The 57671-nt window shown below is 72.5% G+C and carries 47 protein-coding genes (1 of these 47 only partly in view); 18 read left to right on the top strand and 29 right to left on the bottom strand.

Going from position 1 to position 57671, the window contains the following annotated elements; all coding sequences use genetic code 11:
• Positions 1-64: 64 nt before the first annotated feature.
• From ACWC94_RS02950 to ACWC94_RS02940, 3 genes are all read right to left on the bottom strand, one after another.
• Positions 65-1591 (bottom strand): DUF5719 family protein, encoded by a 1527-nt coding sequence (locus ACWC94_RS02950; protein ID WP_450794575.1) that lies wholly within the window; start codon positions 1589-1591, stop codon positions 65-67.
• Positions 1588-5271 (bottom strand): glycosyltransferase, encoded by a 3684-nt coding sequence (locus ACWC94_RS02945; RefSeq protein WP_450794574.1) that lies wholly within the window; start codon positions 5269-5271, stop codon positions 1588-1590. Before ACWC94_RS02945 ends, ACWC94_RS02950 begins: the two co-directional genes overlap by 4 nt.
• Before the next feature lie 181 nt (positions 5272-5452).
• Positions 5453-5716, bottom strand: a complete 264-nt coding sequence (locus ACWC94_RS02940) for a WhiB family transcriptional regulator (RefSeq protein ID WP_003975777.1) — start codon at positions 5714-5716, stop codon at positions 5453-5455.
• 604 nt (positions 5717-6320) lie between these two features.
• Between ACWC94_RS02940 and ACWC94_RS02935 the strand changes: the two genes are divergently transcribed.
• From ACWC94_RS02935 to ACWC94_RS02920, 4 genes are all read left to right on the top strand, one after another.
• Positions 6321-6815, top strand: a complete 495-nt coding sequence (locus ACWC94_RS02935) for a cysteine dioxygenase (RefSeq protein WP_450794573.1) — start codon at positions 6321-6323, stop codon at positions 6813-6815.
• A 33-nt stretch (positions 6816-6848) separates the two neighbouring features.
• Positions 6849-7808 (top strand): 2-phospho-L-lactate transferase, encoded by a 960-nt coding sequence (cofD, locus tag ACWC94_RS02930; protein ID WP_450794572.1) that lies wholly within the window; start codon positions 6849-6851, stop codon positions 7806-7808.
• The gene (locus ACWC94_RS02925) at positions 7805-9112 is read left to right on the top strand and encodes a coenzyme F420-0:L-glutamate ligase (protein ID WP_450794571.1); all 1308 of its coding nucleotides are present in this window, start codon (positions 7805-7807) and stop codon (positions 9110-9112) included. Before cofD ends, ACWC94_RS02925 begins: the two co-directional genes overlap by 4 nt.
• 84 nt (positions 9113-9196) lie before the next feature.
• Complete coding sequence (locus tag ACWC94_RS02920; RefSeq protein WP_450794569.1) at positions 9197-10219, top strand: DNA-3-methyladenine glycosylase family protein; 1023 nt, start codon at positions 9197-9199, stop codon at positions 10217-10219.
• A 143-nt stretch (positions 10220-10362) separates the two neighbouring features.
• Here ACWC94_RS02920 and ACWC94_RS02915 read toward each other — a convergent pair whose 3' ends face one another.
• Positions 10363-11325, bottom strand: a complete 963-nt coding sequence (locus ACWC94_RS02915; protein WP_450794568.1) for a LysR family transcriptional regulator — start codon at positions 11323-11325, stop codon at positions 10363-10365.
• 138 nt (positions 11326-11463) lie between these two features.
• Between ACWC94_RS02915 and ACWC94_RS02910 the strand changes: the two genes are divergently transcribed.
• Positions 11464-12708, top strand: a complete 1245-nt coding sequence (locus ACWC94_RS02910; protein WP_450794566.1) for an MFS transporter — start codon at positions 11464-11466, stop codon at positions 12706-12708.
• A gap of 62 nt (positions 12709-12770) precedes the next feature.
• Here the strand turns inward: ACWC94_RS02910 and ACWC94_RS02905 are convergent, their stop codons facing one another.
• The 4 genes from ACWC94_RS02905 to ACWC94_RS02890 form a co-directional block, all read right to left on the bottom strand.
• Positions 12771-13496: a dienelactone hydrolase family protein gene (locus ACWC94_RS02905; RefSeq protein ID WP_450794565.1), complete on the bottom strand. Its 726-nt coding sequence runs from the start codon at positions 13494-13496 to the stop codon at positions 12771-12773.
• 118 nt (positions 13497-13614) lie between these two features.
• Positions 13615-14886, bottom strand: a complete 1272-nt coding sequence (locus tag ACWC94_RS02900) for a serine hydrolase domain-containing protein (RefSeq protein ID WP_450794564.1) — start codon at positions 14884-14886, stop codon at positions 13615-13617.
• A gap of 484 nt (positions 14887-15370) precedes the next feature.
• The gene (locus tag ACWC94_RS02895) at positions 15371-16453 is read right to left on the bottom strand and encodes a sugar phosphate nucleotidyltransferase (protein ID WP_450794563.1); all 1083 of its coding nucleotides are present in this window, start codon (positions 16451-16453) and stop codon (positions 15371-15373) included.
• 185 nt (positions 16454-16638) lie between these two features.
• On the bottom strand, positions 16639-18039 hold the full coding sequence (locus ACWC94_RS02890; RefSeq protein WP_450794562.1) for a peptidoglycan recognition protein family protein: 1401 nt from the start codon (positions 18037-18039) through the stop codon (positions 16639-16641).
• A 128-nt stretch (positions 18040-18167) separates the two neighbouring features.
• Here ACWC94_RS02890 and ACWC94_RS02885 point away from each other — a divergent pair, with 128 nt between their 5' ends.
• From ACWC94_RS02885 to ACWC94_RS02870, 4 genes are all read left to right on the top strand, one after another.
• Positions 18168-18923, top strand: a complete 756-nt coding sequence (locus ACWC94_RS02885; protein ID WP_450794560.1) for a TIGR03089 family protein — start codon at positions 18168-18170, stop codon at positions 18921-18923.
• Between the two features lie 201 nt (positions 18924-19124).
• Complete coding sequence (locus tag ACWC94_RS02880) at positions 19125-20288, top strand: LCP family protein (RefSeq protein ID WP_450794559.1); 1164 nt, start codon at positions 19125-19127, stop codon at positions 20286-20288.
• Positions 20289-20518: 230 nt separating this feature from the next.
• Positions 20519-22279, top strand: a complete 1761-nt coding sequence (locus ACWC94_RS02875) for an LCP family glycopolymer transferase (RefSeq protein WP_450794558.1) — start codon at positions 20519-20521, stop codon at positions 22277-22279.
• A gap of 130 nt (positions 22280-22409) precedes the next feature.
• Complete coding sequence (locus ACWC94_RS02870; protein WP_450794613.1) at positions 22410-24008, top strand: LCP family protein; 1599 nt, start codon at positions 22410-22412, stop codon at positions 24006-24008.
• 95 nt (positions 24009-24103) lie between these two features.
• Here ACWC94_RS02870 and ACWC94_RS02865 read toward each other — a convergent pair whose 3' ends face one another.
• Positions 24104-25147 carry a glycosyltransferase family 2 protein gene (locus ACWC94_RS02865; RefSeq protein WP_450794557.1) on the bottom strand — a complete coding sequence of 348 codons (1044 nt, stop codon included), beginning with the start codon at positions 25145-25147 and terminating at the stop codon, positions 24104-24106.
• Positions 25148-25275: 128 nt separating this feature from the next.
• On the opposite strand from ACWC94_RS02865, the gene ACWC94_RS02860 reads away from it, so the two are divergent.
• Positions 25276-26775: an LCP family protein gene (locus tag ACWC94_RS02860; protein WP_450794556.1), complete on the top strand. Its 1500-nt coding sequence runs from the start codon at positions 25276-25278 to the stop codon at positions 26773-26775.
• Positions 26776-26845: 70 nt separating this feature from the next.
• Here ACWC94_RS02860 and ACWC94_RS02855 read toward each other — a convergent pair whose 3' ends face one another.
• Positions 26846-28546, bottom strand: a complete 1701-nt coding sequence (locus ACWC94_RS02855) for an LCP family glycopolymer transferase (protein WP_450794555.1) — start codon at positions 28544-28546, stop codon at positions 26846-26848.
• A 179-nt stretch (positions 28547-28725) separates the two neighbouring features.
• Positions 28726-29286, bottom strand: a complete 561-nt coding sequence (locus ACWC94_RS02850) for an acyl-CoA thioesterase (protein WP_450794554.1) — start codon at positions 29284-29286, stop codon at positions 28726-28728.
• Between the two features lie 119 nt (positions 29287-29405).
• Here ACWC94_RS02850 and ACWC94_RS02845 point away from each other — a divergent pair, with 119 nt between their 5' ends.
• The gene (locus ACWC94_RS02845) at positions 29406-30737 is read left to right on the top strand and encodes an LCP family protein (RefSeq protein WP_450794553.1); all 1332 of its coding nucleotides are present in this window, start codon (positions 29406-29408) and stop codon (positions 30735-30737) included.
• A 64-nt stretch (positions 30738-30801) separates the two neighbouring features.
• Here ACWC94_RS02845 and ACWC94_RS02840 read toward each other — a convergent pair whose 3' ends face one another.
• On the bottom strand, positions 30802-31164 hold the full coding sequence (locus ACWC94_RS02840; protein WP_450794552.1) for a four-helix bundle copper-binding protein: 363 nt from the start codon (positions 31162-31164) through the stop codon (positions 30802-30804).
• Between the two features lie 170 nt (positions 31165-31334).
• A complete protein-coding gene (locus ACWC94_RS02835; RefSeq protein ID WP_450794551.1) occupies positions 31335-32492 on the bottom strand; it encodes an acyl-CoA dehydrogenase in 1158 nt (385 codons plus the stop codon).
• A 180-nt stretch (positions 32493-32672) separates the two neighbouring features.
• On the opposite strand from ACWC94_RS02835, the gene ACWC94_RS02830 reads away from it, so the two are divergent.
• Complete coding sequence (locus ACWC94_RS02830) at positions 32673-34016, top strand: UDP-glucose dehydrogenase family protein (protein ID WP_450794549.1); 1344 nt, start codon at positions 32673-32675, stop codon at positions 34014-34016.
• A gap of 272 nt (positions 34017-34288) precedes the next feature.
• Entirely contained in the window at positions 34289-34675 is a 387-nt protein-coding gene (locus ACWC94_RS02825) for a VOC family protein (protein WP_450794548.1), read from the top strand.
• A gap of 19 nt (positions 34676-34694) precedes the next feature.
• Here ACWC94_RS02825 and ACWC94_RS02820 read toward each other — a convergent pair whose 3' ends face one another.
• A complete protein-coding gene (locus ACWC94_RS02820) occupies positions 34695-35054 on the bottom strand; it encodes a MerR family transcriptional regulator (protein ID WP_450794547.1) in 360 nt (119 codons plus the stop codon).
• Between the two features lie 61 nt (positions 35055-35115).
• Here ACWC94_RS02820 and ACWC94_RS02815 point away from each other — a divergent pair, with 61 nt between their 5' ends.
• Entirely contained in the window at positions 35116-36252 is a 1137-nt protein-coding gene (locus ACWC94_RS02815) for an alkene reductase (RefSeq protein WP_450794546.1), read from the top strand.
• On the opposite strand, the gene ACWC94_RS02810 is transcribed toward ACWC94_RS02815, so the two are convergent.
• From ACWC94_RS02810 to ACWC94_RS02800, 3 genes are read right to left on the bottom strand one after another with little or no spacing between them, the layout of a single operon-like run.
• Positions 36195-37379, bottom strand: a complete 1185-nt coding sequence (locus ACWC94_RS02810) for a dipeptidase (RefSeq protein WP_450794545.1) — start codon at positions 37377-37379, stop codon at positions 36195-36197. The genes ACWC94_RS02815 and ACWC94_RS02810 overlap by 58 nt on opposite strands.
• Before the next feature lie 5 nt (positions 37380-37384).
• Entirely contained in the window at positions 37385-37906 is a 522-nt protein-coding gene (purE, locus tag ACWC94_RS02805; RefSeq protein WP_450794544.1) for a 5-(carboxyamino)imidazole ribonucleotide mutase, read from the bottom strand.
• A complete protein-coding gene (locus ACWC94_RS02800; protein ID WP_450794543.1) occupies positions 37903-39042 on the bottom strand; it encodes a 5-(carboxyamino)imidazole ribonucleotide synthase in 1140 nt (379 codons plus the stop codon). The genes purE and ACWC94_RS02800 overlap by 4 nt, the downstream gene beginning before the upstream one ends.
• Positions 39043-39224: 182 nt before the next feature.
• Between ACWC94_RS02800 and ACWC94_RS02795 the strand changes: the two genes are divergently transcribed.
• A complete protein-coding gene (locus tag ACWC94_RS02795) occupies positions 39225-39731 on the top strand; it encodes a GtrA family protein (RefSeq protein WP_450794541.1) in 507 nt (168 codons plus the stop codon).
• Positions 39732-39749: 18 nt separating this feature from the next.
• On the opposite strand, the gene ACWC94_RS02790 is transcribed toward ACWC94_RS02795, so the two are convergent.
• On the bottom strand, positions 39750-41021 hold the full coding sequence (locus tag ACWC94_RS02790) for an ATP-binding protein (RefSeq protein ID WP_450794540.1): 1272 nt from the start codon (positions 41019-41021) through the stop codon (positions 39750-39752).
• A 40-nt stretch (positions 41022-41061) separates the two neighbouring features.
• Positions 41062-41739, bottom strand: a complete 678-nt coding sequence (locus tag ACWC94_RS02785) for a response regulator transcription factor (RefSeq protein WP_020940464.1) — start codon at positions 41737-41739, stop codon at positions 41062-41064.
• Positions 41740-42234: 495 nt separating this feature from the next.
• Between ACWC94_RS02785 and ACWC94_RS02780 the strand changes: the two genes are divergently transcribed.
• On the top strand, positions 42235-43740 hold the full coding sequence (locus tag ACWC94_RS02780; RefSeq protein ID WP_450794539.1) for a peptide MFS transporter: 1506 nt from the start codon (positions 42235-42237) through the stop codon (positions 43738-43740).
• Between the two features lie 64 nt (positions 43741-43804).
• Here ACWC94_RS02780 and ACWC94_RS02775 read toward each other — a convergent pair whose 3' ends face one another.
• The 7 genes from ACWC94_RS02775 to ACWC94_RS02745 form a co-directional block, all read right to left on the bottom strand.
• On the bottom strand, positions 43805-45079 hold the full coding sequence (locus tag ACWC94_RS02775) for a hypothetical protein (RefSeq protein WP_450794538.1): 1275 nt from the start codon (positions 45077-45079) through the stop codon (positions 43805-43807).
• Complete coding sequence (locus tag ACWC94_RS02770) at positions 45076-46167, bottom strand: hypothetical protein (RefSeq protein ID WP_450794537.1); 1092 nt, start codon at positions 46165-46167, stop codon at positions 45076-45078. Before ACWC94_RS02770 ends, ACWC94_RS02775 begins: the two co-directional genes overlap by 4 nt.
• Positions 46164-47126, bottom strand: coding sequence for a COG1470 family protein (locus tag ACWC94_RS02765; RefSeq protein WP_450794536.1), 963 nt, complete (start codon positions 47124-47126; stop codon positions 46164-46166). The genes ACWC94_RS02770 and ACWC94_RS02765 overlap by 4 nt, the downstream gene beginning before the upstream one ends.
• Before the next feature lie 543 nt (positions 47127-47669).
• Positions 47670-48368 (bottom strand): LPXTG cell wall anchor domain-containing protein, encoded by a 699-nt coding sequence (locus ACWC94_RS02760; RefSeq protein WP_450794535.1) that lies wholly within the window; start codon positions 48366-48368, stop codon positions 47670-47672.
• Between the two features lie 210 nt (positions 48369-48578).
• The gene (serS, locus tag ACWC94_RS02755) at positions 48579-49862 is read right to left on the bottom strand and encodes a serine--tRNA ligase (RefSeq protein WP_450794534.1); all 1284 of its coding nucleotides are present in this window, start codon (positions 49860-49862) and stop codon (positions 48579-48581) included.
• 339 nt (positions 49863-50201) lie between these two features.
• Positions 50202-50762, bottom strand: coding sequence for an ATP-binding protein (locus tag ACWC94_RS02750; protein ID WP_450794533.1), 561 nt, complete (start codon positions 50760-50762; stop codon positions 50202-50204).
• Between the two features lie 315 nt (positions 50763-51077).
• Positions 51078-51455 (bottom strand): STAS domain-containing protein, encoded by a 378-nt coding sequence (locus ACWC94_RS02745; protein ID WP_450794532.1) that lies wholly within the window; start codon positions 51453-51455, stop codon positions 51078-51080.
• A gap of 244 nt (positions 51456-51699) precedes the next feature.
• Between ACWC94_RS02745 and ACWC94_RS02740 the strand changes: the two genes are divergently transcribed.
• Entirely contained in the window at positions 51700-52596 is an 897-nt protein-coding gene (locus ACWC94_RS02740; protein ID WP_450794531.1) for an RNA polymerase sigma factor SigF, read from the top strand.
• A gap of 302 nt (positions 52597-52898) precedes the next feature.
• Positions 52899-54479, top strand: coding sequence for a ricin-type beta-trefoil lectin domain protein (locus ACWC94_RS02735; RefSeq protein WP_450794530.1), 1581 nt, complete (start codon positions 52899-52901; stop codon positions 54477-54479).
• 15 nt (positions 54480-54494) lie between these two features.
• Here the strand turns inward: ACWC94_RS02735 and hutI are convergent, their stop codons facing one another.
• The 3 genes in view from hutI to ACWC94_RS02720 are tightly spaced (at most 29 nt apart) and all read right to left on the bottom strand, a layout consistent with a single transcriptional unit that may run on beyond the window.
• A complete protein-coding gene (gene hutI / locus ACWC94_RS02730) occupies positions 54495-55670 on the bottom strand; it encodes an imidazolonepropionase (RefSeq protein ID WP_450794529.1) in 1176 nt (391 codons plus the stop codon).
• Between the two features lie 29 nt (positions 55671-55699).
• A complete protein-coding gene (locus ACWC94_RS02725) occupies positions 55700-57037 on the bottom strand; it encodes a formimidoylglutamate deiminase (RefSeq protein WP_450794528.1) in 1338 nt (445 codons plus the stop codon).
• Positions 57034-57671 carry the 3' portion of an allantoate amidohydrolase gene (locus ACWC94_RS02720; RefSeq protein WP_450794612.1) on the bottom strand. The gene runs 565 nt beyond the window's last position, so the window shows 638 of its 1203 coding nt (coding positions 566-1203); its start codon lies beyond the right edge, outside the window — the gene reads right to left on this strand; the stop codon is at positions 57034-57036. The genes ACWC94_RS02725 and ACWC94_RS02720 overlap by 4 nt, the downstream gene beginning before the upstream one ends.

Here is a 57671-nt window from a genome sequence, read left to right as displayed (position 1 = left end):
CCGGGTGGGGGGCGGTCCGGTGGCCTGGTTGTTCGGGGCTCCGTGGGGGCCGACAGGCCGGTCCTCACTTCTGCAGGATGGACAAGTCCTCCGTCGTCTTCGGTACCGCCACCATTCCCCGGTCGTACGGCAGGTTCTGGATGGTGAAGCCGGGGATCTGCGCCTCGGTGGCCGTGAGGGTGCGGGAGGCGTAGACCGGGCCGCCGGAGACGGTTTCGACGGTGAGGGCGTAGGTGCCCTGGAGGCCGGCCGGGGCGGGGACCGGGACGTTCTGCGTCGTGCCGGATCTGATCGTGTACGTCTTCGTCGTCGCCGTGCCGCCCTCGCTGCCCGCCGAGGCGGTGACCTTCACCGTGGCTGTGGCGGTGGGCGCCGTCAGGGCGAGGGTCGTGCCCTTGGCGCTGTTGTCGGCCGACGTCGCGCGGGTGCCGACGGGGGCGGTGGCCGGGATGAAGGCCGTCTCCTGTTTTTCGCCCTTGCCCCGCACCACCCGGAGGGCCGCCACCACCGGGATCGACTGGTCCGTGGGGGTCAGGACGAGCGAGCCCGCCTCACCTCTGGTCACGGCGCCGAGGTCGGCCGTGGTCGTCATGCCCGACTTCAGGTGCAGGGTCTCGTTGCCCGCCGGGGTGATCAGGCCGTCCGGTGAGGCCAGGCGGACCTTCAGGTCGGCGTCGTCGCCGCCCGGCGTGAAGGCGATCAGGCGGACGTCGGTGGCGTCCTTCGGGATGCCGGGCAGGACCAGGCTGCCGGCCGGGTCGGCGGCCGCGGCCAGCCAGTCCCCGCCCGCCTTGTCGTCCAGGGCCTGCACGGACGCGCCGACCCGGCCGCTGCGCACGCTGACGTGCACGGTCAGGTCGGCCTGCTGTTCGTCGGTGAGCGTGGAGAGCAGGATCGGCTTGCTCGCGTGCGGCGCAATGGTCTGGTTCTCGCCGAGCGGGGACTTGATCGCGCCGTCCTTGCCGTACAGCTCGATGTCGACGACCGCTGCGGAGTCGTCGGGGTTGGTCAGGTGGACGTAGTCGGTGCGGCTGCCGGCCGTGCTCGCGCCCGGGAACCAGAAGTCGGTGTCGGCGGCCGTGCAGTTGACGCCCTGGAGGCCGCGGCCGGTGCCGGCGGCGACCTCGGTGGTCTCCTGGACGGTCCAGCCGGGCGCGAACTTCCCGTCGGCGGTGCCGATGAGCGCGGGCGCGTCGGCGCCGGAGGTGTCCCCGGTGACCGGTGTGCCCGGTGCCTTGGGGGTGAGCACCGGCTTGTCCGCCGTCTTCTTCCCGCTCTTGGACGCCTTGGAGCCCTTGCCGCCCCGGGAGTTGTCCGTGCCGTCCGTGGTCTGCTCGTCCGCCGCCTGGAGTTGGGCCTTGCCGGTGCTCGGCGTGGACCGGGTGACGGGCGTGAACGACGTGTACGCCGTGTCGGCGATGTCCGAGATGCTCGGCGCCGGGCACAGCAGGCTCGTGCGCTGCACCGGCAGGTTCGCGGCCGGCCTGGGGGCGGCGGCCCCGGACGCGGACGGGCCGTCGAGCGCGGCGAACGCGGTGACGGCGGCCAGCGCGGTGGTGCCGGCGATCAGGGACAGGGTGGTGCGGTTCACTGCTGGCTCCCGTCGGGGCGCTCGCTGCCGGTGCCGTGGGGGTGCTGGGCCGGGTCGTAGCCCTGCTGGGCGGGGTCGTACGCCGGGTCGTAGCCCTGCTGGTAGGCCGTCGGGTCGTACGGCGTCTGGGCGGCCGTGCCGCCGTAGGCGTACGGGTCGTACTGGCCCGTCTGGTACGGGTCGGCGGCCGGGTACGCCTGCTGGTCGTAGCCGGAGGGCTGGTAGGGGGTGCCGGTCTGGTACTGGTCGGTTCCGTAGCCCGCGTATCCGGTGTTCGCGTAGGAGTCCTGGTCCCAGTCGTCGTAGGACTGCTGGTGCGGTACGGCGGCCGGGGGCTCCTGCGGCAGCGGGGGTGCGGCCGGCTGCTCGTCGGCGGCCTGTTCCTCGGCCTGGGCGCGCAGGCGGCGGGCGCGGCGGCCCTCGCCGGCGGTGGCCTGGGCGGGCAGCGGCTCCTCCTCGGGCAGGTCGTCGTCGACGTCGCGGCGGCGGCCGGGCAGGGCGAGGACGACCAGGACGACGGCGAGCGCGCCCTGGGCCCACAGCCAGGCGGTGTGGGTGAGCGGGGCGGTGTAGGTGACGTCCAGCCTGCCGCTGTCGGCGGGCAGTTGGAAGCCCTGGGCCCAGCCGTCGACCGTGGTGCGGGTGAGCGGCTTGCCGTTCAGGGTGGCGGTCCAGCCGTCGGAGGCGGTGTCGGCCAGGCGCAGGACGCGGCTGCCCGAACCGGCGGGGACGGTCGTGTGGATCTCCACCGGTCCCGCGGTGACCGGCTGGGCGGTGCCCGAGCCGCCGGCGGGGACGATGGTGGCGCGGGAGACCTCCCGGTCGACGCGGTACAGGGCGCTGCCGTGCTGCTGGCTGAGCCGGGTCAGGCCGGGGGTGGTGTCCAGCACGCGGGTGATGTCGCGGGGCGCGCCCTTGTGGACGAGGACGTAGCGCACGGCGAAGCCGCCGAGTTCGTCGGCCTGGTCGGCGCCGGAGCCGGCCACGAGGTTGGCGACGACCTTGTCCAGCCGGGTGTCCCCGCCGTCGGCGGCGCTGATCTCGGCGTCGCCCATACGGGCACCGGAACCGCGGACCAGGGAGTAGCGCACGCGCGCGGTGGAGTCGCTGTCCAGGATCAGGGTGCGGGCCCGGTCGCCGGTGGCGGAGTCCTCGGCGACGAACGCGGGCACCTGGGTGGGGTCGCGGCGCTCCACGGGGCCGTCGGCGCCCCGGATCATCCAGCCGGCGGCGACGAGCAGCGGGCCCGCGGCGCAGGCGAAGGCGATCAGGGCGGCGACGGGCTGGCGCCAGCCGAAGCTCTGCTCGGCCACACGCGCGCGTGCGCCGTCGGCGCCGAGGGCGGCGGCGGCCAGCAGGGCCATGCCGTAGACGAGGGTGGCCGGTCCGGCCCAGGCGGACCTGTTGGACAGGACGGCGAAGACGAGGGCCACCAGGGCGACCGCCCAGGCGGCTCGGACGGCCAGCTGCCGCTCGGAGCGCAGCAGCGCGGCGAGGGCGGCGAGGACGACACCGAGGAGCATCAGGCCCTGCACGGTGCCGGGGCCGCCGGGGCTGGCGCCGAGCAGGTCGGACGCGGAGGCCGCGGAAGGGCCGTACGCCAGGCCCGCTTCCTTGAAGAAGCCGGTCGGGAGCAGGGTCAGCGACCAGGGGGCGAGGACCAGCAGCGGGGTTCCGAGCTGGGTGAGGAAGCGCAGGGCGTGGGCGACGATGTCGCCGCGGCGCAGGACGAGCACGCCGATGCCGAGGAGCAGCGCGATGGGCCACACGATCGGCGTGAAGGCGGTGGTGATGGTCAGCAGCAGCGCGTACGCCCAGGTGGCGCGCCAACTGCCGCGCGCGCCGAAGCGGTTGGTGAGGCCGCTCGCGGCGAGGCCGGCGCGCGCGATGAGCGGCAGCAGCACGGCGAGGACGGCGGTGCCGATGCGGCCGCCGGCCAGGGCGCCGGTGGTGGCGGGCAGGAAGGCGTAGGCGATGGCCGCCCAGGCGCGCAGCAGCCGGGAGGTGACGAGCGGCCGGGAGGCGAAGTAGGCGGTGCATCCGGCGAGCGGTACCGAGGCGACCAGCAGGACGGTGACGGCGAGTCCCGTGGAGCCGAACAGGATGCCGGCGAAGGTCGCGAGGACGGCGAGGTAGGGCGGGGCGGACGCGGTGCCGCCCGAGCCGACCGGGTGCCAGGCGTCCGCGAAACGCGCCCACAGGTCGCCGGCGCCGGCGGGGGCGGGCAGCAGGGCGCCGCCCACGAGCGCACCGCCGCTGAGGAGGGCGCGGCAGGCGGTCAGGGAGACGAGCAGGAGTGCGAGGAAGAGCACGGGGCCGGGCTTGCGGGCGATCCGCTTGAGCCGGGCGAACTGCTCGACCTCCAGGAAGTCGGCGTCGTCGCCGCCGGGGCCGGACTCGACGGCGCCGCCGTGCCGGCCCGCCCGGGCGGTGTCGTCGGAGCCGCTGGTGAAGTTGGCGGCGAGCTGTTCCACGGTGGCGCGGACGGTGGCGCCGGGTGGTGGCAGGAGTTGGCGCAGTTCGGCCTTGTCGATCTGCGGGCGTCCGCGGCGGCGCCGGGCGGCGATGATCCGCTCGGGGCGCAGCAGGGTGCTGAGCAGGCCGCGGATCTCGTCGACGGCCTGGCCGGGCACCTTGCCGACGAGATAGGCGATGGTCCGCACGACGGTGCCGAACACGAGCCGCAGCAGCACCCAGGGCAGCGCGGCGCCACGGGTGTTCACGAGCAGGGTGTAGACGGCGCCGGCCTTGTCGACCTTGTGCGGGGAGGCGGCGGTGCGGCCGACGCAGTCGACGGTACGGCGCTCGCGGGAGGCGGCCTCGGCGTGCCGTACGACGGCGTCGGGGGCGATCAGGACGCGGTGGCCGGCGGCGTGCGCGCGCCAGCACAGGTCGACGTCGTCGCGCATCAGGGGCAGTCGGCGGTCGAAGCCGCCGAGCTGTTCGAAGACGTCACGGCGGATGAGCATGCCGGCGGTGGAGACGGACAGCACGGTGCGGACGTGGTCGTGCTGGCCCTGGTCCTGTTCGCGGCGGTCCAGGCCGGTCCAGCGGCGGCCGGAGTTGGCGATGGAGACGCCGACCTCCAGCAGTTGCCGGCGGTCGTACCAGCCGCGCAGTTTGGGGCCGACGACCGCCACGTCGTCGCGGCCCAGCTCCAGTTCGGTGTCGACGACCCGCAGCAGCTGGGCGAGGGCGTCGGGTTCGGGGGCGCAGTCGTCGTGCAGCAGCCAGAGCCACTGGACGGGCTCGCCGTGCGGCAGTTCGGGCAGGTCGTAGGCGTCGTCCCGCCAGGAGCGGGTGACCGGGTCCCAGCCGCTGGGGCGCTTGAGGTACGGCAGCTCTTCCGGGGTGAGGACCGGGGCGGTGCGGCTCGCCTCCTCGACGGCCTGGCCGAAGCCGGTGCGCCGGGCCAGGTGCAGGACGCCCGCGTCGCCGAGGGCGTCGGTGAGCAGCCGGGCGGAGTCGTCCGCGCTGCCGGTGTCGGCGGCCACCGCGTACTGCACGGGGCGCTCCTGGCCGAGCAGCCCGGCGAGGGCGTCGGGCAGCCAGCGGGCACCGTCGTGGGCGACGAGGACCGCGGTCACCACGTGACGCGGGAACTCGGGCGGGCGGGCCGGGTCAAAGGCTGCGGTGGCAGCGGTGTCTTGCTGGGCTGCCGTATGGCTGTGCACGGACATCGAGGTACGGGCCCCGGTTCGATGGACTGCGGTGGACGCCCGCGCCCTCTCGGGGGCCGAGGGGACAGCGGGGCGTCTCGGACGAGCGACCACACTATCGGCTGGCCATGACGACGGCCCGCCGCCTGTGGATAACCCACGGGCGACGGGCCGTTCGTGACGTTTTGGGTTGGTTGTCCGGTCAGACGGCGGCCTTCTTCAACCGGCGGCGCTCCCGCTCGGACAGGCCGCCCCAGATGCCGAATCGCTCGTCGTTGGCGAGGGCGTACTCGAGGCATTCGGAGCGGACCTCGCAGGCGAGGCAGACCTTCTTCGCCTCTCTGGTGGAGCCGCCCTTCTCGGGGAAGAAGGACTCGGGGTCGGTCTGGGCGCACAGCGCGCGCTCCTGCCAGCCGAGTTCCTCGTCCGCGTCGTCGACCAGCAGTTGCTGCACCAGCTCGGTCATGTGCGCCCCTCGTCTGTCTTTCGCGTCCCCGTGTTGCCGTTACCGGTTTCGGCTGAACGACACGAGTGAAATTACAAGTGTGCTGCTCCGGGCGAGTCAAGCCGAGATCTGCTATTGAGCCCGTTATTCACTCTGCGGAACCAAGGCCATGCGGAAAGTGTTCAAATCGGCATAAACCTTGCCACGCAGGCGAGGGACCGAGGAGGCGGTCGAACTCCGTACAGCCCTCTGTACGGAGAAGGACGTCCCCGTGTTCGATCGCGTTGCACGAGGCTTGAGCGCACGGATGTGCCCCATGTGTCCCGGGATCCAGGTGAACAAACCTTTCACCTGACAGATGAACCGGATGAGGTGAAACGTGTCCCACATACCGGGCGTCGAGTTGACAGCCCAGGTGTGAGCCGCTGTCCTAGTGGGCATGCTCGCGAACTTGGCACTCACCTCGACCCGCACCGCCGGGTCCCACGGTGCTGCCCGGGGTCGCTGTAGCTGTTGTTGCTGTTCCAGCTGTTGAGCCACGCCCTGCTCCAGCTGTGGTCCGAGTCACCCGCGACTCGGTGTTCATCCCCCTCTGCCCTTCCTTCACCGAGGAACCACCGCACCCATGAACAGCGACAACGACCTCCAGATCGCCGGCGACATCCTCGAAGTCCCGCACCTGCTCCAGCCACCGCGCGAGCACCCGGCCACCGTCGCCGAGTTCGTGGGCCTGGCCCGCTCGATCGCCGCCGACCGCTCCCAGTGGGCCCACCTCGTCCGCTACGACGCGACCACCCGCTGGTACCACCGGCTGCGCACCGGCCCCGGCTACGAGGTGTGGCTGCTGTCCTGGGTGCCCGGGCAGGGCAGCGGACTGCACGACCACGGCCGCTCCTCCGGCGTCCTGACCGTCCTGGAGGGAACGCTGACCGAGCGCACCGAGCGGGGCACGCGCGCGTTGGCGGCGGGGGCGCAGCGGGTGTTCGCTCCGGGCTACGTCCACGAGGTCGTCAACGACGCGCTGGAGCCGGCGGTCAGCCTGCACGTCTACTACCCGGGCCTGACGGAGATGCCGATGCACACGGCCCCGCACTGCGAGGCTCGTCCGGTGACTGCCTGACGCGTTGTCGTACCCGCCTGCAAGACTTGGCGCATGCGCATTGTGGTTCTGGCAGGCGGCATCGGTGGTGCCCGTTTCCTTCGCGGTCTGAAGCGGGCCGTGCCGGACGCGGACGTCACGGTGATCGGCAACACCGGCGACGACATCCACCTCTTCGGGCTGAAGGTCTGCCCCGACCTGGACACGGTGATGTACACGCTGGGCGGCGGCATCAACGAGGAACAGGGCTGGGGGCGGGCCGACGAGACCTTCCACCTCAAGGAGGAACTGGCGGCCTACGGGGTCGGACCCGAGTGGTTCGGCCTCGGCGACCGGGACTTCGCGACGCACATCGTGCGCACGCAGATGCTCGGCGCGGGCTATCCGCTCAGCGCCGTCACCGAGGCGCTGTGCGACCGCTGGAAGCCGGGTGTGAAGCTGATCCCGATGACCGACGACCGCGTCGAGACACACGTGGCCGTGCGGGTCGACGGTGAGCACAAGGCCGTCCACTTCCAGGAGTACTGGGTGCGGCTGCGCGCGTCGGTCCCCGCGGAGGCCGTCGTGCCCGTGGGCGCGGAGCGGGCCAAGCCGGCACCCGGTGTGCTGGAGGCGATCGCCGAGGCGGACGTGATCCTGTTCCCACCGTCCAACCCGATCGTGTCCATCGGCACGATCCTCGCCGTGCCCGGCGTCCGGGAGGCGATCGCGGACGCGGGGGTGCCCGTGATCGGCCTGTCCCCCATCGTCGGGGACGCGCCGGTGCGCGGCATGGCCGACAAGGTGCTCGCCGCGGTCGGCGTCCAGTCCACGGCCGCCGCCGTCGCCGAGCACTACGGCTCCGGCCTGCTGGACGGCTGGCTGGTCGACACCGTGGACGCGGCCACGGTCGAGCGGGTCGAGGCGGACGGCATCCGCTGCCGCGCCGTACCGCTGATGATGACCGACGTCGACGCCGCCGCCCAGATGGCGCGCGAGGCGCTGGCGCTGGCCGAGGAGGTGCGGGGAGCGTGAGCGAGGAGCACCCGCAGTACACGGTCCGGGCCCTGTCGGGCATCCCCGAGGTGCAGCCGGGCGACGACCTCGCCAAGCTGATCGCCGCCGCCGAGCCGGGCCTGGCCGACGGGGACGTGCTGCTCGTCACCTCCAAGATCGTCTCCAAGGCGGAGGGCCGGGTCGTACAGGCCACCGACCGGGAGGCGGCGATCGACGCCGAGACCGTCCGGGTCGTGGCCCGGCGCGGCGCGCTGCGCATCGTGGAGAACCGGCAGGGCCTGGTCATGGCCGCCGCCGGGGTCGACGCCTCCAACACCCCCGCCGGTACGGTGCTGTTGCTGCCCGAGGACCCGGACGCGTCCGCGCGGGCGATCCGCACGGGCCTGCGCGAGGCCCTAGGCGTCGACGTGGGTGTCGTCGTCACCGACACCTTCGGGCGCCCCTGGCGCGCGGGGCTCACGGACGTGGCGATCGGCGCCGCCGGGGTGCGCGTACTGGACGATCTGCGCGGGGGCACGGACGGGCACGGCAATCCGCTCAGCGCGACCGTCGTCGCCACCGCGGACGAGCTGGCCGCCGCGGGCGACCTGGTCAAGGGCAAGGCGACGGGCCGGCCGGTGGCCGTGGTGCGCGGGCTGCCGCATGTCGTGGGCGGCGGGGACGACGAGGGCGCGCGGGCGCTGGTGCGGACCGCGCGGGACGACATGTTCCGGCTCGGCACGTCCGAGGCGGTCCGGGAGGCGGTGACCCAGCGGCGTACGGTCCGGGCCTTCACGGACGAGCCGGTGGACCCCGGCGCGGTACGGCGCGCGGTGGCGGCGGCGGTCACGGCACCGGCCCCGCACCACACCACACCGTGGCGGTTCGTGCTGCTGGAGTCGGCGGAGTCCCGGACCCGGCTGCTGGACGCGATGCGAAACGCGTGGATCGCCGACCTGCGCCGGGACGGCAGGAGCGAGGAGTCCATCGCGAAACGGGTGCGCCGCGGGGACCTGCTCCGCAACGCGCCGTATCTGGTCGTGCCGTGCCTCGTCATGGACGGCTCGCACCACTACGGGGACGCGCGGCGGGACGGCGCCGAGCGGGAGATGTTCGTCGTCGCGATGGGCGCGGGCGTGCAGAACCTGCTGGTCGCGCTGGCCGGGGAGCGGCTGGGCTCGGCGTGGGTGTCCTCCACGATGTTCTGCCGGGACGTGGTGCGCGAGGTGCTCGCACTGCCCGCGGACTGGGAACCGATGGGCGCGGTGGCGGTCGGGCATCCGGCCGAGGAGCCGAGACCACGGCCCGAGCGGGACGCGAGCGGGTTCCTCGAAGTGCGGTGAAGTGCGGTGGCACGGCCTGGGCAGCGCCTAGGCTCATAGGACGGCACCGGCTCCTCCAGGACCTCTTCGTCTAGGACCCCCTTCGTGGCAGGACGTTTCCCCCAGCGACCCACGCGTACGACCGTGCGCGGCGGCCATGTCGGCGTGCCCGCGGGTGCCGGTGCCGGGATACCGCGGCAGGTGACGGGGCCGGCGCGGGTACGGCGGTGGGTGCCGGAGGGGCCGCTCGATCTCGGGCTGGTGCTCGGACCGCTGCGGCGCGGACCCGCCGACCCCACGTTCCGGGCCACCGCGGACGGATCCGTGTGGCGGGCCTGCCGTACACCCGCCGGGCCGGGCACGCTGCGGGTGCGCGCGTACGGCGGTGAGGTGCTCGGCGAGGCGTGGGGGCCGGGGTCGGAGTGGCTGCTGGACCGGTTGCCCGAGTGGCTCGGCGCGGCCGATGAGCCGGAGGCGTTCGTGCCCCGGCACCGGGTGGTGGCGCTGGCGCGGCATCGGCGGCCGGGGCTGCGGCTGACGCGGACGGGGCTGGTACTGGAGTCCCTCATCCCGTCGGTGCTGGAGCAGAAGGTCACGACGGATGAGGCGTACCGGGCGTGGCGGCTGCTCGTGCGGCGGTTCGGGGAGCGGGCGCCGGGGCCGGCGGGTGCCGGGGAGCGGCCGATGTCCGTGATGCCGGAGCCGCGGACCTGGGCACTGATTCCCTCCTGGGAGTGGCACCGGGCCGGGGTCGACGACAAGCGGGCGTCCACGATCCTGCGGGCCGTACGGGTCGCCGCGCGGCTGGAGCAGGCGGTGGGGATGCCGGCGGCTGAGGCGCAGGCGCGGCTGGAGGTCGTGCCGGGGGTGGGACCGTGGACGTCGGCGGAGGTGGTGCAGCGCAGTCATGGGGCCGCGGACGCGGTGACGGTGGGGGACCTGCATCTGCCGGGGATCGTGGGGTGGGCGTTGGCGGGGGACCGGGATGCCGACGATGCGGAGATGCTGCGCTTGCTGGAGCCGTATGCCGGGCAGCGGCACCGGGCGGTTCGGTTGATCTTGTTGAGCGGGCGGGTGCCCGGGCGCAGGGCGCCGAAGATGCCCCGGGTGGACATCGGGCTGCTTTGAGGTGAGCGGTGCCGTCCGGTCCGGCAGGTTTGCGGGCTGCGGCGCGTCGGCGCATCCGGCGAGCGGGAAGGTGCCGGCGGTCACCTCTGCCTCCGGGGTGCCGGCCGTCGATCCCGCCACGGTGATCGAGGACGCGGAGGCGTTCAGCGCGGGGTCACCCAGTCCGGCACCCAGGTCCCGGTGGTGTCGTGGCCGTCGGAGGTGGCGGCGAGGTGGGCGCGGAGGGTGGTCAGCGCCGGGTGGGGGTTGTCGCGGTGCCACAGGAGTGAGTGCGGGTAGACGGGTGTCGGGTCGGTCACCGGGATGCGGCGCAGGCCGTGGCCGGCGGGCCAGACGATGGGGGCACCTCCCAGCGGTAGCTGGGGGAGGGTGTGCTCGCCCATGAAGGTGGCCAGGGCCGGGGTGTCGGCGACGGTGTCCAGGAGCGCGTCGGAGCCGAAGTTGGGGCCGGTCGCCTCGATGGTGAGGCCGAACTCGGCGACGAGGTCGTCGTAGTAGGCGGCCCACTCGGTGCCGGGGACGATGCCGGGCATCCAGATCCGGTGCCCGGCGAGCTGGGCGACGGTCACCGACCGGGCGCCCGCCAGCGCGTGGGCGGGACCGGTGAGGAGCTGGAGCGGCTCGTCGAGCACCCGGACGGACTCGATGTCCTCGGGCAGGGACCGGCCGGGCGCGGCGACGGCGCGGAAGGACGCGTCGATCGCACCGGAGCGGATGGCGGCGACGGCCGTCTCGACGTCGAACAGCATCACCACGTCGAGGTCGATCTCGGGGTGCGCGCGGTGGAAGCCGCGCATCAGGCCCGACGGTGCGACGCGCGAGGCGATCACGTCGACGCGCAGCGGACGGCGGCCGGTGCGCACGGACGCGACCGCGCGCTCGGCGACGCGCAGCACCTCCCGTGCGTGGGGCAGGAACGCCTGCCCGTCGATGGTGAGCTCGGCGCCGCGCGGAGTGCGGGTGAACAGCCGCACCCCGAGGTCGCGCTCCAGCGCGGCGATGCGCTTGGAGACCGCCTGCTGGGTGATCGACAGGTCGGCGGCGGCCTTCTGGAACTGGCCCGCCTCCGCGACGGTGACGAAGGTGCGCACTGCTTCGAACTCCACGCCGCGTCACCCTAGTGAACAACGGATGGTTGTGGACAGTCGGCAAGGAAGTTGTTTGACCCGTTGCTGTGCCGCTCGCTTAGCTCTCACCGGTCAACGTCGGTTTGTTCGGGTGGGACATCAAGGGGCGTGCTGAGCGTGGTGGGCAGGAGCCGGTTGGGCCGGCAGTTCGGCTGGCTGTGGGCGGCATACGCCGTGAGCGCCTACGGGTCCGGGCTCGGGTTCGGGGCGTTCCCGCTGATCGCCGTGCTGGCGTTGCACGCCGGCCCCGCAGAGGTGTCCGCGCTGTCCGCGGTGGGGCCCGCGGTGGGCGCGCTGATCGCGGTGCCGCTCGCGCCGTGGGTGGAGTTCCGGCGCAAGCGCCCGGTGATGATCGCGATGGACCTGACCCGGTGTGCGGCCATGGCGACGATCCCGGTCGCCTACGCCTTCGGGTGGCTCGGTTTCGTCCAGCTGCTCGGGGTCTCGGCCGTGGTCGCTGCGGCCAAGATCGCCTTCAACGCGGCCGGCGGCGCCTACCTCAAGGCCCTCGTCCGGCCGGACGACCTACTCGTGGCCAACGCCCGGTTCGAGTCCACGAACTGGAGCTCCATCGCGGTCGGCCCGCCGCTGGGCGGGGCGGCGATCGGTCTGTGCGGGCCGGTCACCACCGTGGTGGCCGACGCGCTCAGCTACCTGTTCTCCGCGCTGGGCATCACCGCGATCCGCGGCCGAGAGGAAGCACCCCGAAGAACCGGCGAAAGCCCGGTCCGGATGGGCGCACTGCTCGACGGCTGGCGACACATCATGGGCCATCCCGGCTTGCGGGCGCTCTACCTGAACAACATGCTCGTCGCCGGTCTGATCATGGCCACCGAGCCGCTGCTGGCCGTGCTCCTGCTCCGCCGGCTCGGGTTCCCGCCCTGGCAGTACGGCCTCGCCTTCGCCGCCCCCTGTGTCGGCGGACTCATCGGCTCCCGGCTGGCCCGCCGTGTCGTGGCCCGCTACGGCCGGCACAGGGTCTTCCGGACCGTCGGCACCCTGCGCGCCGTCTGGCTGATCGGCCTGGCCTTCGTCCGTCCCGGTGTCGTCGGCCTCGTGACCGTGATGGCCGTCGAGCTGGCGATCATCATCAACATGAGCCTGTACACCCCGGTGCTCGCCACCTACCGGCTCGAACACACCCCCAGGCATCTCGTGGCCCGCACCCTGTCGGCCTGGTCGATCGGCCAGCAGGCGTCCATCGCCCTCCTCACCGCGCTCGGCGGGCTGCTCGCCGACGTCACCGGCCCACGCACCGCTCTCACGGTGACGGGACTGCTCATCCTGGCCACCCCGCTCCTGCTTCCCCGAGACGACCACGCGCCGCAGCGCGAGCCGGAGCCGGCCCGTAGCGACTCATGACGCACAGCCGGTGGCCGTCGGCCGGCCCGGTTCGCGGCCCGGGAACGCGGTTGCCGACCGGTTCACTCCGTTACAGGCAGGCACTCGGCGAGCAGGTCGACGATGTCGCGCCAGGCTCGCCGCGCGTGCCGTGGGTGGTAGCCGACGCCGGGGACTGTGGGATGGTCGACCGGCGGGTGGTGGAAGGCGTGCAGGGCGCCGCCGTAGACCGCGAGGCGCCAGTCGACGCCCGCGGCCTGCATCTCGGCCGTGAACGCTTCCCGTTGCGCGGGCGGCATGATCGGGTCCTCCGAACCGACCCCGGCCCACACCGGGCACCGGATGCGCGCCGCCTCGCCCGGCCGGCCCGTGGTCAGTGCGTTGACCGTCCCGATCGCGCGCAGATCGACGCCGTCGCGACCGAGTTCCAGCGCGATGGCGCCGCCGGTGCCGTAGCCGACGGCGGCGATCCGGTCGGGGTCGGTCCGCGGTTCGGCGCGCAGCACGTCGAGCGCCGCGTGTCCGATGCCCCGCATCCGGTCGGGGTCGGCGAGCAGCGGCATGCAACGGGCCAGCATCTCCTCGGGGTCGCCCACATAGCGCCCGCCGTGGAGGTCGAAGGCCAACGCCACGTAGCCCAACTCGGCGAGCGCATCCGACCGTCGGCGCTCGACGTCGCTGAGCCCCATCCCCTCGGGCCCGACCAGGACCGCGGGCCGGCGGTCGACACCGGCCGGGAGAGCGAGGTGCCCGATCATCGTCAAGCCGTCGGCCGCGTATGCGACCGTGCGCGTGGTAACCGTCGTCATGAGACCGGAAGGTAGTGATCACCGAGCCCGGCCGGGCCGGTTTTCACCGCGGGCAGAACAACTCCCGCGCTCCGGCCCGGGCATCGGCTTCGCGGCGGTGCGGGCCTACGGCCGGGGCTCAGCCGTTGCGCGTCACCGCGTCGGCTATGCGCAGCGTCATCCGCGTCTGGGTCTGGTCGCGGTGCGTGGGGTTGAAGGAGTACACCACCCGGCGCCGCTGGTCGCGGGTGGAGAACATGCCGGAGTTGTAGCCGTAGCGCTCACCGGTCTTGCCCCACAGGGTCATGCCGTTCACCGTGGCCGTCTGCAGGCCCATGCTGTAGCGGGCCGGGCTGCCGTCCACCATGCGGACGTCGCCGGAGGGCAGCGTGAACATCTTGTCCAGGGTGGCTCGCGGCAGCAGGTCCCCTGAGAAGAGCGCGGTCATGAACCGCTCCAGATCCCGGCTGTTGGAGATCATCTCGCCCTCGCCCCACGCTTCCGACTGGTTGTAGACGGTGGCGTCGCTCAGCGTGCCGTCGGCCAGCGCCAGATAGCCGTGGACGTGCGGGCCGTGTATGCGGGGGTCGTTGCCCGGGAGCGACGTGGCGTGGAGGCCCAGGGGGCGCAGGATGCGCTTGCTGATCTCCGTGCCGTAGGAGTGGCCCGTCACCTTCTCGACGAGCAGGGCGGCCAGCACGTAGTTGATGCCGCGGTACTCCTGCCGGGTGCCCGGTGCGAACTTCATGGGGCCGTGGCTGACCGCGGCCACCAACCGCTGCGGGGTCCACTGGTCGTAGCGGTGCTGGAGCACCTTCTCGGGCGTGCTCATGTCCGGCAGGTCCGGGCCGCTCTCGTCGGGCAGTCCGCTGGTGTGGTCGAGGAGCTGTCCCACGGTGATCGGCGGGTACTCGGCGGGCAGGACACCGGGCAGGTAGCGCTGCACCGGCGCGTTCAGGTCCACTCTGCCCTGGGCCGACAGCTGCAGCACGACCGTGGCGACGAAGACCTTGGTGATGCTGCCGATGCGGAAGGTGTCGTCGGCGCTCACCTTGCGGCCCGTGCGCAGGTCGGCCACGCCGGAGGTGCCGTACCAGCGGCCCGCGGCACCGCTGACGCGGATCTGCGCCGCGGTGGCCTGCGGGTCGTCGAGGTCGGCGACGGCGGCCCGCAGGGCCTGGATGTCCAGCTTGGGGGCCGTCTCCCGGCCGGCGTGGGCAGGCGCGGGTGCCGCCACGGCGGCACCGGTCGGCAGGGCACCCGTCACGAGGAGTGCCCCGGCCAGGGCTCCGCCGAGCAGGGCCCGGCGGGACGGGGCGAGCACACGGCGCGGCGCGGCGGGGGCCGAGGACGCGAAGGAATCCGGCGCGCAGGAGGCTGAGTTGGCTGACTTGGCGGAGAGGAACGTCATGCGGACCATGCTTCCGGCCCGGCCGCCCCCGGCCATCAGGGAGGAGCCCCACCCAGCCCTGACCCGACCCTGATTCCCTGTCAGGGGCGGCCGAGGGCCGTCGTCGGCTCCGCCCCTCGGCCTTGAAGGTGCCCCCGGGTGACCCGCGTTGCGGCCACTGGCCGGGCCCCGGGCGACCCACACCGCGACCACTGCCGGCCCCCTCGGCGACCACGCCGCAGCCACTGTCGGCCCCCGGCGACCCACGCCGCAGCCACTGGTCGGGCCCCGGGCAACCCGCGCCACGGCCACTGGTCGGGCCCGGGCGATCCACGCCGCGACCACTGCCGGCCCCCTCGGCGACCACGCCGCAGCCACTGTCGGCCCCCGGCGACCGGCGCCACGGCCATTGTTCGGGCCCCCGGCGACCCACGCCGAGACCACTGCCGGCCCCCGGCCACCCACGCCACGGCCACTGCCGGCCCCCGGGTGATCCGCCCCGCCGCTACTGGTCCGAAGAGAAGCGGACCGCTCCCGCTGGGATGCGGGCGTCGCACCACACGCGTACGCCCTCGCGGAGCTCGTTGTCGGGGCCGACGATCGCGCCATCGCCGACGACCGTGCCGGTCAGGACGGTGCGTTCGCCCACCCGGGCCCGGGTACCGATGAGGGAGTCGGTGATGACCGCGCCGGGTTCGATGACGGCGCCGGGGAGGATGGTGGAGCCGAAGACACGGGCGCCCTCGGCGACGAACGCGCCCTCGCCGACCACCGTGCCGCCGGTCAGCTTCGCGCCCGGCGCCACCGTGGCCGTCGGCAGGACCAGGCGGTCGCCGCAGCGGCCGGGGACCGCCGGGGAGGGTGCGCGGCCCAGGACCAGGTCGGCCGAGCCGCGGACGAAGGCCGCCGGGGTGCCGAGGTCCAGCCAGTACGTGGAGTCGACCATGCCCTGGAGATGGGCGCCCGCCGAGAGGAGACCGGGGAACGTCTCGCGTTCCACCGAGACGGGGCGGCCCAGCGGAATCGTGTCGATGACCGAGCGGCGGAAGACGTACGCCCCCGCGTTGATCTGGTCGGTGACGATCTCCTCCGGCGTCTGCGGCTTCTCCAGGAAGGCCAGCACCCGGCCGGAGGGGTCCGTGGGGACCAGGCCGTAGGCCCTCGGGTCCGTCACCTTCGTCAGGTGCAGGGAGACGTCGGCGGACGTGGACTCGTGCGTGTCCACCAGGGCCTTGATGTCCAGGCCCGTCAGGATGTCGCCGTTGAAGATCAGCACCGGGTCGTCGGGGCCGGAGTGCAGGCGGGAGGCGACGTTGCGGATGGCGCCGCCCGTGCCGAGGGGTTCCTCCTCGGTCACGTACTCGATGTGCAGACCGAGCGCGGAGCCGTCGCCGAAGTACGGCTCGAAGACCTCGGCCAGATAGCTGGTGGCGAGGACGATGTGGTCCACGCCCGCCGCCTTGGCGCGCGCCAGCTGGTGCGTGAGGAACGGCACCCCGGCGGCCGGGACCATGGGCTTGGGCGTGTGCACCGTGAGCGGACGCAGCCGGGTGCCTTTGCCGCCGACCAGGAGGATCGCTTCTGTCACCTGTCGTCTCTGCTTCCTGCCGGGACCGGCCGAACTGCTCGTTCTACTCGTTTCGGCCGGTCAGTGTATGCAGACCGTAGCGGCGGCGCCCTTGACGACCACGCGTTTCCCCCCGAGATCGGTATGAGAACGGTGTGAGACCGGCGGGCCCCCCGAGACGGCACCGAACATGCTCCCCGGCCGCGTCAGCGCCCCTGGTAGTGCGCCGCGCCGGACCGGGCCTTGCCGAGCTTGGCATACAGTCGCTTGCCGGGGCACTCGGTGGCGTATCCGTCCCGATGACCGGAGATCACGTTCAGTCGTACCTTCTTACCTTTGGGGTAGAGGTTGCCACCGGCCGACGTGAGATATGTCGTGCCACGCGGATTGGCCCCGTAGAGCCCGAGTTTCCACGCGGTGAGCCGGGCGACGGCCGTCACCGCGGCCTTCGACGGCTTCGTGGAGCCGTACGTGCCGATCACGCCGATGCCCATGGTGTCGGTGTTGAAGCCGGCGGTGTGCGCGCCGAGGACCGCCTTCGCCGCGCCGCCGGCCCGGCCCTCGTAGAGGGTTCCGCACTTGTCGACGAGGAAGTTGTAGCCCATGTCGCGCCAGCCCATGCTCGTGACGTGGTAGCGGTAGATACTGCGGACGACGGAGGGGGCCTGGGAGCAGGTGTACTTGTTGCCCGAGGCCGTGTGGTGCACGAAGGCCGCCTTGACCTTCTTGGCGTAGACGAACCCGCGTTGGCGCAGTGACTCGTCCGCGCCCCAGCCGCGGCGTGTGACGATCCGCGGGCGTGGCCCGATGTGCGGCTTGCCCCCCACCGGCCCCGTCAGGCGGGTGAGTTCCCGCTCGGTGGCCTGCCTGCTCAGTGCCGGGATCTGCAGGGCGCCGAAGCCGGTGAGGTCGGTGTTGGCGGCCGAGGCCTCCCGCGCCGCGGCCGTGTGCAGGCTGGTGTGCGGCGCGTCGGCCGGCGTCCCGGCGGACGGTGCCTCGTCGCCGGGGTCGACGAGTTCCAGACGCAGCCCCGCCGGCAGCGGCGGCCGCGGCAGACGCGGCTCACCCGTACGGCCGCCCCGCGTGCCCGTGCCGTCGGCGCGGACCCGTACGTCCACGCCGTCCGCTTCCCCGACCCACAGCGGTGCGGTCGCCCCGCGCACCCGCCGGGCGTCCCGTTCCGCTGTGCCCGGGTCGGCGCCGTGCTCGGTGGTGTGCGTCTCGAGGTCCTGCCAGCCGGACCACTCCCCCGCCGCGGCCGACCGGGTCCGCACCTGGACCCGGCCGCGCAGTTCGCTGCCCGGGTCGCGCCAGACGACCCCGACGAGCGAGAAGTGCTCTCCTTCGGGCCGGTACAGCCCCTGCTCCGGGGCGGCGCCGAGGACACGCTCGGCGGAGAGCGGGACGAGCGGCAGTGAGCGGGTGCTTCCGGGGACCGCGGGATCGGCGGCGCTCGGGGGGACGACAGCGGGTGCGGGCGCGGCGGACGCGGGCGGGGGCAGCGCGAGCGCGAGGGCCGCGGCGCAGGGCACACCGATCGAGCAGACGGCGATCGCCGGTGCGCCGGCGGACGGCGCGCCGATGGACGAGGTCAGGAATCCACGCATGTGCATGATCCTGGACATAGTCATACAAATATGTCCAACGGTGAACTGACGGTCCGTCGGCGACCGTTCCGCCGAACCGGTGCCCCACCGCACGCCGCGCGGGTCCGCCCGCGCGTACCCTTTCCCGGGTGAACGCCACCGATCGCACCCCTGCCGACCTGCTGGCTTCCGCGCTCGCCGCGGACCCCGGCCGCCCGCTGGTGACCTTCTACGACGACGCCACGGGCGAACGCGTCGAACTGTCCGTGGCCACCTTCGCCAATTGGGTGGCCAAGACCGCGAATCTCCTGCAGGGCGATCTCTCCGCCGGCCCCGGTGACCGCGTCGCGCTGCTGCTGCCCGCGCACTGGCAGACGGCGGTGTGGCTGCTGGCCTGTTCGTCGGTGGGTGCGGTCGCGGACCTCGGCGGGGATCCGGCCGCCGCGGATGTCGTCGTCAGCGGGCCGGACACGCTGGACGCGGCGCGGGCGTGCCGCGGGGAGCGGGTGGCGCTCGCGCTGCGGCCGCTGGGCGGGCGGTTCCCGCAGCCTCCCGCGGGGTTCGTCGACTACGCCGTGGAAGTGCCGGGGCAGGGCGACCGGTTCGTGCCGTTCGCCCCGGTGGACGCGGAGGAGGCCGCGCTGATCGTCGCCGGGCGGGAGTTCAGCGGGGCGGAGGTCGTCGAGCAGGCCCTGGCCCAGGCGCCCGCGCTGGATCTGACGGGTCCGGGGTCGAGGTTGCTGTCGGGGCTGTCGTACGACACCTGGGAGGGTGTCGGTGCGGGGCTGTACTCACCGCTGGCCGTCGGGGGGTCCGTGGTGTTGTGCCGGCATCTGGAGCGGCTGGACGAGGACGCGCTCGCCCAGCGGATCGAGAGCGAGCGGGTGACCGCGGTACGCCGCTGAGCGGCGGCGCCGCGGCCGTACGGCGGGTGCGGGCGGGGGACTCGCCCACGCGGCGAAGCCGCGCACCGGCACAGCCCCGCGCAGCTCAGCGGTCCCGCCGTCCCCCGACCGGAGTAGCACAGGGCGCTTCCCTCCCCCTTCCCCGCCATCGTCGTAGGAGCAGGACATGACGCTCGTACGCCATGAGGGGGTGCCCCGGCCGTGACCGACTCCGCTCGCAGGGCTCCCGGGCGCGGTCCGGGCGCCCCGGCCGCCGGGGACGGGGTGCGGCGGCGTCGGCGGTGGGCGAAGGGGGCGGCGCTCGGGCTGGGGCTGCTCGTCGTGGCCGCCGCGGGGACCGGCTGGGCCCTCTACGCCAAGCTCAGTGCGAACATCACCCCGGACGAGGCGGCCGCCCGCGAACTGGCCCGCTACGAGCGGGAGCGGCCCACGGAGCTGGTGCGGGGCGCCCAGAACATCCTGCTGATCGGGTCCGACACGCGGGCCGGGGACGGGAACTCCGCGTACGGGCGGGACCTGGGCAGCGAGCGGTCGGACACGACGATCCTGCTGCACCTGGCCGCCGACCGGCGCAGCGCCACCGCCGTGTCGCTGCCGAGGGACCTGATGGTGGACATCCCCGGCTGCCGGCAGGCGGACGGCAGCCGCAGCCTGCCGGTGTTCGCGATGTTCAACCACGCCTTCCAGGTGGGGGGTTCGGCGTGCACGATCCGGACCGTCGAGAAGCTGACGGACATCCGGATCGACCATCACATGGTCGTGGACTTCCGCGGGTTCAAGGAGATGGTGGACGCCGTCGACGGGGTGCAGGTCTGCCTGAGGGAGCCCATCGACGACAAGGCGGCCAAGCTGAGGCTGCCGGCGGGGAAGGTGGTCCTCGACGGGGAGCAGGCGCTCGGGTACGTGCGGGCCCGCAAATCGCTCGGTGACGGCAGCGACACCGAGCGGATGGAACGCCAGCAACGGTTCCTCGGCGCGCTCGTCGACAAGGTGCAGAGCAACGACGTCCTGCTGAACCCGGTGAAGCTGTATCCGGTGCTGGACGCGGCGACCTCCTCGCTGACCACCGACCCTGAACTGGCCAGTCTGCGCGGCTTGTACCAGTTGGTACGCGGACTGCGCGACATCCCCACCGAACGGGTGCAGTTCCTGACCGTACCGAGGGAGTCGTACGTCTACGACGCCAACCGTGACCAACTCGTGGAGCCGGAAGCCGAGAAGCTGTTCGCGCGGCTGCGGTCCGACCAGCCCGTGGCGGTGGCCCGGAACACGCCCCGGGACGCCTCGGGGCCGGACGGCGGAAGCGGCCCCTCGCCCGCGCCCACGTTTCAGGGGAACACCGCCGCCGAACACACCTGCGAGTAATGCGCACATCAAGACACCGAACCTCCATCCAGGAAATGAGCCGGATTGCCCAGTTGTAGGAAGGTGGAATTTGTCACCGGCGTCGCTCCACGCTGAACTGGGCGGATAGGGTGAGCGACCCGGTGCACCCGGCCGCGAGGTCCGTCCTGGGGTCGTGCACTGTTTCACCGAGACCCGAGCGCCTTTGGGGGGAAGGCGCCGCGTGGCCCCGACGGAGGATTCGGACAACCGTGGACGCGCAAGGCCGTGGGCGGGCGGACAACATCGACCCCGCAGACCAGTGGGTGCTCAATCCGAACACCGGCGAATACGAACTGCGACTGAGCCCTTCCGCACCGCAGTCGTCGGTTCCCGGTCCCCGCAGACCCGCTCCCGGTGACAACGCGCGTGCGCCGCGCCGCCGTCATGACGCGGCGCCCGGCGCGCCCCGTGAGACGCGCCAGGCGCGCGGCGGCGACGTACCGCCGCCCCGCTCGGCCCGGCGCCGGGGCGGCGAGCCGGAGACGCCGCAGGGACGGCGGGCGGCCCGGCGGCCGGTGAAGAAGAAGTCCAAGGCGAAGAAGGTGCTGGCGTGGACCGCCGGCAGCACGGCGTTCGTACTGGTCGCCGTCTGCACCGCCGGCTACCTGTATCTCAAGCACCTCGAGGGCAACGTCACCACGACGGACGTCGGCAGCGCGGCCAAGAACGGCTTCAGCAAGGACGACGCCTTCAACATCCTGATCATCGGCACCGACAAACGCACCGGCAAGGGCAACGAGGGCTACGGCGACAAGGGCAGCGTCGGGCACGCCGACACCAACATCCTGCTGCACGTCTCCAAGGACCGGACGAACGCGACCGCGCTCAGCATTCCGCGCGACCTGATCGTGAACGTGCCGGACTGCCCCACCAAGCAGCCCGACGACTCGGTCAAGGTCATCCCCGGCACGGACGGCGCGCGCTTCAACACCAGCCTGGGCCAGGACGGCCGCGACCCCGGCTGCACCATGCGCACCGTGCAGGCGGTCACCGGGATCGTGCCGGACCACTTCATGATGGTGGACTTCAACGCGGTGAAGACGCTGACGACGGCGGTCGGCGGCGTGGACGTGTGCCTCGCCCACGCGGTGAACGACAAGGACTCGCACCTGAACCTGCCCGCCGGCGAGCACAAGATCGAGGGCGAGCAGGCCCTGGCCTTCGTCCGGACCCGGCACAGCTGGGGCAACCAGGGCGACCTGGACCGCATCAAGGTGCAGCAGCAGTTCATGGCCTCGCTGATGCGCAAGATGTCCTCCAGCGACACGCTGACCAACCCGGCCAAGCTCCTCGACCTCGCCGAGGCCGCCACGAAGGCGCTGACCGTCGACAAGGGCATCGGCACCGTGAGCACGCTCAAGGACATCGCGCTGGAGCTGAAGAAGGTGCCGACGAAGAACATCTCGTTCGTGACGGTGCCGGTGGTCGACAACCCGGCCGACGGTGTCGTCCACAAGACCGTCATCGTCAACCAGACCACCGCTCCCCAGGTGTTCGACGCGATCAAGAACGACGTCTCCTTCACCGAGGTGAAGAAGAAGCAGAAGGCGGAGAAGGACGCGGAGGCCGCACGCCTCAAGGGCAGCCGGTCCGCGCCCTCCGACGTCCGGGTGCGGATCCTCAACGGCGGCGCCGTCGGCGGCAGCGCGCAGGAGACCCTGTCCTGGCTGCAGACCACGGAGGGTGTGCTCAAGTCCGAGAACGCGGGCAACGCACCGGCACCGCTGGGCAGGACCACCCTTGAGTACGCGCCCGGCCAGGCCGCACAGGCAAGGGAGTTGGCCCACCTCATGGGCCTGCCCGGTGCCGCGCTCAAGCCCGGCAGGAGCGTGACCAACTCCCAGGGGCTGCCGGCGATGACGCTGACCCTGGGCAAGGACTTCAAGGGTGCGGGGGTCTCCCTCAGCGCTCCGTCGAAGGCGCCGGACGTCGACAAGTCCACGGCAGACAAGGTGAAGTGCGCCTCGTAGGTAACCCAACGGGTCCGTCGTGCGTCTAACTGGACGCGGGACGGACCCGTTGCAGGGCGCAAGGGTGGGGAGGGCAGGAAGTTTGGCGCAGAGCGATGTGCGCGGGCAGGATCCTGCGGTCGACGACACGATGTCGCTCGCACCGCAGACCCGGCAGACAGCCGAGGGATCCGGCCGGCACGGCGGGGGACGGCGCAGAGGCGATTCCAGGCCCGAGCGGCCACGGCGCAGACGGCGCGCCCTGCGCTGGTCGGCGACCGTGCTGGCGGTGGTGATACTCGGGACCGCGGGCGCCGGCTATCTGTACTACCAGCATCTGAACGCCAACATCCGGAAGGGTCAGCGCAGCAGCGGCGACGACTCCAAGGCGCTCAAGACGCCGGCGAACGCGGCGGGGCAGACCCCGGTGAACATCCTGCTGATCGGCTCGGACAGCCGTAACTCCGCGGCGAACGTGAAGCTCGGCGGCAGCAGGGACCAGGCCGGCAGCCCGCCACTGGCCGACGTACAGATGCTCATCCACCTGTCCGCGGACCGCAAGAGCGCCGCCATGGTGAGCATCCCCCGGGACACCCGCGTCGACATCCCGAAGTGCACGGACCCGAAGTCCGGCAAGGTCTTCCCGGCGACCAACGACATCATCAACACCTCCCTCGCCCGGGGCGGAGCCGGCTGCACGCTGGCCACCTGGGAGAACCTCACCGGGGTCTACATCGACCACTGGATGATGATCGACTTCGCGGGCGTGGTGAGCATGGCGGACGCCATCGGCGGCGTCGACGTCTGTGTGAAGCAGAACGTCTGGGACCACTCGACGCCGGCCCAGCGCGGCGGCTCCGGGCTGAAGCTGACGCAGGGGACGCACAAGGTCAAGGGAGTGCAGGCCCTGCAGTGGCTGCGCACCCGGCACGCCTGGGGCAGCGACCTGATGCGGGCCCGCGCCCAGCACATGTACCTGAACTCGATGATCCGCACGCTGAAGGGCCAGAACGTCTTCACCGACAGCGGCCGGCTGATGGACCTGGCCGAGGCGGCCACCAAGTCGCTCCAGGTCTCCGAGGAGATCGGCACGGTCAAGAAGCTGTACGACCTGGCCATGGAGCTGAAGTCGGTGCCGACGAACCGCATCACGTCGATGACGATGCCGCACATCGACGACGCGCAGAACCGCGAACACGTCGTGCCGGACAAGGCCAACGCCGACAAGATGTGGCAGATGCTCCGCGACGACGTGCCCTTCGACAAGAACGGCAAGCCGTCGGGCACGCAGCAGGTCGCGAACAAGACCCCGGCCGCCAAGACGCCCTCCACGGACCCCGGCCGGCTGGGGGTGCTGGTGCGCAACGCCACCCGGACCTCCACACAGGCACCGGTCGGCGGCCGGGCGAACGACATCAGTCAGGTGCTGGCGCAGAAGGGCTACACCCGCGCGACGGCCGACACCTCGGGGACGCTGTCCGAGGAGAGCACGGTCGTGCAGTACCCGAGCGCGGATCTGCAGGGTGACGCGCAGGCGGTGGCGAAGGCCCTCGGCATCCCGATGAGCGCGGTGAAGCAGTCGACCGACGTGTCCGGTGTCACGGTCGTCGTCGGCTCGGACTGGCGCACCGGTACCGGCTATCCCAAGCAGTCCACGCCGAAGGCCGGCGACCTGCCCGACGGCTCCGACGCCATCAACGGCTCGGACTCCACCCCGTGCATGCCCGTGTACAAGCCCTACCAGTGGTGATCGGCCGGCGCGTGACCGGATGGATGTGAGGAGGGGCCCGCTGCCTGAGCAGCGGGCCCTCCTCACACCGTTCCCCGACGGACGGGGCACCGGGTTCAGCGCACGGCGGGAACCGCCGGCCGCCGTGCCGCGATGACCTTCCTGGCCAGCGACTTCGGACTGGTCAGAAAGCCCCAGCCCCACGACATGTGCATGGTGGCCAGGGCCACCGGGATCTGCAGCCGGGCCTTCAGGGGCAGCCCCTTGCCGGCCGGGACCGAGCCCGCGGCGATCGCCGCCAGATAGCCGGCGGGGACGACGAAGCCCCACGGGGTGAGCGCCGCGCCGGCCACAACCCCCGCGGCGATCGCGCACACCGCCGCCGGCGGGGCCAGATAGCGCAGGTTGATCGAGCCCGAGTGGTAGCGGGCGACGACGTGCCGCCAGCGGCCGTAGTCCTTGTACTGCTTGGCGAGAGCACGCACGCTCGGACGGGGCCGGTACGACACCTTCAGCTCGGGCGAGAACCAGATCAGTCCGCCCGCCTCACGGATGCGGAAGTTCAGCTCCCAGTCCTGGGCGCGGATGAACTCCTCGTTGTATCCGCCCTGCTGTTCCAGGGCCTCGCGGCGGAAGACGCCGAGGTAGACGGTCTCGGCGGGGGCCGCCTCACCGCCGGTGTGGAAGGCGGCGTTGCCGACACCGATCCGGGAGGTCATCGCGGCGGCGACCGCGTGCTCCCAGTCGTTCTCGCCCTCGGCGTGCATGATGCCGCCGACGTTCTGCGCGCCGGTCTCCTCCAGGAGCCGCACGGCGGTGGCGATGTAGTCCGGCGAGAGCATGCCGTGGCCGTCGACACGCACCACGATCGGATGCCGGGAGGCCTTGATCGCCGCGTTCAGCGCGGCGGGGGTGCGGCCGGTCGGGTTCGGGACGGTGTGCACGCGCTTGCTGGGGCTGGACGCGGTTTCGGCGACCAGCTCGGCGGCGATCTCGTCCGTGCGGTCCGTGGACGGACCGAGGGCGATGACGACCTCCATCTCGCCGGCGTACTCCTGCGCGAGGATCGCCTGGACGGCCGCGCGCAGATGCCGCTCCTCGTTGAGGACGGGCATGATCACGGAAACAGCGGGGAGCTGCACGTCGGGCTTGTCGTTCATAGGGGCCTCACGTTACCGCGAACGGGGGACACCGGTGCGCGCCGCAGGGGCGTAAGACCGGGCTGGAGATCGTATCGGCCTACGGTGCTCACGGATCCCACGTACGGCCTCGTCCGGAGGTGTCCCCTTTGGCCAGCCCGCCCCGGTCCCCTGCGCGTCCGCAGCGCCGACCGCAGCCGTCCCGCCGTGTGCCGCGTCCGCCCGAGCGGCCCGTGCGGTCCGTCCGGCCGCCCCGGCCCCGGCCCCGCTGGGCCATGCGGGCGGTGACCACGCTGTCGGTCGTGGTGCTCGCCTCCGCCGGGATCGGGCACGCGGTCATGAGCAGCCTGGACGCGGGCATCGCCCGGGTCGACGCCTTCAAGGACATGAAGAACCGGCCGCGCGCGGGCCACGGCACGAACGTGCTGCTGGTCGGCACCGACGGCCGCGACCGGATCACCGAGCGGGACCGGCGGGCGTACCGGCTGGGCGGGGCGCCCTGCCACTGCACCGACACGATGATGATCGTGCACATCTCGGAGAACCGGGACCGGGCCACCGTGGTGAGCCTGCCCCGCGACTCCTACGCCGAGGTGCCCGCGCACACCGACCCGGCCACCGGCCTGCAGCACGGCCCGCACCCGATCAGGCTCAACGCGGCCTACGCCGAGGGCGGCCCCCAGCTGACCGTGCGCACCGTGGAGAACATGACCCATGTGAAGATCGACCACTATCTGGAGGTCGACTTCGCCAGCTTCATGAAGACCGTGGACGTCCTCGGCGGGGTGCCCGTGTGTACCACCACACCGCTGAGGGACTCCTACACCGGCCTCGACCTCGCCCCCGGAACCCACACCCTCATGGGCGGTCAGGCCCTGCAGTACGTGCGGGCCCGGCACATCGACGGGGCGAGCGACCTGGGCCGGATGAAGCGGCAGCAGCAGTTCCTGGCCGAGCTGATCGACCGGGCCACCTCCTCCGGGGTGCTGCTGAACCCGATGCGGTTCAGGGACGTGACCCGGGCGGTGCTCGGCTCGGTCCGCGCCGACGTGGGCTTCGGCACCGACGAACTGCTCGACCTCGGCCGGGCCATGCGGAACTTCTCCCCGTCCTCCTCCGAGTTCACGACCGTGCCCATCGGGCAGCTGAACTACCCGGTCAAGGGCATCGGCTCGACCCTGAAGTGGGACGAGTCCCGGACGGCCCAGCTCTTCGCGGCCCTGCGCGACGACAAGCCGCTCACCGCGGACCGCCCGCGGCACGGCTCGGCACCGGCCACACCGGTGGAGGTGGACCCGCGGCAGATCCGGGTCCTGGTGGCGAACGGCACCGGCACGGCCGGCCTGGCGAAACGGGCCGACGCGGCGCTCGCGGAGACCGGCTTCGCCACGACCCACCAGCCGGTGGACGCCCCCGCCCACGTGCCGCGCACGGTCATCGCCTACGACCCCCGCTGGGACCGCTCCGCCCGCTCCCTGGCCGCCGCCCTGCCCGACGCCGAGCTGCGCTCCGTACCGGGCCAGGGGCCGCTGCTGAAGGTGACCGTCGGGGCCGGCTTCAAGGACGTGCGCAAGGTCCGCTTCGACGACCCGCAGCAGCCGCAGCAGAACGTGGTGCGCGGCAACGAGGTGGTGTGCTCCGGCGGCTAGGCCCTGACCCTGCGACGCCGGGATGTTCCGAACGAGAGGGCCCAGGGGGTGCGCACCTGAGCCGGCCGGCTCAGGAGGCGCACTTGACCTGGTCGGCCGTCCGCTGCGGGACGGCCGGGGCCTTGACCGGGCCGGTGACGGGGATGCCCGCGCCCCGGAAGTCGGCGCCGAGCCGCAGCACCATCGCCGGGAGCCCCTGGTCGTTGGTCTCGCTCCTGCCCTGCTTCAGCGCGGCGGCGGTAAGCCCCATGAGGTCGGCCAGCTCACGCGCCTGGGCGGCCTGGCCGGGGGCGTACTCCAGGGTGGTGTTCGGCTGGTGTGCGCCCTTGTTGCCGAGCTGGCTGGCCTTGGTGACCCCCTTCTGCGTCTGCAGCCAGGACAGGGCCGCCTGGGCGGAGCCGCCGGGGGCGCCCGCGTTGTAGATGTCGACGCGGACGTCGCCGGCCGCCGAACGCGGGCCCTTGAGCTTCGCGGCCTCGGTCGCCTTCTGCTTCTGCTTCACCTCGGTGAAGGAGACGTCGTCCCTGAGCGCGGAGAAGATCTGCCGGGCGGCCTCCGGCTGCACGAGGACGGTCTTGTGGACCGGTCCGTCGGCGGGGTTGTCGCGCACCGGCAGGGTGAGGAAGGAGATGTTCTTCGGCGGCACCTTCTTCAGCTCCAGGGCCACGTCCTTGAGCGTGGTGATGTGCCCGATGCCCTTGTCGACCGTGAGGGCCTTGGTGGCCGTCTCCGCCAGGTCCAGCAGCCGGCCGGGGCTGGTGAGGGTGGAGTCGGACTTCATCTTGCGGAACAGGGCCCCGAGGAACTGCTGCTGGACCTTGATGCGGTCGAGGTCCCCGTGGTTGCCCCAGCTGTAGCGGGTGCGGACGAAGGCCAGGGCCTGCTCACCCTCGATCTTCGACGGCCCGGCGGGCAGGTCCAGGTGCGACTTCTCGTCCTTCACGGCGTGCGCGAGGCACACGTCGACCCCGCCGACGGCCGACGTCAGCGTCTTCACGGCGTTGAAGTCGGCCATCATGAAGTGGTCGACCTTCATGCCTCCGGCGAGCTGCTCCACGGTACGGACCGTGCAGCCGGGGTCGCGGCCGAGCTGGCCGAGGCTCTGGTTGAACCGGACACCCTTCGTCCCCGTGATGACCTTGGTCGAGTCGTCGGGCTGCTTGGTCGGGCAGTCCGGTATGTCGGTGACCAGGTCCCGGGGGATGCTGAGCGCGGTCGCGTTCGTCCGGTCCTGGGAGACGTGCAGCAGGATGTTGGTGTCGGCGTGCCCGACGCTGTTGGCGTCGCCGTAGCCGGAGTCACCCTTGCCCTGGCGCTTGTCGGTGCCGATCACCAGGATGTTGAACGCCTTGTCCTTGCTGAAGGAGTCGCTGGTGGCGCCCGCGGTGTCCGTGGTGGTGATGTTGTCGTCGAGGTGCTTCAGATAGAGGTAGCCGGTGACGGCACCGGCGACGACCACGAAGGCCAGGGTGCCGCTGGTCCACAGCAGAATCCTTTTTCCGGTGGACTTCCTCCCGCCTGTGGCGCCGCCGGCCTTCCTCCTGGCCGCCTTGCGCTGCGGGCGGCCCGTGGACGGCCGGCGGCGCTCTCGGCCCGGCGCGGGCTGCGCCGCTGTCTCCGGCCCGGACTCCGGTGCGGAGCGGGGCCCGGGCACGGTGGGTTGCCCGGCGGGCGGATCCGGCCGCAGCTCGTACTCGCCGGTGCGCTCGTTACGCACCCACTGGTCCGCGGGGTCGATGTCGTCGCCCCACTCACGGCCCGGCCCGTCCACGCCTCAGCACCCCCCGCAGGGGCCTCCGTGCCAAGCGCCCCGTCACGTTCCGTCGATAGACGGCGGGCGGGCACACAGCCACCCACCGGCCGCACACACTATCCGCACGGATCATCGACAGACGGCCGGAGTGATACTTGCCACTCCCGTACAACCCCCCGGCCACTCAAGGGAGTTCGTCAGTCCTCGAACCCCTCCGCGGCCCTCTTCTCGCGCAGCTCGCGGATCGCGCGCCGGCGGGCCAGACGGTGGGTGCGGCGGATCTGGGCCTCCTGGTAGCGGCGGCGGTCACGGTCGGTCTCCGGGAGCACCGGCGGCACCCGGCGCGGCTTGCCGTCGGCGTCGACGGCGGCGAAGACCAGATAGGCGGAGCCGACCTGGGTGGGCGGGGTCGACTCGTTCCAGCGCTCGGCGAGGACGCGCACACCGACCTCCATGGAGGTCCGGCCGGTCCAGTTCACCTGGGCCTTCACATGGACCAGATCACCGACGCGGACCGGCTCCAGGAAGGCCATCTCGTCCATGGACGCGGTGACGGCGGGGCCGCCGGAGTGCCGGCCGGCCACGGCGCCCGCCGCGTCGTCGACCAACTTCATGATCACACCGCCGTGCACCGTCCCCAGCAGATTGGTGTCGCCGTGGGTCATGATGTGGCTGAGCGTGGTGCGCGAGGCGGAGGTCGGCTTGCCGGGGATGCCCGGTTCGATGTCCGGAACCGCGTCCGTGGCCTGGTCTGTCATGCCCTCCACCTTATGCCGAAGCGACATTCGCGGAATTTGTGTCAGCTTCGCAACAGCGCCGCTCTTATTTTCCGACAGCCCTTGTACGGCCCATGGCAGCGCCCTGCACACTGGGGCGCATGAATGACTGGCCCGAGGCATGGTCCGACGACAACCGCGGCCCGCGGTACGGACGCGGCAGTGGCGGCGCGCAGCCGGAGAGCGCCCGCGTGATGCGTCAGGTGCGGCGCGGCCCGGGGGTACCGCCCGGGCAGCGCTCGTACGGCGACCCCGGCCCGTCGGCGCCGCCGTACGGGGCCGGTGTCCCGCAGCAGCCGTCGTACGTGGACGGCCGGGGATACGGCGAGGGCGCCGGCGACGGTGACTACGACAGCGGTTACAACACGGGCCAGGTCTACGGCGGCGGGCGCCGCGGCGGCGGCTTCGTGCCCAACGACAACGACCCGGACCCGGAGCTCGGCCGGTACCGGCCGCGCCCGAACTGGCGCCGCCGGATCAAGTGGACCACGATCACCCTGGCGACCGTACTGGTCGTCACCTCGGTCGCGACCTACTTCTGGGCCGACTCCAAGCTGCGCCGCGAGGTCGACCTGTCCACGGTCATCGACCGGCCCGCCTCGGGCTCCGGCACGAACTACCTGATCGTCGGCTCGGACAGCCGTGAGGGCATGTCCAAGGCGGACGAGAAGAAGCTGCACACGGGCGGCGCCGAGGGCAAGCGCACCGACTCGATGATGATCCTGCACGTCGGCGACAACGGCGACACGCTGATCTCGCTGCCCCGCGACTCGAACGTGACCGTCCCGTCGTTCAAGGGGACGTCCGGGAAGACCTACCCGGCCACGGGCCGGCAGGAGAAGCTCAACGCGACCTACGCCGAGGACGGCCCGACCCTGCTGGTCCGCACGATCGAGGCCAACACCGGCCTGCACATCGACCACTACGTGGAGATCGGCTTCCAGGGCTTCGCCAACATCGTGGACGCGGTGGGCGGTGTCGAGATCGACATCGACAAGGGCTTCAAGGACAAGTGGTCCGGCGCCGACTTCCAGGCCGGCAAGCAGACCCTGAACGGCCAGCAGGCCCTCGCCTTCGTCCGCACCCGGCACGCCTTCGCCACCTCCGACCTGCAGCGCACCAAGAACCAGCAGAAGTTCCTGTCGGCGCTCGCCCACCAGGTGGCCACACCGTCCACGGTGCTCAACCCCTTCACGTTCTACCCGGTCATGGGCGCGGGCCTGGACTCCCTGATCGTCGACAAGGACATGTCCCTGTGGGACCTGGCCTCCATGTTCTGGGCCATGAAGGGCGTCCAGGGCGGTGACGGCACGTCGTTGAACATGCCGATCTCCGGTTCCGTCGGCGGCAACCTCGTCTGGGACAAGGCGAAGGTGAAGACGCTGGTGGACGAACTGAACAACGACCAGAAGATCACCGTCTCCGGCAACTGACGGTCATCGCCGTACGACGGTCGGGGGCACCCGCGCGGTGCCCCCGACCGCGTTCAGGCGGGCGTCACATCTTGGCGCCCGCCATCGCGCGACACATCTCCGCCGCGCGGCGACACGCCTCCGCACAGCGCATCATCTGCGGGTCGTCCGGCATCGCCATACACGCCTCGGCGCACATCTCGCACGCCTTGGCGCACATCGCGCACATGTCGCCCGACATGGGCGAGCGGCGCATCATCATGTCGGCGCACATACGGGTGGTCTCGGAGCAGTCCATGAGCGCGCGCATGATCTGCATCTGGGCCTGGCCGCCCATCTGCATGCAGGAGCTCATGCTCTCCTCGCACAGGGTGTGTGCGGCCATGCAGGCGTTGACGCAGTCCTGCATCTGCTGGGTCATGGGCGTCATCGTTCCGGGCTGGGTCATGGCTCCTCCTCGGAGGCGGGGACCCGGGACGGGTCCCGTGTGCTTCCGTCCTACGTCCCCATGACCCGCCCCGCATGTGACCGACCGGTCGGCAGGTGTGTCCGAGCAGCGGAAAGGCGCCCCGTAGGGCGCCTTTCGCAGAGATCCGGAAGGTCCGTACTCCCGGGCCGTTACGGCAGGTTCCGGGCCATGACGATCCGCTGGACCTGGTTCGTGCCCTCGTAGATCTGCGTGATCTTGGCGTCGCGCATCATGCGCTCCACCGGGTAGTCCCGGGTGTAGCCGTAGCCGCCGAGCAACTGGACGGCGTCCGTGGTGACCTCCATGGCCACGTCCGAGGCGAAGCACTTGGCGGCTGCGCCCAGGTAGGTGAGGTCGGCGTCGCCGCGCTCGGAGGCGGCGGCGGCCTGGTAGGTGAGGGCGCGGGCCGCCGAGATCTTCATCGACATGTCGGCGAGCATGAACTGGATGCCCTGGAAGTCGGCGATCGCCTTGCCGAACTGCTTGCGCTCCTGGACGTAGCCCTTGGCGTAGTCCAGGGCGCCCTGGGCGACACCGAGGGCCTGGGCGGCGATGGTGATGCGGGTGTGGTCCAGGGTCTTCATCGCGGTCGCGAAACCGGTGCCCTCCTCGCCGATCATGCGGTCGGCGGGGATGCGGACGTTGTCGAAGTAGACCTCGCGGGTCGGGGAGCCCTTGATGCCGAGCTTCTTCTCCGGGGCACCGAAGGAGACGCCCGGGTCGGACTTCTCGACGACGAAGGCGGAGATGCCCTTGGTGCGCTTCTCCGGGTCGGTCACGGCCATGACCGTGTAGTACTCGGAGACGCCCGCGTTGGTGATCCAGCGCTTGACGCCGTTGAGGACCCAGTGGTCGCCGTCGCGGACCGCCTTGGTCTTCATGCCGCCCGCGTCCGAGCCCGCCTCCGGCTCGGAGAGGCAGTACGAGAACATCGCGTCGCCCTTGGCGAGCGGGCCCAGGTACTTCTTCTTCAGCTCCTCGCCGCCGGAGAGGATCACCGGGAGGGAGCCCAGCTTGTTCACCGCGGGGATCAGGGAGGAGGACACGCAGGCGCGGGCCACCTCCTCGATCACGATGACCGTGGCGAGCGCGTCGGCGCCGGCGCCGCCGTACTCCTCGGGGACGTGCACCGCGTGCAGGTCGTTGGCGACGAGGGCGTCGAGGGCCTCCTGCGGGAAGCGGGCCTCCTCGTCCACCGCCGCGGCGAACGGCGCGATCTTCGCCTCGACCAGGGAACGAACGGCGTCCCGGAGCATGTCGTGCTCCTCGGACGGGCGGTACAGGTCGAAGTCAGCCGATCCGGCCACGGTCTCTCACGCTCCAAAGACGCAGTGATACTGACGCTAATTACCGTTAAGTAACTCAAATTTTAGAGGGCGGCCCGTGGGACGCCTACGTGAGCTTGGCGACAGCGGGGAAATTGCCCGGTGCACGGCCCGACTATGCTCGGCTCCGCATCACCGACGTACCCGATCTGGAGCACATCCATGAGCCTGAAGATCACCGTGATCGGCACCGGCTACCTCGGCGCCACGCACGCCGCGGCCATGGCCGAGCTGGGATTCGAGGTGCTGGGGCTCGATGTCGTACCCGAGAAGATCGCGATGCTGGAGCGCGGCGAGACCCCGATGTACGAGCCGGGGCTCGAGGAGCTGCTGCGCAAGCACGTGGCGGGCTTCGAGGGGTCCACCGGGCGGCTGCGGTTCACCACGGACTGGGCCGAGGTCGGCGCCTTTGGTGACGTCCACTTCGTGTGCGTGAACACACCGCAGAAGCATGGCGAGTACGCCTGCGACATGAGTTACGTGGAGGCCGCGATCTCCTCGCTCGCCCCGCATCTGCACGGCCCGGCCCTGGTCGTCGGCAAGTCGACCGTGCCGGTGGGCTCCGCCGACCGGCTGGCCGGCTACCTCGCCGAGCACGCCCCGGCGGGCGGTGACGCCGAGCTGGCCTGGAACCCGGAGTTCCTGCGCGAGGGATTCGCCGTGCAGGACACCCTGCACCCGGACCGGATCGTGGCGGGCGTGCGCAGCGAGCGCGCCGAGAAGCTGCTGCGGGAGGTGTACGCGACGCCGGTCGGCGAGGGCACGCCGTTCGTGGTGACCGACTTCCCGACCGCCGAGCTGGTGAAGACGGCCGCGAACTCCTTCCTCGCGACCAAGATCTCCTTCATCAACGCGATGGCGGAGGTGTGTGAGGCCGGCGGCGGTGACGTGGCGAAGCTGGCGGAGGCCATCGGGCACGACGACCGGATCGGGGCCAAGTTCCTGCGCGCCGGGATCGGCTTCGGCGGCGGCTGTCTGCCGAAGGACATCCGGGCGTTCATGGCGCGGGCGGGTGAGCTGGGCGCGGACCAGGCGCTGACCTTCCTGCGCGAGATCGACTCCATCAACATGCGCCGGCGCGGCCAGATGGTGGAGATGACCCGGGAGGCGCTCGGCGGCGGCTCCTTCCTCGGCAAGCGGGTCGCGGTGCTCGGCGCCACGTTCAAGCCCGACTCGGACGACGTCCGCGACTCGCCGGCGCTGAACGTGGCCGGCCAGATCCACCTGCAGGGCGGCCAGGTCACCGTGTACGACCCGAAGGGCATGGAGAACGCCCGCCGGGTCTTCCCGACCCTCGGGTACGCCGACTCGGCGCTGGACTCCGTCCGGGGCGCCGATGTCGTCCTGCACCTCACGGAGTGGCGGGAGTTCCGCGAGCTGGACCCGGCGGCGCTCGGCGACGTGGCAGCGGACCGGGTGATCCTGGACGGGCGCAACGCGCTCGACCCGGAGCTGTGGCGTCGGGCGGGCTGGACGTACCGGGCGATGGGACGCCCGACGGCATAGGAGCAGCTACGGGTGACGCCGGTTCGGCCGAGGCTCAGTCGGCCGAACCGGCGTCTTCCCGCATTCTGCCCCAAGACCCTGTGCGCCACGGCCCCTTCGCCCGGTACTCGCGCGTTTCGCGCGGGAGGTCGCGGGGGAACAGGGGGCCGACGGCGGGGCGGGGATCGGGGGCGGACGTTCCCGTGTGAGCGCCGGCCCGGCGGGGCACCCGTTCTCTCCGCGCGCCCGCTCAACCGTGCGCGCGCCTGCTGAGCCGTCCCGAGGAGGACCTCATGGCGTCCGTCGCCCGGTTCCGTTCCGTCGTGCTCGACTGCCCCGATCCGCATGCGCTGGCCGCCTTCTACGCGGCGGTGGCCGGAGGCACCCCGTGGGCCGAGGACGACGACTGGGTCGTGCTGGAGGTCCCGGACGGGCCGCGGCTGGCGTTCCAGCGGGCCGAGGGGCACACCCCGCCCCAGTGGCCGCGCGCGGACCGCGACGGCCAGCAGTTCCACCTCGACTTCGACGCCGGCCGGACGTGGGCGGAGGTCGACGCGGCCCATGAGCGGGTGCTCGCGCTGGGCGCCCGGCCGCTGGACCTGGAGGACCGCGAGAAGAAGGACTTCCAGGTGTACGCCGACCCGGCCGGCCACCCCTTCTGCCTGTGCCGGATCGAGTGAGGCGTGCGGGCTGGTCCGCTCAGGTCTCGCGGGCCGTGCGGATCACCTCGTCCAGGGTTTCGCGGGAGCGCCGCAGGTCGGCGATCATGCGGTCGATGCGGTCGCGTTCGGCGGTGAGGTCGGCGACCAGCTTCGGGGTGGCGATCGCGGAGGGACCGCCGTCCCGGTCGCGCATGCAGGGCAGCAGTTGCCGGATCTTCTCGCTGTGCAGGCCGGCCGCGTACAGCTCCTGGATGCGGATGACCCGGTCGACGGCCGCGTCGGGGTAGTCGCGGTGGCCGCCGGGGGTGCGCTCGGCGAGGAGCAGCCCCTGGGTCTCGTAGTAGCGCAGCGACCGCTCGCTCACGCCGGTGCGCCGAGCCAGTTCACCGATCCGCATCCGCCGCCTCCCCGGAAGAGGGCTTGAACCTGACATCAGTGTCAAGTTCTACCGTGCCGGCATGACGCAGACAACGGACTTCCTGGCCCCGGCCCGCCTCGGCCGGCTCGAACTCCCGAACCACCTGGTGATGGCCCCGCTGACCCGCAACCGCGCGGAGGCCGACGGCACTCCGACCGCGCTCGTGGCCACCCACTACGCCCAGCGCGCCTCAGCCGGGCTGATCGTCGCGGAGGGCACGACGCCGAACGCGGTCGGGCAGACGTACCCGGACATCACCGCGATCCACACCGACCGGCACACGGCCGGCTGGCGGCAGGTCACCGACGCGGTGCGGGCGGCCGGCGGGCGGATGTTCCTCCAGCTCCAGCACGGCGGCCGGGTCAGCCACCCGGCGACCACCGGCCTGACCCCCGTGGCACCCTCGCCCGTCCCCCTGCCGGAGACGATCTTCACCCCGCGGGGCCACCGGCCGGCCGCGGTCCCGCGCGGGATGACGGCGGACGACATCCGCGCCACGATCGCCGACTTCGCCGCCGCGGCCCGCCGGGCCGTCGAGGCGGGCTTCGAGGGGGTGGAGGTGCACTCGGCCAACGGGATGCTGCTGCACCAGTTCCTCGCCGACAGCACCAACCGCCGCACCGACGGCTACGGCGGCTCGGCCCGGCGGCGGGTGCGGTTCGCGGCGGAGGTGACCGAGGCGGTGGCCGACGCGGTCGGCGCGGACCGGGTGGGCATCCGCATCTCCCCCGCGAGCAGCGTCAACGGCATTCGCGAGGACGACACCGACGGTCTGTACGCCGCACTCCTGGACCGCCTGAAGGGGCTGGACCTCGCCTATCTGCACCTGGTGCGCTCCGACCCGGCCACCGGCTGGTACCGGCGGATCCGCGCCGGCTGGCCCGGCGTCCTGATCGGCAACCCGGACCTGCCCGACCTGTCCACCGAGGCCGTCACCCGGGCCGCGCGGGAGATGCTGGCGGCCGGTGCCGACCTGGTGGCGCTCGGCCGGCCGTTCCTCGCCAACCCGGACCTGGTCGAGCGGCTGCGCCTCGGCGCACCCCTCAACCCGGTCCGGGACCGGTACTTCATGTATGTGGGCGGGGCGGAGGGCTACAACGACTACCCCGCCCTGGGCGATCAGGCGGCGGCGTCGAGTGACTCGATGGTGGCGTGGGACGGCGCCCGGGTCGCCTGAAGGTCGCGGGCCACGTCCTCGGCCGCGCCCAGCACCCGCACCGCGTTCTGCCAGGTCAGCTTGGCCAGGTCGGTCCTGGACCAGCCGCGGTCCAGCAGCTCGGCGACCAGGTTCGGGTAGCCGGAGACGTCGTTCAGGCCGTCCGGGGTGAACGCGGTGCCGTCGTAGTCGCCGCCGATGCCCAGGTGGTCGATGCCGGCCACCTCGCGCATGTGGTCCAGGTGGTCCGCGATCGTGGCCACCGTGGCGACCGGGCGGGGGGTGCGCTCCTCGAAGGCGCGGTGCAGCTTCATCGCCTCGGCGCCGGTGTCGAGGTGGTGCAGGCCGTGGGCGCGCAGGTTCTCGTCGGCCGCGGCCGTCCAGTCGACGGCCGCCTGGAGCACGAACTTCGGCACGAACGTCACCATCGCCACCCCGCCGTTGGCGGGCAGCCGCTCCAGGACGTCGTCGGGGATGTTGCGCGGGTGGTCGCACACCGCGCGGGCGGAGGAGTGCGAGAAGACCACCGGCGCCGAGGACGCGTCCAGGGCGTCGCGCATGGTCGTCGCCGCCACGTGCGAGAGGTCGACCAGCATGCCGAGCCGGTTCATCTCGCGGACGACCTCGCGGCCGAACGCGGTCAGGCCGCCGGCCTTCGGCTCGTCGGTCGCGGAGTCCGCCCAGTCCACGTTGGAGTTGTGGGTGAGCGTCATGTAGCGCACGCCGAGCGCGTACAGGCCGCGCAGGGCGCCGAGCGAGTTGGCGATGGAGTGGCCGCCCTCGGCGCCCATCAGCGAGGCGATACGGCCGTCCCGGCGCGCCGCCTCCATGTCGGCGGCGGTCAGCGCGGGCGCCAGGTCCGCCGGGTAGCGGGCCAGCAGCTGCTGTACGCAGTCGATCTGCTCCAGCGTCGCCGCCACCGGCGCGGGCTGCTCGGCGGGCACGTACACCGACCAGTACTGCGCGCCGACGCCGCCCTCGCGCAGCCGCGGCAGGTCGGTGTGCAGGTCCGCGTTCTGGGGTGCGGCGATGTCCAGCTTGTCGAGGTCGTAGCCGGCCTTCTTGCGCAGCGCCCACGGCAGGTCGTTGTGGCCGTCGACGACCGGGAAGTCACGCAGCAGCGCGCGGGCCTCGTCCAGGGAGGTCATCCGCGTCACTTCCCGAAGCCGAAGTGGCCCTGGCCCTCGACCTTGGTGCGCAGCCGCTTGCCCTTCTCGGTGGCCTGGTCGTTGAGGTCCTGCTGGAAGTCGCGCATCTTGTGCAGCAGGTCCTCGTCGTACGCGGCGAGCATGCGGGCCGCGAGGAGACCGGCGTTGCGGGCGCCGGCGACGGAGACCGTGGCGACCGGGACACCGGCCGGCATCTGCACGATGGACAGCAGCGAGTCCATGCCGTCCAGGTACTTCAGCGGCACCGGCACGCCGATGACCGGCAGCGGGGTGACGGAGGCGAGCATGCCCGGCAGGTGGGCGGCGCCCCCGGCCCCGGCGATGATGACCTTCAGACCGCGGTCGGCGGCCTGCTCGCCGTACGTGATCATCTCGCGCGGCATGCGGTGCGCGGAGACGACGTCGACCTCGTAGGCGATCTCGAACTCGTCCAGGGCCTTGGCGGCGGCCTCCATGACGGGCCAGTCGGAGTCCGACCCCATGACGATGCCAACAACAGGGCTCATTCGGTGATCGTGCCTCTCAGGTATCCGGCTGCGTGACGGGCGCGCTCCAGCACGTCGTCCAGGTCGTCGCCGTAGGTGTTGACGTGTCCGACCTTGCGGCCGGGCTTCACGTCCTTGCCGTACATGTGGATCTTGAGCTTGGGGTCGCGGGCCATGCAGTGCAAGTACGCGGAGTACATGTCCGGGTAGTCGCCGCCGAGGACGTTGACCATCACGGTCCACGGGGCGCGCGGGCGCGGGTCGCCGAGCGGGAGGTCGAGGACGGCGCGGACGTGGTTGGCGAACTGCGAGGTGATCGCGCCGTCCTGGGTCCAGTGGCCGGAGTTGTGCGGGCGCATCGCCAGCTCGTTGACGAGGATGCGGCCGTCGCGGGTCTGGAACAGCTCCACGGCGAGGTGCCCGACGACGTCCAGCTCCTTGGCGATGGTCAGCGCCATCCGCTCGGCCTGCAGCGCGAGCGACTCGTCCAGGTCGGGGGCGGGGGCTATGACCGTGTCGCAGACCCCCTTGACCTGCTGCGACTCCACCACGGGGTAGGCGACGGCCTGGCCGTGCGGGGAGCGTACGACGTTGGCGGCGAGCTCGCGGACGTAGTCGACCTTCTCCTCGGCGAGGACCGGGACGCCGGCCCGGAACGGGTCGGAGGCCTCCTCGGCGGTCTCCACGACCCACACGCCCTTGCCGTCGTAGCCGCCGCGGACGGTCTTCAGGACGACCGGGAAGCCGTCCCCCTCTGCCGCGAACCGGACCACGTCCTCAGGATCGGCCACGATCCGGTGCCGCGGGCACGGGACGCCGATCGCGTCGAGCTTCGCGCGCATCACACCCTTGTCCTGGGCGTGCACCAGCGCGTCGGGTCCCGGGCGCACGGGGATGCCGTCCGCCTCCAGGGCCCGAAGGTGCTCGGTGGGTACATGTTCGTGATCGAAGGTGATCACATCGCAACCGCGCGCGAACTCACGCAGCGTGTCCAGGTCGCGATAGTCGCCGATGACGACATCGCTCACGACCTGCGCCGCCGAGTCCTGAGGGGTGTCACTGAGAAGCTTGAACCTGATGCCCAACGGGATGCCCGCCTCGTGCGTCATACGCGCGAGCTGCCCCCCGCCGACCATGCCGACTACCGGGAACGTCACACCCCTAGCGTATCGGCCACGCCGGGGCGGCCGGATCGCGCGCCTCTCACGGTCTCTTACCGGTAGCTTTCCGCCCTCTTTCCGACCTGTTTCCGAGCTGTGGCCCCGTGCGGAGGCATCGGTGAGCCCGCCTGGATAGCATGGCGGGGCTGACGAAACCTACCGACGGGAGCTGCACAGCCATGGAACCTTGTTCCTCGGGGCTGCAACGGCTCGTACGCGAGGTGGCCAAGTTCGGCACCGTCGGCGTTGCGGGCATCTTCGTCAATCTCGGCGTCTTCAACCTGGTCCGGCACGTCTCCGACCTGCCGGTGGTGCGCGCCAGCGTCATCGCGACAGCGGTCGCGATCGCGTTCAACTACGTCGGTTTCCGTTACTGGACGTACCGGGACCGCGACAAGAGCGGGCGCACCAAGGAACTCACGCTGTTCCTGCTGTTCAGCGCGATCGGCGCGGTGATCGAGAACGGCGTGCTGTACGCGGCGACCTACGGGTTCGGCTGGGACAGCCCGCTGCAGAACAACGTCTTCAAGTTCGTCGGCATCGGCGTCGCGACCCTGTTCCGCTTCTGGTCGTACCGCACGTGGGTGTTCCGTGTGCAGCCGACGCAGGAGGCGGAGTCGATCCTGGTGGCCGAGTCGAAGAGGCCCCACCCCGAGCCCGAGGCGAAGTCCCAGCGGGTGCCGTAGGCGCCCCGAAGCGGCGCGCTAGCGCACGGTCGGCAGGTCCTCGTCCGCCTTGCGGGCCGGCGGCGTACGCGACAGGAACAGCCCGAAGACCGGCGGCTGCGCCTGGAGCAACTCCAGGCGCCCCCCGTCGGCCTCCGCCAGGTCGCGGGCGACGGCCAGGCCGATCCCCGTGGAGTTGCGTCCGCTGATCGTCCGCTCGAAGATGCGCGCGCCGAGGTCGGCCGGGACGCCGGGGCCCTCGTCCGTGACCTCGACCACGGCCTGGTTGCCGGTGACCCGCGTGCGCAGCGCGACCGTGCCGCCGCCGTGCATGAGGGAGTTCTCGATCAGCGCGGCCAGCACCTGGGCGACCGCACCGGGCGTGCCGACGGCCTGCAGATGCCGCTTGCCGGAGCTGACGATGGCCCGGCCGGCGCTGCGGTAGGCGGGCCGCCACTCGGCGAGCTGCTGCTGGATGACCTCGTCCAGGTCGAAGGTGACGGCGGAGCCGGTGCGCGGGTCGCGGGAGTTGGTCAGCAGCCGCTCGACCACGTCCGTGAGCCGCTCGACCTGGGTGAGCGCGACGTTCGCCTCCTCCTTCACGGTGTCCGGGTCGTCGGTGAGGGTGATCTCCTCCAGGCGCATGGACAGCGCGGTCAGCGGGGTGCGCAGCTGGTGGGAGGCGTCGGCCGCGAGACGCCGCTCGGCGGTCAGCATGCGCCCGATCCGCTCGGCGGAGGAGTCCAGGACATCGGCGACCCGGTCCAGCTCGGGCACGCCGTACCGCTTGTGCCTCGGGCGCGGGTCGCCGGAGCCGAGCCGTTCGGCGGTCTCGGCGAGGTCGGTCAGCGGGGAGGCGAGCCGGTTGGCCTGCCGTACGGCGAGCAGGACGGCGGCGACGACCGCGAGCAGCGCCACCAGCGCGATGATCAGCAGGGTCCGGCCGACCTCACGGGTCACCGCGGAGCGGGGCTCCTGCACGGTGACCCGCTCGCCCTCCTCGCCCGTCTGCGAGGCGCTGATGACATCGCCCCGCGGCTGGGTGCCGATCTCTATCGGCGGCCTGCCGGGCATGCGGATCACCGCGTACTGGTCCTTGCTGACCGGGTTGCGCAGCACGTCCGCGTTGACGTTCTCGGCGGCGAGGATCCGGCTGTCCACGATGCTGGCCAGCCGCACCGCCTCGGACTCCACCCGCTCCTGGGCGCTGTTGCTGATCGTCCGGGTCTCGACGATCACCAGGGAGATGCCGAAGACGGCGATCACCACGAGGACGACGGCGAGGGTGGACTGGATGAGACGTCGGCGCATGTTCCGTTACCTGAGGTGATCGCTGGGTCCCGGCAGGGGCTCAGCTCTTCTCGAAGCGGAAGCCCACGCCTCGTACGGTGGCGATGTAGCGCGGGTTCGCCGCGTCGTCGCCGAGCTTCTTGCGCAGCCAGGAGATGTGCATGTCCAGGGTCTTGGTGGACGACCACCACGTGGTGTCCCAGACCTCGCGCATCAGCTGGTCGCGGGTGACGACCCGGCCGGCATCCCGCACCAGCACCCGCAGCAGGTCGAACTCCTTGGCGGTGAGCTGCAGTTCCTCGTCGCCCATCCACGCCCGGTGCGACTCGACGTCGATCCGCACCCCGTGCGTGGCCGGCGGCTGCTGCGGCTCGGCGGCACCGCGCCGCAGGAGCGCCCGTACCCGGGCGAGCAGTTCGGCGAGCCGGAAGGGCTTGGTGACGTAGTCGTCGGCGCCCGCGTCCAGGCCGACGACGGTGTCCACCTCGTCGGCCCGCGCGGTCAGGATGAGGATCGGCACGGTGTGGCCGTCGGCCCGCAGCCGGCGGGCGACCTCCAGGCCGTCCATGCCCGGCAGGCCCAGGTCCAGTACGACCAGGTCGACACCGCCCTGCATTCCGGCGTCGAGTGCGGTGGGTCCGTCCTCGCGCACCTCGACCTCGTAACCTTCGCGGCGCAGGGCGCGGGCCAGCGGCTCCGAGATGGACGCGTCGTCCTCGGCGAGCAGTACACGGGTCATGCAGTGATGGTAGACCGCCCGCGCACGGTGCTGGGGTGTGATCGCTTCCGCGGACTCTTACCTTCGTGCGCCGCTGGTACGAACCATTGGTCCGGGGATGCGATCGTAGGAGAGACCTTCGAATCCCGGAGTGCGGTTCCCCCGACACCTGTGATCCCGGTCTCAAGTCCTTCCATATCCGGCAGTGTCCTGCCGTATGGTGACCTGAACGCCTGTAGTACACCGGGGACCTTTGGCGAGCACATGACGCTGAGGGTCTCTTTTGTGTGCGGGCTGATCAAGATCAGCCTTGAAAGGAATGACCTCTGGCCGGGCTCCGGACGCATCGTCGCGTCGGGGCGTGGATCCCGGTGGTCGCCGTCCGCCGCTTCCGCGATCCGGGAACGGGCTCCCCCTGGGCGTTGGGGGTGGACGACCGACCCGGCCGGTGCCGGCCGCACCCCCACCGGGCGCGCAACGCTCCAGAAAGCGCGTCCCGACCAGCAAGGAACGACCATGGCGTCCAGCCTGACGAAGGACTCGGTCCGCCCGGGCACCCCCGGTTCCGAGAAGACCTTCTTCGGCCACCCCCGCGGCCTGGCCACTCTCTTCATGACCGAGATGTGGGAGCGGTTCTCCTACTACGGCATGAGGGCCCTGCTCCCGCTGTACCTGGTGGCCCCGGGTGGCCTGCACCTGAACGCGGGCACGGCGACCGCGATCTACTCGGTGTACGTGTCGCTCGTGTACCTGCTCGCCCTCCCCGGCGGCTGGTTCGCCGACCGCGTGCTCGGCCCCCGCAAGACGGTCGCCGTCGCGGGCCTGATCATCATGCTCGGCCACCTGTGCCTCGCGCTGCCCGTGGCCGCCAGCTTCTTCGTCGGCCTGGGCCTCGTCGCCATCGGTTCGGGTCTGCTGAAGGCCAACATCTCCACGATGGTCGGCCACCTCTACAAGGGTCCGGAGGACCCGCGCCGCGACGGTGGCTTCACGCTCTTCTACATCGGCATCAACGCCGGTGCCTTCGTCGCGCCGCTGGTCATCGGCACCGTCGGTGAGAACGTCAACTGGCACCTGGGCTTCGCCCTCGCCGCGCTCGGCATGGCGCTGGGTCTGGCCCAGTACCTGCTGGGCGGCCGCCACCTGAGCGCGAAGAGCAGCGAGGTCCCCACCCCGCTGACGGCCGACGAGAAGTCCGTCACCCTGCGCAAGGGCCTGATCTGGCTGGCCGTCGCCGCGGTCTTCTACGGCGTCGTCGGCGGCACCGGTCACTTCACCCTGAACTGGGCGCTGATCCCGCTGACCATCGTCGGTCTGATCGTGCCCATCCTGGTCATCGCCCGGATGCTGCGCGACAAGGACCTGAACTCGGCCGAGAAGTCGAAGGTCCGGGCGTACATCTGGTTCTTCGTCGCCGCCGCGGTGTTCTGGATGATCTACGACCAGGGTGGTTCGACCCTGTCGCTGTTCGCCGAGAAGAGCGCCAAGAACTCCATCTTCGGCTGGGAGTTCCCGGTCTCCTGGTACCAGTCGGTCAACCCCGTCATGATCATGGCTCTGGCGCCCGTCTTCGCCTGGCTGTGGCTGTGGCTGAACCGGCGCGGCCAGGAGCCCAGCACGATCGTGAAGTTCGCCTCCGGCCTCGTGCTGATCGGTGTGTCCTTCTTCGTCTTCCTCGCCCCGCTGTCGATCGCCGAGGGCGGTCACAAGGCCGCGGCGATGTGGCTGGTCGCGATCTACTTCGTGCAGACCATCGGTGAGCTGACGCTGTCTCCGGTGGGCCTGTCCGTGACGACGAAGATGGCGCCGGCGAAGTACGCCTCGCAGATGATGGGCGTCTGGTTCCTCGCCGTCACCGCGGGCGACTCGCTCACCGCGCTGATGTCGAACCCGGCCGTCGGCGGGGTCAACCTCGACAAGATGGGCTACGTCGGCCTGGAGGCGGTGCTCGCCGTGATCGCCGGTCTGGCGGTGTGGATGTACCGCAAGAAGGTCAACAAGCTGATGGGCGACGTCCACTGACGTAACCCGCCGAAGAGGGCCACCGCGTCTTTGGACGCGGTGGCCCTCTCGCGTACGCCCGGAACTAGCGTGTCCTGCGTCCCGGCAGGAACGTGAAGACCGCACCGCCCAGGAGGATCGCGGTGCCCGCCACCAGGCCCAGCGCCTTCAGGGCGCCGTGGTCGCTCGCGCCGGTCTCGGCGAGGCCGCCGGAGCCGCTGCCGCTGCCGCTGCTCGCGCCGGTCGAGCCGCCGGAGGTGGACGTGCCGCCGGACGAGCCCCCCGGCTGCCGGCTCGTGTCCAGGGTGAGCGAGACCTCCGTCCTGGTCGGGGTGCACGTCGTGGTCGTGCCGAGTGCCTTGACCGTCAGGACACCCGGGGACAGCGTCGAACTGCCGCTCGCGCCGGGCTTGTAGGTGCCGGTGAGGTCGGGGATGTCGATCGGCTGGCCGGACCTGATGGGGGCCGCGTTGGCCGGCCCCTCCACATGCACGGTGCCCTTGTCGGCGCCGCCCAGCACCACCTCCATGGACGGCTTCACGGAGTCCTTCGGGATGTCGGCGGGGCTGTTCATCACCGACTTCTTGAACTGCACGGTGAGGTCGAAGTTCCCGCCGTTCCGCTTCGCGTTGATCTGCACCGGCGAGGTCGCGTTCTTGTCGCCGATCGGTGTCTTGCAGGCGTAGGGGACCTGCACCTCCTTGCCGGTGAAGTCGCTCTGTCCGCTGCCGCCGGTCGCGGTGGCCGTGGGGGTGGCCGAGCGGGTGGGGGTGCTCGACCGCGTCGGTGTCGTCGACTGGGTCGGCGTGGTGCCGGACGTGCCGCCGCCCGTCACCTGGATCGTCGCCGCCTTCTGCACGGTCTCCTTCGGCGTGCACGTGGTGTCCGTCGACATCGCGTTGACGGTGTACGCGTCCGGCGTCAGCGTCACCGCGCCGGCCGACGTCAGCTTCAGACGGCCCTTCATGTCGGACAGCACCATGTCGCCGCCCTTGGGGATCGCGGGGTTCGTGCGCGTCCCCTGCATCGCGAGGTCGGCGGTCTGCGCGCCGGCCGCCTTGAGCACGCCGGACGGCTGGACCGAGTTGGCGGGCAGGTCGATGATGTCGGGGTTCTTGGACGCGGCCTGGACGAACTTCCAGACGACGTCCACGGTGTCACCGACCTTCGCCGTGGCCGGCGCGGTGATCTCGACCTTCGTGGTGCCGTCGACGGGGCTGATGCCCGCCGGCGGCACACAGTGAGTGGCGTAGGCCACCTCGGCCGCCTGCGCGGGGCTCGCGGCGAGGCCCAACAGGACGCCCGCACCGCTCAGCGCCAGCGCGGCGCCCGCGGCCGTACCTCTCCTTCGGATGCTCACGTGGGTCCTTTCGTGGTGGGAGTCGTAGGACTCGACGGGCTGTCGGAGTGCGGTGCGGAGAGCCGGCCGGCCGGGTCGCCCGGGACGGAGCCCGGGGTGAACCACGGCAGGGCCGGGTTCGTGGGGGGCGGTTCGGGGGTGCGGGAGCGCGGCAGCCGCAGGGCGGGCCGGGACAGCAGCCGGTGGCCGCCGCGGCGGGAACCGCCCGGACGGCGCGGCCGTACCCGGTCCACCACGGCCATGCCGATGCGGAACAGGGCGGCCGGGACCACCAGGCTGAGCAGGATCCAGAACAGCGTCACGCCCCAGGGGCGGCCCACGCCCCACGGCTGTTCGGCGAGGACCTTGCCGTCGTACTTCAGGGACACGGTGTAGTCGCCGTGCGCCCCGGCGGACAGCTCGACCGGCAGCCTGACCTCGGCGCGTTCGCCGGGCTCCAGGGTGCCCTGCCACTGCCGGTCGTCCCACTGCGGGGCGAAGACGCCGTGCGCGGAACCGACCTGGAAGACGGGGTCCTTGACCGCGCTCGTGCCGGTGTTGCCGACGGTGAGGACCAGGGTGCGGCTCGGCGGTGCCCCGAACCAGGTGAGCGGTCCGCTCGACCCCGTCAGCCGGGTGTCGGACAGGATCGCCAGCCGGCCCCCGGACGGTTCGGCGGGCAGCGGGGCGACGGGGTGCCCGGCGACCCGCAGGACGGCGTCCGCCTGCGCCCCGGTGCCGGTGACGGTGGCCACGTGCACCACACAGGGGCAGGGCACGGGCGGTTCGGCGACCGGGAGTCCCCGGCTGAAGGCGCCCCGGGCGTCGGTGGTCACGGCGCGGCCGTCGCCGTTGGCGCAGGAGTTGGTACCGCCGATGACACCCCGGGACGGTGTGGCCCGCCCGCACACCAGCAGCATCAGCAACGTGTGCGACCGCCAGCCGCTGCCGCTGACGGTGACCGCTCCCCCGGCACCCCCCTGCGACGCCGACAGCTTCACCACCGGCCCGTCCGCCGCGACCGCCGCCCGCCCGGAGAACGGCACCACGAACAGCGCGAGCACCACCGCCCACACCGACAGCCGCAGAGCCCGTGCGTTCCCGCTCACTTCCCCACCCCTTCCGCCGGCACACCACCGCGAGGCCCGCCCCCGCCGACCGGCTCACCGCCGCCCCTCGCGGCCACCGGGGCACCGGTTGCCGGGTGGTCCGGGCCGCCGGACGGCGCACGGCGTCGGTGCCGGTGTGCGGCGAGCAGTACGGCCGTGGTCAGCAGCAGGGCGCCGCCCGTGGCCGCCGGCGCCGGCCACGGCACGAAGCGTGCGGTCGCGGTCGCCGTGTCGTGGGCGCCGCCCGGGGCCGTGACCGTCAGCCGTACGTCGACGGCGTCCAGCGTGGGCCGGTCGGGCCAGAGCTCGGTGAGCCTCAGGCGCGCACCCGGGCGCAGGCGGACGGGGAGCGTGCGGGGTGCGCGGTCCAGGACCCGGCCGAGGACGCCGTCGGCACGCACGGCGACCCTCGGCACGAGGACGGTCGTACCACGGTTGACCAGCTCGTACGTGATGCGGTCGGCGCGTACGGCCAGGTGCTCGACGGTCAGCGCGGCGAGCGCGGGGCCGCCCACGCGCAGCCGGACCGGGACGGTCGCCGTACGCCCCCGCGTGTCCCGCGCGACGACGGCACCGGAGCGGTCGCCGGGCGCCGCCCCGGCCGGCACGGTCACCGTGAACGGCACCTCGGCGCGGGTGCGGGCCGGAACGCGGATCCCTGTCCCGGCCTTCGCGGCGAAGACGGTCCGCAGGCCGGTGCCGGACAGCCGTACGACGACCGGCACCCGTCCGCGATTGATGACGGACACCGTGTCCTGCAGGACCGTCCCCGGCGTGCCCTCGGCGTAGAAGGACGGGCGGCCACCGCCCCCGGGCCCGACGGACCAGCCCCCGGCGGCCGGGGCCCGGGGCGCGGCACCCAGACACAGGGCCGCGGGCAGGACGGCGCAGGCCTGGAGCAGGGCGCGGGCCCGGGACAGGCGCCGGTGGCGGTTCAGGGCGCGGGCGGCGGACGGCATGGGCGGCTCCAGCGGGCCCAGGATGCGGTGGGTCCTCGGGTCGAATGGGACCTCGGTCCAACGGGGCGTGCGCTCGGCGGCTCCGGGTACGGGGGTCCAGGTTCGGCAGGGCAGGGTTCAACAGGGCGGGGTTCGGCGGGGCGGGTTCGGCAGGGCGTGCGCTCGACGGGGCCAGGTACGGCGGGGCGGGGTTCGGCGGGGCGGGTTCGGCGGGTCCGGGTTCGGCGGGGCGGGTTCGGCAGGGCGTGCGCTCGACGGGGCCGGGTTCGGCAGGGCGTGGGCTCGGCGGGGCGGGGTTCGGCGGGGCGTGCGCTCAGCGGGGCTTGGTTCAGGGGTCGTGCTTCGGCGGGCGGGACCCGGCGCGGCTCGGACGCAGCGGCTCTCGGTTCAGCGGGCCCGGATTCGGCGGGCGTGGGTTCCGTGGGGCTCGGCGGGGCCGGGGGCGGCGAGGCCCGGCTCCGGCGTCGTCGGGCCGAAGGTCACGCCGTACCCACCGTCGGTCCCGAAGCCGCCCCGGCCGCCCCATGGCGTCGGCCCCGCACATCAACGCCGTACGGTCTGCCCCCGCCGGGTCAGCCAGAGCGCGCCCGCCGTGCCGGCGAGGAGCACCGTGCCGCCGAGTGTGCCGAGGGCGACGGCCGAGTCCCCGGGGCCGGTCTGCGGGAGCTGTCCGCCGGAGGAGGAGCCACCGGAAGCCGAGGACGAAGACGAAGACGAGGACGAGGAGCCGCCGGCTGCGGTCACGTCCAGGGTCAGGCCCGGTCCGGGGCTGTTGGTCGGCGTGCAGGTCGTCGTCGTACCGAGCGCCTTGATGACGAGCGTGCCCGGCGTGAAGGTGACCTTGCCGGTCTTCTTCGGCGTGTACGTCCCGCTCAAGTCACTGATCCTGATGGGTGTGTTGGCGGGGATCGCGGCCGCGTTCGGGGGCCCGCTGACCGCGAGGGTGCCGGTGTCGGCGCCGCCCACCCCGATGGTGGCGCTCGGGCTCATCGCGCCCTTGCCCAGCTCGACCGGACTGGAGGAGACACCCTTCTGCCAGGTCATGGTGATCCTGTATCCGCTGCCGCTCCTGACGCCCGTGATGTCGATGGGCGAGACGGCGCTCTTGACGCCGATCGGGGTGTGACAGCGGTAGTCGACGTCGACCACGTCGGCGTGGGCGGCCGGCGCGGACAGCAGCACCGCCGAGCCGGCCAGGGCCGCGGCGGACGCGAGCGCGGCGGTTCGTTTCGGGTACGACACGGTCGGTCCACCCCATTCATTCCCGATGATTCCCGATGACGGTTCCGGACAGCGTTCCTGACGACACATCAGATTCGGCCGTCAAGGTACGCCCGGCGTCGTGAGGAGGGAAGACGCATCACACGCCGGAGTTGTGGCGATCCGGCGTGTGTGACGGGTGGCTGGAGTGGAGGGTGGGCCCGGACCTCACGGCCTTCCGGGCCCTTGCCCTCACGGCCGGCGCAGCACCTCCGGCAGGCCCCAGCGCCGCAGCACCTCGGGCACGGCGACGGTGCCGTCGGGCCGCTGGTGCTGTTCCAGCAGGGCCGGCACCAGACGGCTGGTGGCCAGGCCCGAGGCGTTCAGGGTGTGGACGTACGCCGCTTTGCCGCCGCCGGCCGGGCGGTACCGGATGCCGCCGCGCCGGGCCTGGTAGTCGCGGGCGTTCGACACCGAGCTGACCTCCGCGTAGGCGCCCAGGCTGGGCAGCCAGACCTCGACGTCGTACGTGCCGGCCTGGGCGGCGCTGGTGTCCCCGGCGGCGAGCCGGGTGACGCGGTAGTGCAGGCCCAGACCGGCGACCGCCTCCTCCGCGCGGGCGAGCAGTTCGCGCTGGGCCGCGTCCGAGTCGGCGGGCCGGGTGAGCTGGAACAGTTCGACCTTGTTGAACTGGTGGCCGCGCAGGGTGCCCCGCTCGGCGGTGCGGTAGCCGCCGGCCTCCTTGCGGTAACAGGGCGTGTAGGCCACGTACTTGAGGGGCAGCTCGCGCTCGTCCAGGGTCTCGCCGTGGTGCAGGGCGGCGAGCGCCGTCTCGGCGGTGGGCAGCAGGAACCGCTCGGGACGGCCGTCGGGCGCGTGGTCCGTGACGAAGACGTCGTCGGCGAACTTGGGGAACTGGCCCGCCGTGTAGCCGGCCTGCCAGGTCAGCAGGTGGGGCGGCAGCACGAAGGTGTAGCCCGCCCGGCGGTGGCCGTCCAGGAAGTGGTTGAGCAGAGCCCATTCCAGGGCGGCGCCCTCGCCCCGGTAGACCCAGTGCCCGCTGCCGGCGAGCGCGGCGCCGCGCCGGTGGTCGACCAGGCCGAGGTCCTGGGTGAGCCGCACGTGGTCCAGGGGCGGGAAGCCGAACTCGGGGCGGGTGCCCTCGGTGCGGACGACCTCGTTGTGTTCCTTGCCGCCCGCGGGCACGTCCGGGTCGGGGAGGTTCGGCAGGCCGTCGAGGAACGCGCGGTGTTCGGCGTCCAGCCGGCCGTGCGCGGCGGTCGCCTCCGCGACCCGGTCGGCCAGTTCCGCGGCCCGGGCGAGCGGTTCGTCCGCCGGCTCGCCCGCCCGGCGCCGGGCCGCGACGTCCGCCGAGACGCGGCGCCGTTCGCCGCGCAGCCGCTCCAGGGCCGTACGGGCCTCGCGCAGCCGTTCGTCGAGGGCGAGGAAGGTGTCGAGGTCCACGTCCAGGCCGCGTTTGACCAGGCCTTCGCGGACGCGTTCGGGGTGCTGCCGGATGAGGGTGATGTCAAGCATGGCGCTGCCCAACTGTGCGGCGGGGCGGCACGGTCCGCCCCGGGTCGGTTCCCTCGGGGCGTGGGCGAGAGGGTGCTCGCGGTGCCACCACGCCTTCACCGTCCTGCGACGGCCTCGTCGGGCCCGATGACGGGGGCCGGCCGGCGGGGCATTTCCTCCCCGCACTCGGGAGGGGATTCACTCCGGGGTGCGAGGCCGCCTTCACAGCGGGTGGCGGCTCTCTCGGCTCGCCGGCCCCGGGCTACTCGTCTCCGTCAGCGCGTTGCGCCCAGCGTAGGCGGTGCCGTACCCGGCGGAAACCGAATTTCCACGCGCCCCGTGCGCACGGGACCCGACGGCCTACGCCGGTGCGCCCAGCTCCGCCCACACCGTCTTGCCCGGCCGGCCCGCCGCGCGGACGACACCCCAGTCCAGGCACAGCCGCTGCACGATGAACATGCCGTGGCCGCCGGGGCGGCCGGCGCGGTGCGGGGTGCGGGGTGCCGGCTGGCCGGTGCCGCGGTCCGAGACCTCCACCCGGATCACCTTGTTGTCGCAGGCCAACAGCACTTCGTCGGGCCCCTCGGCATGCAGGCAGGCGTTGGTGACCAGTTCGGAGACGACGAGCAGCACGTCCTCGGCGGCGGCCCGCTGGTCGGCGCCGGCGGCGGGCAGCCAGCCCCACGCGTACAGCGCCTGGCGGGCGAAGTCGCGGGCGAGCGGGACGACCCCGCTCTCGCCGCGCAGGCCGAGTCTGCGGACCTGTGGCCCGCCGGTGGCCCGAGTGCCGCCGGCGGTTCCGGGCGGCGCGGCTGCCCCCGTGGGCACGCCTGTGGTCGGCGCACCCTCCTCGGACGCCCCGGAAGCGCCGCTGGGCTCCGGGCCGCGGTCGCCCGGCGAGTAAGGCCGGGTGGTGCTCATCAGCGCTTCACCTCACCGATTCACCAGTTCACGATTCAAAAGGCCGGCACCAGTCCGTGCCGGCCGGTCCGTACGTCGTCCGCCCGTCATCCGCCCGGCGTCCGCTCGCGGGGTCCTGCTCACCCGTTCGTCGCACGTGCGTCCCGTTCAGTCGTTTCGCCGGTCCCTGGGCGGTCCGGGGGCCGGCGGTCGTCGGGGGTCTCCCGCTTCTCCTGCCCACTCCTGCCCGGCCGATCCGGCGCGACACCCCCGTCTTCGGCGTGGCGAACGCAACGCCCGGGGGCCGGCGGACACGGGAGGGCGGGGACGGCGGGCTCAGCCGGCGCCGTCGACCAGGGCCGCCTCCACGGAGTCGTGCACGGTGAAGACCGCCTCGGCCCCGGTGATCTCGAACACCCGGGCGACCACCGGCTGCATCCCGGCCAGATGGACCCCGCCACCGGCGGCCTCCGCCTTCAGCCGGGCGCCGAGCAGGACGTTCAGGCCCGTGGAGTCGCAGAACTCCAGGCGTGTGCAGTCCACGACGAGGCGCGAGAAGCCCTTGTCCAGGAGGTCGTCGAGGGGCTCACGCAGAAGATCGGCGGTGTGGTGATCGAGCTCACCCGCCGGTGTCACAACGGCGCTGGAGCCCTCTTCCCGCACCTCCACCAGAAGCCGGCCCGACTGTGCGCTGCCGACCGTCCCGTGGTCCATGCCGTCTCTCTCCCGAGGTCGTGGACGCTGACTGCTGTCGAACATTACGCCTTCCCTGCACACTCCGGCACCCGAAGAACCTCACAGAATCGGACATACCTGAACAGAACGCACTTGCGATCGCCTCGGTGAAGCGGGTAGGGCTAGTAGGACACCTACCGCTACAGCCGGCTTTGGAGGCGCCGCACACCGCTGTGCACGCACTGGCTTCGGCAGCCATATGCCGAGAACGATGGAGGACACCATGTCACCCCGGCTCGACGCATCGCATACCCCGGTCGCGACGTCGACACCCCCACCGGAACAACTGGATCATCCCATCGACGCCCTCGACACCTTCGAGGGACTCCCGGAGATCCCCCCGTACGACGAGATCGGCCCGGTCGACGCGCGGGCCCTGTCCAAGACCCTCTTCGAGCGCCTCGAGTCGCTGGAGGAAGGGACGCACGAGTACGCGTACGTCCGCAACACCCTCGTCGAGCTGAACCTCGCGCTCGTCAAGTTCGCCGCCTCCCGCTTCCGCTCCCGCAGCGAGCCGATGGAGGACATCATCCAGGTCGGCACCATCGGCCTGATCAAGGCGATCGACCGCTTCGAACTGGCCCGCGGGGTGGAGTTCCCCACCTTCGCGATGCCGACCATCATCGGCGAGATCAAGCGTTTCTTCCGCGACACCTCGTGGTCCGTGCGCGTGCCGCGCAGACTGCAGGAGCTGCGCCTGGACCTGGCCAAGGCCGGGGACGAACTGGCGCAGCGGCTGGACCGCGCGCCGACGGTCGCGGAACTGGCCGAGCAGCTCGGCATCTCCACCGACCAGGTCGTCGAGGGCATGGCCGCCTCGAACGCCTACACCGCCTCCTCGCTGGACGCCCAGCCCGAGGAGGACGATACGGAGGGCGCGCTCGCGGACCGCATCGGGTACGAGGACCACGGCCTCGAGGGCATCGAGTACATCGAGTCGCTCAAGCCGCTGATCGCCGGGCTCCCGCAACGGGACCGGAAGATCCTCTCCCTGCGTTTCGTCGCGAACATGACCCAGTCGGAGATCGGTGAGGAGCTCGGCATCTCCCAGATGCACGTCTCCCGGCTGCTGTCGCGCACGCTGGTACGGCTGCGCAAGGGGCTGACGCTCGAGGAGTGACCGGCCCCCGGCCGCGGTGACACCACCGGAGCGGCCCGGCCGTCGGTGCCGGGCCGCTTCCGCGTGTGTGCCGTGGCCCACCTCGCCGGGTGCGCGGGTATCCACGGTCCGTGCGGCCATTCCCGGATTTCCGCCCCCCTTGGGGGCCAACTCGCCCCGGCGTCCCAACCGTTATGCGGTTACCCGCGGAAACCTCTTTTCCCGGCCGTCCCCCTCGACCACTATGGCCCCCCATGCCGGCCCGGTAGGCCGGACCGGGGCCGTAACGGCGCGGCCGCCCGGTGGTGCGAGGAGGCGGGACGATGGCTCAGGGGGACGGGGCCGCAACGGACGGGACCGACGCGGGCGGGACCGAGGCGGGCGGGGAGTACGAGCACGTACCCGACGCCCGGCTGACCGAACTGCTGCGCTCCCCCGCCGCGACGGCGTACCCCGCGCTGCAGGAACTGCGCCGCCGGCACCACCCGGCGGTGCTGGCCTACGCCCGGCTGTGCGCCGCGAGCGAGTCCGCCGCCCGCCGGCTGGCGGCCGAGGCCGTCACCGCGGCGGCCCGGGAGACGGCCCGAGGGGTCGAGCCGGCCGTTCCGCTGCGCCACCGGCTCCTGCTGCTGGCCGCCGGGCTGGCGGCCGGCTGGGCCCGCGACGAGCGCTCCGCCGGCGTCGACCCCGGACTGCTGCTCGTCCTGAACACGTCCGGCCTCCCCGACGGCCCCACCCCGTCCCTCCTCCCCGCCTTCCAGTCGCTGCCGTCCCGCACCCAGGGCCTGATCTGGTACGGCGTACTGGAGGAGGAGCCGCAGGAGCGGACCGCCGCCCTGCTCGGGCTGAACCGCGCGGACGTGGCCTACGGCAGCCCGCAGGCCCTCAAGGCCCTGTCCCAGGCCTGCCTGCGCCGACGCCTCGCCGCCTCCGACGACCCGCGCTGCGCCGACTTCCGGCGGCTGATCGAGGAGGCGGTACGGCCGGACGGGCCGCGCCACAGCGCCGACCTGGACGCCCACATGGCCCGCTGTCCGCACTGCACCGCCGCGTTCGAGGAGCTGCGGGCCCTGCGGGACGCGCCCCGGCAGACCCTGGCGGAGGGCCTGCTGCCGTTCCGCGGAACGGCGTACCTGCGCGCCGAGGAGCCGCCGGCCGTCCCCGGTCCGCCTGCCGTACGGGCGGCCTGGCCGCCTGGGCGCCGTGCCCTGCTGGCCTCGGCGGCCCTGGGTGTGGCCCTGACCCCGCTGCTGGTGTTCCTGCTCACCCCGGCGCACGGCGACGCCCAGCAGCCGACGGCCGCCACCCCCACGCCTCCCCCGGTGACGGTGACGGCGACGGTCTCCCTCACCCCGTCCCCGACGGCCTCCCCCACGAAGCCCCCGTCGAAGTCTCCCTCGAAGTCCCCTTCCGCGACGCGGAGTACGGTCCGCCCGGCGACCACACCCCCGCCGCCCCGGCACACCACCACCCCCCGGCCGACCCCCTCCTTCGCACCCCCCGGCACCTCCTTCGCCCAGGTGGTGAACCTGGCGACGGGCCGCTGCCTGGACATCCGCGACGGCGACCTGTCCGAGGGCAACGACGTCGTCACCGCCCCCTGCTCCTCCGCCGGCACCCAGCGCTGGCGCTTCGACCCCTACCTGGGCGTGCTGCGCTCGGGAGCCGACGACCACTTCTGCCTGGACAGCCGGGGCTCGGTGGACCGGGGCGTCGGCATCTGGGAGTGCGACGCGGTCTACGGCGACAACGGCGACAACCTGCGCTTCACCATCGACCCCGACGGCACGGTCCGCCCGGACATCGCCATCGAGACGGCGGTGACCCCGGCCCGCCGGTACGGGGTGGTGCTGCAGCCGCTGGACGGCAGCGGCGACCAGCGGTGGCGGGCCGGGGCGAGGTGAACGACGGACCGCCCCTCACACCACCCGCACCCCGCGCCGCCACACCCCGGTCACCAGCGGGACACCCGGGCGGTACGCCAGGTGGACGTGGCTCGGGGCGTCCAGGAGCGTGAGGTCCGCGTAGGCGCCGGGGGTGAGGTGGCCGACGTCGGTGCGGCGCAGGGCCGCCGCGCCGCCCGCCGTGGCCGACCAGACCGCCTCGTCGGGCGTCATCCGCATGTCGCGGACGGCCAGCGCGATGCAGAAGGGCACGGAGGAGGTGAAGGAGGAGCCGGGGTTGCAGTCCGTGGACAGGGCGACCGTGACGCCCGCGTCCAGCAGGCGGCGCGCGTCCGGCCACTGGGCACGGGTGGAGAACTCGGCGCCGGGCAGGAGCGTGGCCACCGTGCTGCCGTTCGCCAGGGCGTCCACGTCCGCGTCCGTGAGGTGGGTGCAGTGGTCGGCGCTGGCCGCGTCCAGCTCGACGGCCAGCTGGACGCCGGGGCCGTAGGAGAGCTGGTTGGCGTGGACGCGCGGGTGCAGGCCCTTGGCCTTGCCGGCGGTCAGGATCGCGCGGGCCTGGTCTCCGTCGAAGGCGCCCTTCTCGCAGAACACGTCGATCCAGCGGGCGTGCGGCGCGCAGGCGTCCAGCATCTCGCCGGTGACCAGGGCGACGTAGGCGGCCGGGTCGTCGGCGTAGTCGGGGGAGACGATGTGCGCGCCGAGGTAGGTCACCTCGTCGGTGTGCTGCGCGGCGATGCGCAGGGCGCGGGACTCGTCCTCGACGGTCAGGCCGTAGCCCGACTTGGTCTCGAACGTCGTCGTGCCCTGGCGCAGGGCCTCGTCGAGGTAACGGGTGAGGTTCGCCTCCAGTTCCGCGTCCGTCGCGGCGCGGGTGGCCGCGACCGTGGTGCGGATGCCGCCGGCCGTGTACGAGCGGCCGGACATGCGGGCGTTGAACTCCTGCGTGCGGTCCCCGGCGAAGACCAGGTGCGAGTGCGAGTCCACGAAGCCCGGCAGCACCGCCCGGCCGCCCGCGTCGACCCGGTTGTCAGTGGCGGGTGCTTTGCTGGATTCACCGGTCCACGCGACGCGGTCGCCGTCGATGACGACGGCCGCGTCCTGGATCAGACCGAGAGGGGAGCCGTCACCCAGGGAGGGGTCGTTGGTGACCAGCGTGGCGATGTTGGTGATGACGGTGCTGCTGCTCATGGTGTCGTCCTCGTGGGGGTCGGCGGTCCTCAGCCGCGCAGGGCTTCGACGGCGGCGGCCAGGGCCCGCGGCACGTCCGGTACGAGCGTGTGCGCTCCGTCGCGTACGACGTGCCGGCCGCCCACGACCGTATGCCGTACGTCCGCCGCGCCCGCCGCGAATACGGCCGTCTCGGCGCCGAGGCGCGGCACCGGTCCCGCTGTTCTGACGGAGTCGAGGGCGACGGTCGTGAAGTCGGCCAGCGCCCCCGTCTCCAGGGCGCCCGCCTCGTCCCAGCCCAGGGCCGCGTGACCGTCCGCCGAGGCCGCGCGCAGCAGGGCCGCGGCCGTCCAGTGCCCCCGGGTGCGGGTGCGCAGCCGCTCGTTCAGCTCCATCGCGCGCGCCTCTTCGAGCAGGTCGATGACGGCGTGGCTGTCGGAGCCGAGGGACAGCGGTGAGCCGGCCCGCTGCAGGGCGACGGCCGGGCCGATGCCGTCGGCGAGGTCCCGCTCGGTCGTCGGGCACATGCAGGTGCCGGTGCCGGAGCGGCCGAGCAGGGCGATGTCCTCGTCGGTGAGGTGGGTGTTGTGCACACCGGTGGTGCGCCCGCCGAGGACACCGTGGTCGGCGAGGAGCCGGGTGGGCGTGCAGCCGTGCGCGGCGAGGCAGGCGTCGTTCTCGGCGGTCTGCTCCGACAGGTGCACGTGCAGCGGCGCCCGCCGCTCCTCGGCCCACCCGGCGACGGTCGCCAACTGGCCGGCCGGTACGGCCCGTACGGAGTGGATCGCCGCCCCGATCCGCGCGTGGTCCCGTTCCTTGAGGACCGCACAGCGTTCGGCCCAGGCCTCCGCGCTGCCGTCGGAGAACCGCAGCTGGTGGGTGTTGGGCGGCTCGCCGAAGCCGGCCGACACATAACAGGTGTCGAGGAGGGTGATGCGGATGCCGGCCTCGGCGGCGGCGTCGATCAGCGCCTCCCCCATGGCGTTGGGGTCGGCGTAGGGGGTGCCGCCGGGCGCGTGGTGCACGTAGTGGAACTCGCCGACACCGGTGATGCCGGCCAGGGCCATCTCGGCGTACACCGCGCGCGCCAGGGCGTGGTAGGTGTCCGGGGTCAGCCGGTCGGCGACGGAGTACATCACCTCGCGCCAGGTCCAGAAGGTGCCGGAGCCGACCTGGACGGTGCCGCGCAGGGCCCGGTGGAAGGCGTGGCTGTGGGCGTTGGCGAGCCCCGGCAGGGTGAGCCCGCGCAGTGCCTCGGCGCCGGGCGGCGGGGTGGCGACGCCGGTGCGGACGGCGCTGATCCGCCCGTCCGCGACCTCGAGCACGACCCCCGGCTCGACGTTCGCGCCGAGCCAGGCGTGCTCCAACCAGTAGGTCCGCTCGGTCACCTGCAGGCCAGCCCTTCCAGTACGTCGGCGAGCGCGTGCACCCCGGCCACACAGTCGTCCTCGGCGGCGAACTCGGCCGGGGAGTGCGAGACACCGGTGGGGTTGCGCACGAACAGCATGGCGGTCGGAATGGTGCCGGAGAGGATTCCGGCGTCGTGTCCGGCCCCGGTCCCCAGGACGGGTACCTTCAGGCCGGTGTCCTTGCCGAGGATGCGGCCGAGTTCGTCGCGCAGCGCGTGGTCGAACTCCACGACCGGGGTGAAGGACTCGCGCACGACGTCCAGGTCGATGCCGTGGGCGTCGGCGTAGGCGCGTGCGGCCTTCTCCACGCCCCCGACCACCGTGTCCAGGGTCTCCTGGTCGGCGGCGCGGGAGTCGAGCCAGCCGCGCACGAGGGAGGGAATCGCGTTGACCCCGTTGGGCTCCACCGCGATCTTCCCGAAGGTGGCGACGGCACCGGCGAGTTCGGCCTCGCGGCGGGCGGCGAGCACGGTCTCGGCGTAGGAGAGCATCGGGTCGCGCCGGTCGGCCAGCCGGGTGGTGCCGGCGTGGTTGGCCTCGCCCCGGAAGTCGAACCGCCAGCGGCCGTGCGGCCAGATGGCACTGGCGATGCCCACCCGGTCCCCGGACAGGT

This window comes from Streptomyces sp. NPDC001135 (assembly GCF_053598395.1).
This window is presented reverse-complemented; position numbering and strand designations above follow the sequence as displayed.

Excerpts from the sequence above, each read along its gene's own strand:
- ACWC94_RS02825 (WP_450794548.1), top strand. The coding sequence starts at position 34,289 with ATGGCGTCCGTCGCCCGGTTCCGTTCCGTCGTGCTCGACTGCCCCGAT.
- ACWC94_RS02940 (WP_003975777.1), bottom strand. The coding sequence starts at position 5,716 with ATGACCGAGCTGGTGCAGCAACTGCTGGTCGACGACGCGGACGAGGAA.
- cofD (WP_450794572.1), top strand. The coding sequence starts at position 6,849 with ATGCGCATTGTGGTTCTGGCAGGCGGCATCGGTGGTGCCCGTTTCCTT.
- ACWC94_RS02795 (WP_450794541.1), top strand. The coding sequence starts at position 39,225 with ATGGAACCTTGTTCCTCGGGGCTGCAACGGCTCGTACGCGAGGTGGCC.
- serS (WP_450794534.1), bottom strand. The coding sequence starts at position 49,862 with ATGCTTGACATCACCCTCATCCGGCAGCACCCCGAACGCGTCCGCGAA.
- ACWC94_RS02905 (WP_450794565.1), bottom strand. The coding sequence starts at position 13,496 with ATGACGACGGTTACCACGCGCACGGTCGCATACGCGGCCGACGGCTTG.
- ACWC94_RS02840 (WP_450794552.1), bottom strand. The coding sequence starts at position 31,164 with ATGACCCAGCCCGGAACGATGACGCCCATGACCCAGCAGATGCAGGAC.
- ACWC94_RS02870 (WP_450794613.1), top strand. The coding sequence starts at position 22,410 with ATGTCGCTCGCACCGCAGACCCGGCAGACAGCCGAGGGATCCGGCCGG.
- ACWC94_RS02785 (WP_020940464.1), bottom strand. The coding sequence starts at position 41,739 with ATGACCCGTGTACTGCTCGCCGAGGACGACGCGTCCATCTCGGAGCCG.
- hutI (WP_450794529.1), bottom strand. The coding sequence starts at position 55,670 with ATGAGCAGCAGCACCGTCATCACCAACATCGCCACGCTGGTCACCAAC.
- ACWC94_RS02810 (WP_450794545.1), bottom strand. The coding sequence starts at position 37,379 with ATGACCTCCCTGGACGAGGCCCGCGCGCTGCTGCGTGACTTCCCGGTC.
- ACWC94_RS02830 (WP_450794549.1), top strand. The coding sequence starts at position 32,673 with ATGAGCCTGAAGATCACCGTGATCGGCACCGGCTACCTCGGCGCCACG.
- ACWC94_RS02790 (WP_450794540.1), bottom strand. The coding sequence starts at position 41,021 with ATGCGCCGACGTCTCATCCAGTCCACCCTCGCCGTCGTCCTCGTGGTG.
- ACWC94_RS02750 (WP_450794533.1), bottom strand. The coding sequence starts at position 50,762 with ATGAGCACCACCCGGCCTTACTCGCCGGGCGACCGCGGCCCGGAGCCC.
- ACWC94_RS02935 (WP_450794573.1), top strand. The coding sequence starts at position 6,321 with ATGAACAGCGACAACGACCTCCAGATCGCCGGCGACATCCTCGAAGTC.
- ACWC94_RS02820 (WP_450794547.1), bottom strand. The coding sequence starts at position 35,054 with ATGCGGATCGGTGAACTGGCTCGGCGCACCGGCGTGAGCGAGCGGTCG.
- ACWC94_RS02745 (WP_450794532.1), bottom strand. The coding sequence starts at position 51,455 with ATGGACCACGGGACGGTCGGCAGCGCACAGTCGGGCCGGCTTCTGGTG.
- ACWC94_RS02900 (WP_450794564.1), bottom strand. The coding sequence starts at position 14,886 with ATGACGTTCCTCTCCGCCAAGTCAGCCAACTCAGCCTCCTGCGCGCCG.
- ACWC94_RS02890 (WP_450794562.1), bottom strand. The coding sequence starts at position 18,039 with ATGCGTGGATTCCTGACCTCGTCCATCGGCGCGCCGTCCGCCGGCGCA.
- ACWC94_RS02740 (WP_450794531.1), top strand. The coding sequence starts at position 51,700 with ATGTCACCCCGGCTCGACGCATCGCATACCCCGGTCGCGACGTCGACA.
- ACWC94_RS02945 (WP_450794574.1), bottom strand. The coding sequence starts at position 5,271 with ATGTCCGTGCACAGCCATACGGCAGCCCAGCAAGACACCGCTGCCACC.
- ACWC94_RS02735 (WP_450794530.1), top strand. The coding sequence starts at position 52,899 with ATGGCTCAGGGGGACGGGGCCGCAACGGACGGGACCGACGCGGGCGGG.
- purE (WP_450794544.1), bottom strand. The coding sequence starts at position 37,906 with ATGAGCCCTGTTGTTGGCATCGTCATGGGGTCGGACTCCGACTGGCCC.
- ACWC94_RS02845 (WP_450794553.1), top strand. The coding sequence starts at position 29,406 with ATGAATGACTGGCCCGAGGCATGGTCCGACGACAACCGCGGCCCGCGG.
- ACWC94_RS02765 (WP_450794536.1), bottom strand. The coding sequence starts at position 47,126 with ATGCCGTCCGCCGCCCGCGCCCTGAACCGCCACCGGCGCCTGTCCCGG.
- ACWC94_RS02815 (WP_450794546.1), top strand. The coding sequence starts at position 35,116 with ATGACGCAGACAACGGACTTCCTGGCCCCGGCCCGCCTCGGCCGGCTC.
- ACWC94_RS02865 (WP_450794557.1), bottom strand. The coding sequence starts at position 25,147 with ATGAACGACAAGCCCGACGTGCAGCTCCCCGCTGTTTCCGTGATCATG.
- ACWC94_RS02850 (WP_450794554.1), bottom strand. The coding sequence starts at position 29,286 with ATGACAGACCAGGCCACGGACGCGGTTCCGGACATCGAACCGGGCATC.
- ACWC94_RS02780 (WP_450794539.1), top strand. The coding sequence starts at position 42,235 with ATGGCGTCCAGCCTGACGAAGGACTCGGTCCGCCCGGGCACCCCCGGT.